This window comes from Salmonella sp. NW38 (genome assembly GCF_051807745.1).
In the GTDB taxonomy this organism is placed as follows: Bacteria; Pseudomonadota; Gammaproteobacteria; order Enterobacterales; family Enterobacteriaceae; genus Salmonella; species Salmonella enterica.
Genome location: NZ_JAMMTO010000008.1, coordinates 171,657 through 226,786, shown reverse-complemented (window position 1 = coordinate 226,786; position 55,130 = coordinate 171,657). Strand labels below are relative to the sequence as shown.

At 51.6% G+C, this 55,130-nt stretch carries 51 protein-coding genes, 1 tRNA gene and 1 pseudogene (1 of these 53 only partly in view); 22 read left to right on the top strand and 31 right to left on the bottom strand.

Going from position 1 to position 55,130, the window contains the following annotated elements; all coding sequences use genetic code 11:
• Positions 1 to 79: 79 nt before the first annotated feature.
• Complete coding sequence (narP, locus tag NA624_RS15670) at positions 80 to 727, bottom strand: nitrate/nitrite response regulator protein NarP (RefSeq protein ID WP_001115500.1); 648 nt, start codon at positions 725 to 727, stop codon at positions 80 to 82.
• Positions 728 to 1,545: 818 nt separating this feature from the next.
• On the opposite strand from narP, the gene pagL reads away from it, so the two are divergent.
• Positions 1,546 to 2,109 carry a lipid A 3-O-deacylase PagL gene (gene pagL, locus NA624_RS15665; RefSeq protein WP_000281869.1) on the top strand — a complete coding sequence of 188 codons (564 nt, stop codon included), beginning with the start codon at positions 1,546 to 1,548 and terminating at the stop codon, positions 2,107 to 2,109.
• Positions 2,110 to 2,301: 192 nt separating this feature from the next.
• Here pagL and NA624_RS15660 read toward each other — a convergent pair whose 3' ends face one another.
• The 5 genes and pseudogenes from NA624_RS15660 to NA624_RS15640 form a co-directional block, all read right to left on the bottom strand.
• Positions 2,302 to 2,490, bottom strand: coding sequence for a DinI-like family protein (locus NA624_RS15660; protein ID WP_001550021.1), 189 nt, complete (start codon positions 2,488 to 2,490; stop codon positions 2,302 to 2,304).
• Positions 2,484 to 2,576: pseudogene (locus NA624_RS15655) on the bottom strand (hypothetical protein); the annotation flags it as partial. The gene NA624_RS15660 and the pseudogene NA624_RS15655, both read right to left, overlap by 7 nt.
• Positions 2,532 to 2,608 (bottom strand) — tRNA-Pro (locus tag NA624_RS15650). The pseudogene NA624_RS15655 and the gene NA624_RS15650, both read right to left, overlap by 45 nt.
• A 73-nt stretch (positions 2,609 to 2,681) precedes the next feature.
• Complete coding sequence (gene yejM / locus NA624_RS15645; RefSeq protein ID WP_000256159.1) at positions 2,682 to 4,442, bottom strand: LPS biosynthesis-modulating metalloenzyme YejM; 1,761 nt, start codon at positions 4,440 to 4,442, stop codon at positions 2,682 to 2,684.
• 31 nt (positions 4,443 to 4,473) lie between these two features.
• A complete protein-coding gene (locus NA624_RS15640) occupies positions 4,474 to 4,701 on the bottom strand; it encodes a YejL family protein (protein WP_001135904.1) in 228 nt (75 codons plus the stop codon).
• A 179-nt stretch (positions 4,702 to 4,880) separates the two neighbouring features.
• Here NA624_RS15640 and yejK point away from each other — a divergent pair, with 179 nt between their 5' ends.
• The gene (yejK, locus tag NA624_RS15635) at positions 4,881 to 5,888 is read left to right on the top strand and encodes a nucleoid-associated protein YejK (protein WP_000050813.1); all 1,008 of its coding nucleotides are present in this window, start codon (positions 4,881 to 4,883) and stop codon (positions 5,886 to 5,888) included.
• A 120-nt stretch (positions 5,889 to 6,008) separates the two neighbouring features.
• Here the strand turns inward: yejK and rplY are convergent, their stop codons facing one another.
• Entirely contained in the window at positions 6,009 to 6,293 is a 285-nt protein-coding gene (rplY, locus tag NA624_RS15630) for a 50S ribosomal protein L25 (RefSeq protein ID WP_000494192.1), read from the bottom strand.
• 124 nt (positions 6,294 to 6,417) lie between these two features.
• Complete coding sequence (locus NA624_RS15625) at positions 6,418 to 8,178, bottom strand: DEAD/DEAH box helicase (RefSeq protein WP_000578117.1); 1,761 nt, start codon at positions 8,176 to 8,178, stop codon at positions 6,418 to 6,420.
• A gap of 151 nt (positions 8,179 to 8,329) precedes the next feature.
• Between NA624_RS15625 and rsuA the strand changes: the two genes are divergently transcribed.
• The 3 genes from rsuA (at position 8,330) to NA624_RS15610 (ending at position 10,978) form a co-directional block, all read left to right on the top strand.
• A complete protein-coding gene (gene rsuA / locus NA624_RS15620) occupies positions 8,330 to 9,025 on the top strand; it encodes a 16S rRNA pseudouridine(516) synthase RsuA (protein WP_001234836.1) in 696 nt (231 codons plus the stop codon).
• 27 nt (positions 9,026 to 9,052) lie between these two features.
• On the top strand, positions 9,053 to 10,243 hold the full coding sequence (locus NA624_RS15615; RefSeq protein ID WP_000213349.1) for a Bcr/CflA family multidrug efflux MFS transporter: 1,191 nt from the start codon (positions 9,053 to 9,055) through the stop codon (positions 10,241 to 10,243).
• Positions 10,244 to 10,633: 390 nt separating this feature from the next.
• Positions 10,634 to 10,978: a YejG family protein gene (locus NA624_RS15610; protein ID WP_001094639.1), complete on the top strand. Its 345-nt coding sequence runs from the start codon at positions 10,634 to 10,636 to the stop codon at positions 10,976 to 10,978.
• A gap of 3 nt (positions 10,979 to 10,981) precedes the next feature.
• Here the strand turns inward: NA624_RS15610 and yejF are convergent, their stop codons facing one another.
• The 9 genes from yejF to yeiP all read right to left on the bottom strand — a co-directional run bounded on the left by yejF (position 10,982) and on the right by yeiP (position 22,001).
• Complete coding sequence (yejF, locus tag NA624_RS15605) at positions 10,982 to 12,571, bottom strand: microcin C ABC transporter ATP-binding protein YejF (RefSeq protein WP_000203607.1); 1,590 nt, start codon at positions 12,569 to 12,571, stop codon at positions 10,982 to 10,984.
• A gap of 1 nt (position 12,572) precedes the next feature.
• Positions 12,573 to 13,598 carry an ABC transporter permease gene (locus NA624_RS15600; RefSeq protein WP_001137748.1) on the bottom strand — a complete coding sequence of 342 codons (1,026 nt, stop codon included), beginning with the start codon at positions 13,596 to 13,598 and terminating at the stop codon, positions 12,573 to 12,575.
• Positions 13,598 to 14,692: a microcin C ABC transporter permease YejB gene (locus NA624_RS15595; protein WP_000501623.1), complete on the bottom strand. Its 1,095-nt coding sequence runs from the start codon at positions 14,690 to 14,692 to the stop codon at positions 13,598 to 13,600. Before NA624_RS15595 ends, NA624_RS15600 begins: the two co-directional genes overlap by 1 nt.
• 9 nt (positions 14,693 to 14,701) lie before the next feature.
• Complete coding sequence (locus NA624_RS15590) at positions 14,702 to 16,507, bottom strand: extracellular solute-binding protein (protein ID WP_000561742.1); 1,806 nt, start codon at positions 16,505 to 16,507, stop codon at positions 14,702 to 14,704.
• 106 nt (positions 16,508 to 16,613) lie between these two features.
• On the bottom strand, positions 16,614 to 18,170 hold the full coding sequence (locus NA624_RS15585) for a cyclic di-GMP phosphodiesterase (RefSeq protein ID WP_000957761.1): 1,557 nt from the start codon (positions 18,168 to 18,170) through the stop codon (positions 16,614 to 16,616).
• A 325-nt stretch (positions 18,171 to 18,495) separates the two neighbouring features.
• Positions 18,496 to 19,068, bottom strand: coding sequence for a bifunctional murein DD-endopeptidase/murein LD-carboxypeptidase (gene mepS, locus NA624_RS15580; protein ID WP_000241015.1), 573 nt, complete (start codon positions 19,066 to 19,068; stop codon positions 18,496 to 18,498).
• 413 nt (positions 19,069 to 19,481) lie between these two features.
• Positions 19,482 to 20,201, bottom strand: coding sequence for a phosphatase PAP2 family protein (locus NA624_RS15575; RefSeq protein ID WP_000178091.1), 720 nt, complete (start codon positions 20,199 to 20,201; stop codon positions 19,482 to 19,484).
• A gap of 29 nt (positions 20,202 to 20,230) precedes the next feature.
• On the bottom strand, positions 20,231 to 21,217 hold the full coding sequence (locus tag NA624_RS15570) for a CobW family GTP-binding protein (protein WP_000169350.1): 987 nt from the start codon (positions 21,215 to 21,217) through the stop codon (positions 20,231 to 20,233).
• A 211-nt stretch (positions 21,218 to 21,428) separates the two neighbouring features.
• Complete coding sequence (gene yeiP, locus NA624_RS15565; protein ID WP_001136821.1) at positions 21,429 to 22,001, bottom strand: elongation factor P-like protein YeiP; 573 nt, start codon at positions 21,999 to 22,001, stop codon at positions 21,429 to 21,431.
• Between the two features lie 324 nt (positions 22,002 to 22,325).
• Here yeiP and NA624_RS15560 point away from each other — a divergent pair, with 324 nt between their 5' ends.
• The 3 genes from NA624_RS15560 to NA624_RS15550 all read left to right on the top strand — a co-directional run bounded on the left by NA624_RS15560 (position 22,326) and on the right by NA624_RS15550 (position 23,757).
• Positions 22,326 to 22,580, top strand: coding sequence for a YkgJ family cysteine cluster protein (locus NA624_RS15560; RefSeq protein ID WP_001528509.1), 255 nt, complete (start codon positions 22,326 to 22,328; stop codon positions 22,578 to 22,580).
• Between the two features lie 387 nt (positions 22,581 to 22,967).
• Complete coding sequence (locus NA624_RS15555) at positions 22,968 to 23,090, top strand: membrane protein (RefSeq protein WP_001519564.1); 123 nt, start codon at positions 22,968 to 22,970, stop codon at positions 23,088 to 23,090.
• Between the two features lies 1 nt (position 23,091).
• A complete protein-coding gene (locus NA624_RS15550; RefSeq protein WP_001213892.1) occupies positions 23,092 to 23,757 on the top strand; it encodes a GNVR domain-containing protein in 666 nt (221 codons plus the stop codon).
• A gap of 64 nt (positions 23,758 to 23,821) precedes the next feature.
• Here the strand turns inward: NA624_RS15550 and setB are convergent, their stop codons facing one another.
• Positions 23,822 to 25,003, bottom strand: coding sequence for a sugar efflux transporter SetB (setB, locus tag NA624_RS15545; RefSeq protein WP_000551943.1), 1,182 nt, complete (start codon positions 25,001 to 25,003; stop codon positions 23,822 to 23,824).
• A 369-nt stretch (positions 25,004 to 25,372) separates the two neighbouring features.
• Here setB and fruB point away from each other — a divergent pair, with 369 nt between their 5' ends.
• Genes fruB through fruA form a run of 3 tightly spaced genes read left to right on the top strand, consistent with a single transcriptional unit; the run spans position 25,373 to position 29,146 of the window.
• On the top strand, positions 25,373 to 26,503 hold the full coding sequence (fruB, locus tag NA624_RS15540; protein WP_000487287.1) for a fused PTS fructose transporter subunit IIA/HPr protein: 1,131 nt from the start codon (positions 25,373 to 25,375) through the stop codon (positions 26,501 to 26,503).
• Complete coding sequence (fruK, locus tag NA624_RS15535) at positions 26,503 to 27,441, top strand: 1-phosphofructokinase (RefSeq protein ID WP_000091249.1); 939 nt, start codon at positions 26,503 to 26,505, stop codon at positions 27,439 to 27,441. The genes fruB and fruK overlap by 1 nt, the downstream gene beginning before the upstream one ends.
• A gap of 16 nt (positions 27,442 to 27,457) precedes the next feature.
• Positions 27,458 to 29,146 carry a PTS fructose transporter subunit IIBC gene (gene fruA, locus NA624_RS15530; RefSeq protein WP_000854488.1) on the top strand — a complete coding sequence of 563 codons (1,689 nt, stop codon included), beginning with the start codon at positions 27,458 to 27,460 and terminating at the stop codon, positions 29,144 to 29,146.
• A 64-nt stretch (positions 29,147 to 29,210) separates the two neighbouring features.
• Here fruA and nfo read toward each other — a convergent pair whose 3' ends face one another.
• Both nfo and NA624_RS15520 read right to left on the bottom strand, forming a co-directional pair.
• Positions 29,211 to 30,068: a deoxyribonuclease IV gene (gene nfo / locus NA624_RS15525; RefSeq protein WP_000873912.1), complete on the bottom strand. Its 858-nt coding sequence runs from the start codon at positions 30,066 to 30,068 to the stop codon at positions 29,211 to 29,213.
• Positions 30,069 to 30,146: 78 nt separating this feature from the next.
• Complete coding sequence (locus NA624_RS15520; protein ID WP_000137967.1) at positions 30,147 to 31,196, bottom strand: YeiH family protein; 1,050 nt, start codon at positions 31,194 to 31,196, stop codon at positions 30,147 to 30,149.
• 120 nt (positions 31,197 to 31,316) lie between these two features.
• Here NA624_RS15520 and yieE point away from each other — a divergent pair, with 120 nt between their 5' ends.
• From yieE to cirA, 3 genes are all read left to right on the top strand, one after another.
• A complete protein-coding gene (yieE, locus tag NA624_RS15515; RefSeq protein WP_000548316.1) occupies positions 31,317 to 32,180 on the top strand; it encodes a DNA-binding transcriptional regulator YeiE in 864 nt (287 codons plus the stop codon).
• A 189-nt stretch (positions 32,181 to 32,369) separates the two neighbouring features.
• On the top strand, positions 32,370 to 33,839 hold the full coding sequence (gene lysP, locus NA624_RS15510) for a lysine-specific permease (RefSeq protein WP_000534999.1): 1,470 nt from the start codon (positions 32,370 to 32,372) through the stop codon (positions 33,837 to 33,839).
• 344 nt (positions 33,840 to 34,183) lie between these two features.
• Complete coding sequence (gene cirA / locus NA624_RS15505; protein ID WP_000488242.1) at positions 34,184 to 36,175, top strand: catecholate siderophore receptor CirA; 1,992 nt, start codon at positions 34,184 to 34,186, stop codon at positions 36,173 to 36,175.
• A gap of 43 nt (positions 36,176 to 36,218) precedes the next feature.
• Here the strand turns inward: cirA and NA624_RS15500 are convergent, their stop codons facing one another.
• Positions 36,219 to 37,541 (bottom strand): MFS transporter, encoded by a 1,323-nt coding sequence (locus NA624_RS15500; protein ID WP_000023806.1) that lies wholly within the window; start codon positions 37,539 to 37,541, stop codon positions 36,219 to 36,221.
• Between the two features lie 32 nt (positions 37,542 to 37,573).
• Positions 37,574 to 38,461: a phosphoserine phosphatase SerB gene (gene serB, locus NA624_RS15495; RefSeq protein ID WP_000022903.1), complete on the bottom strand. Its 888-nt coding sequence runs from the start codon at positions 38,459 to 38,461 to the stop codon at positions 37,574 to 37,576.
• A gap of 216 nt (positions 38,462 to 38,677) precedes the next feature.
• Here serB and NA624_RS15490 point away from each other — a divergent pair, with 216 nt between their 5' ends.
• Positions 38,678 to 40,045, top strand: coding sequence for an L-serine ammonia-lyase (locus tag NA624_RS15490; RefSeq protein WP_001550010.1), 1,368 nt, complete (start codon positions 38,678 to 38,680; stop codon positions 40,043 to 40,045).
• A 4-nt stretch (positions 40,046 to 40,049) separates the two neighbouring features.
• Positions 40,050 to 40,439, top strand: a complete 390-nt coding sequence (locus NA624_RS15485) for a helix-turn-helix domain-containing protein (protein WP_000876817.1) — start codon at positions 40,050 to 40,052, stop codon at positions 40,437 to 40,439.
• Here NA624_RS15485 and fghA read toward each other — a convergent pair.
• Positions 40,428 to 41,285: an S-formylglutathione hydrolase gene (fghA, locus tag NA624_RS15480; RefSeq protein WP_000425479.1), complete on the bottom strand. Its 858-nt coding sequence runs from the start codon at positions 41,283 to 41,285 to the stop codon at positions 40,428 to 40,430. The two genes, NA624_RS15485 and fghA, sit on opposite strands and share 12 nt — an antisense overlap.
• Positions 41,286 to 41,614: 329 nt before the next feature.
• Here fghA and folE point away from each other — a divergent pair, with 329 nt between their 5' ends.
• The 6 genes from folE to mglC all read left to right on the top strand — a co-directional run bounded on the left by folE (position 41,615) and on the right by mglC (position 48,789).
• A complete protein-coding gene (folE, locus tag NA624_RS15475; protein WP_001139611.1) occupies positions 41,615 to 42,283 on the top strand; it encodes a GTP cyclohydrolase I FolE in 669 nt (222 codons plus the stop codon).
• A 14-nt stretch (positions 42,284 to 42,297) separates the two neighbouring features.
• On the top strand, positions 42,298 to 43,440 hold the full coding sequence (gene yeiB / locus NA624_RS15470; RefSeq protein WP_001528497.1) for a DUF418 domain-containing protein YeiB: 1,143 nt from the start codon (positions 42,298 to 42,300) through the stop codon (positions 43,438 to 43,440).
• A 149-nt stretch (positions 43,441 to 43,589) separates the two neighbouring features.
• Positions 43,590 to 44,612 (top strand): HTH-type transcriptional regulator GalS, encoded by a 1,023-nt coding sequence (gene galS / locus NA624_RS15465; RefSeq protein WP_000628634.1) that lies wholly within the window; start codon positions 43,590 to 43,592, stop codon positions 44,610 to 44,612.
• Positions 44,613 to 45,110: 498 nt separating this feature from the next.
• The gene (gene mglB / locus NA624_RS15460; protein WP_001036937.1) at positions 45,111 to 46,109 is read left to right on the top strand and encodes a galactose/glucose ABC transporter substrate-binding protein MglB; all 999 of its coding nucleotides are present in this window, start codon (positions 45,111 to 45,113) and stop codon (positions 46,107 to 46,109) included.
• A 133-nt stretch (positions 46,110 to 46,242) separates the two neighbouring features.
• Entirely contained in the window at positions 46,243 to 47,763 is a 1,521-nt protein-coding gene (gene mglA, locus NA624_RS15455; RefSeq protein ID WP_000535913.1) for a galactose/methyl galactoside ABC transporter ATP-binding protein MglA, read from the top strand.
• 15 nt (positions 47,764 to 47,778) lie between these two features.
• Positions 47,779 to 48,789 carry a galactose/methyl galactoside ABC transporter permease MglC gene (gene mglC, locus NA624_RS15450; RefSeq protein WP_001275101.1) on the top strand — a complete coding sequence of 337 codons (1,011 nt, stop codon included), beginning with the start codon at positions 47,779 to 47,781 and terminating at the stop codon, positions 48,787 to 48,789.
• A gap of 74 nt (positions 48,790 to 48,863) precedes the next feature.
• Here mglC and preA read toward each other — a convergent pair whose 3' ends face one another.
• The 8 genes from preA to NA624_RS15410 form a co-directional block, all read right to left on the bottom strand.
• Entirely contained in the window at positions 48,864 to 50,099 is a 1,236-nt protein-coding gene (gene preA, locus NA624_RS15445) for an NAD-dependent dihydropyrimidine dehydrogenase subunit PreA (RefSeq protein ID WP_000956103.1), read from the bottom strand.
• Entirely contained in the window at positions 50,093 to 51,334 is a 1,242-nt protein-coding gene (locus NA624_RS15440; RefSeq protein ID WP_001136403.1) for an NAD(P)-dependent oxidoreductase, read from the bottom strand. The genes preA and NA624_RS15440 overlap by 7 nt, the downstream gene beginning before the upstream one ends.
• A 204-nt stretch (positions 51,335 to 51,538) precedes the next feature.
• Entirely contained in the window at positions 51,539 to 51,784 is a 246-nt protein-coding gene (locus tag NA624_RS15435) for a DUF2542 family protein (protein WP_000605187.1), read from the bottom strand.
• Positions 51,781 to 52,500 carry an outer membrane permeability protein SanA gene (sanA, locus tag NA624_RS15430; protein WP_000920081.1) on the bottom strand — a complete coding sequence of 240 codons (720 nt, stop codon included), beginning with the start codon at positions 52,498 to 52,500 and terminating at the stop codon, positions 51,781 to 51,783. The genes NA624_RS15435 and sanA overlap by 4 nt, the downstream gene beginning before the upstream one ends.
• A gap of 176 nt (positions 52,501 to 52,676) precedes the next feature.
• The gene (gene cdd, locus NA624_RS15425; RefSeq protein ID WP_000553526.1) at positions 52,677 to 53,561 is read right to left on the bottom strand and encodes a cytidine deaminase; all 885 of its coding nucleotides are present in this window, start codon (positions 53,559 to 53,561) and stop codon (positions 52,677 to 52,679) included.
• 153 nt (positions 53,562 to 53,714) lie between these two features.
• Positions 53,715 to 54,410: a CidB/LrgB family autolysis modulator gene (locus NA624_RS15420; protein ID WP_000989296.1), complete on the bottom strand. Its 696-nt coding sequence runs from the start codon at positions 54,408 to 54,410 to the stop codon at positions 53,715 to 53,717.
• Positions 54,407 to 54,805: a CidA/LrgA family protein gene (locus NA624_RS15415; RefSeq protein ID WP_000045719.1), complete on the bottom strand. Its 399-nt coding sequence runs from the start codon at positions 54,803 to 54,805 to the stop codon at positions 54,407 to 54,409. Before NA624_RS15415 ends, NA624_RS15420 begins: the two co-directional genes overlap by 4 nt.
• Before the next feature lie 131 nt (positions 54,806 to 54,936).
• Positions 54,937 to 55,130 carry the 3' portion of a LysR substrate-binding domain-containing protein gene (locus NA624_RS15410; protein WP_000024665.1) on the bottom strand. It continues 715 nt past the right edge of the window, so only the last 194 of its 909 coding nucleotides appear in the window; its start codon lies beyond the right edge, outside the window — the gene reads right to left on this strand; it ends in the stop codon at positions 54,937 to 54,939.

Here is a 55,130-nt window from a genome sequence, read left to right as displayed (position 1 = left end):
ATAGAGCGCAGTATCCGGCTGGCGCAGGAGAAATAATGCCCTGACGGCCCGGTGGCGTGGCGCCATCGGGCCTGGCTTGTTACTGCATTCCGCGTGTTTGTAAAAATAGAATGGTCGCCGCGACGCGCGAGCGCACGTTTAGCTTGCGAAGCAGATTACGAATGTGCACCTTAACCGTCTGCTCAGAAATATTCAGTACTGACGCAATCTGTTTGTTAGAAAGCCCCTGCGCCAGCTCATGCAAGACATCTAACTCTCGTTCGGTCAGGATACTAAAGGGATCTTCCTGCGCGCCAAACCGTTCGCGCTCACGCAGATATTCATTGACCCGATCGCTAAAGACTTTACCGCCGTTAGCGCCTTTGCGAATGGCCTCCAGCAGCACTTCTGGATCGCTATCTTTGAGCAGATAACCGTCGGCGCCGGCGTCGATCAGCGCGTAGATGTCGCTGGCGGAATCCGAGACGGTAAGAATAATAATTTGCGCCGTCACACCATCCCGGCGTAGCGCGTTCAGGGTATCTAACCCGCTCAGACCTTTCATATTCAGATCCAGCAGGATCAGATCGGGCTCAATGCGATTCGCCAGATCGATCGCACTCGCCCCGTCACCCGCTTCGGCAACGACATAAAAAGCCGGGTCCAGTTCCAGTAATTGACGAATACCTCGCCGCATAAGTGGATGGTCGTCCACAATAAGCACCTGAAAAGGTGTTACTTCAGGCATGCTATATCTCCTGAGTTTTATTAGAATGATTATTGTTTTCAGCGCGGAAATCGTCCAGATTTGCCACATTGTCAAGCGTGTAAATTTTACCTTAATTAGTGCATGGGTAAGTAGTAAAACCTGTGACAGGCGAGTAATTAGCTGAACGATAGAAAGGATAAAACAACCCGTTGTGAGAGAAAACAGAATACTCCCTGAGGTTGAATACTGGTCTGGACGCTTTTTTCGGACAATGTGACATAACAGAAGTGTGGCATATGTAGCTGCGCCCTTGCACCCGTAAGTCCAGACTATCTTTACTGGCAGGAAATTCCTTATTAAAAGTCATAGTGTCTAAAGTTTGTCATTATTAACAAATTATTTTAATTGAATTTATTTATTATTTTATTAATGTCAATGAAATACATCTGAGCAGAACGAATAAACCGCGACATTTGTTAAATTAAATATCAAGTCAATAGTAGAGATATTTTTATGCGATAAAGAGATTCTGACGATATTCTTATCATAAATGAAAATGTGGTCAGGAATGAGAGTCGTTCACTTATAACTTATCCTGGATGTGCCTGAACAACACTCGCGGCGTTTTGAGCACCCATTGGGGCGACTCAAGGGGAAAGCGTAGTGAGTATGTTTCGATGTCTGCACACAGTCCATGTCCAGCCTGTTTGCATCAATAATGCTGGTTGGAGTAATTATGAAAATAATATTAATACTGGATGCTATATCAGCCGTTTCTGTGAGCGTAAGCGTGGCGTAGAAAATTTTAAATATATTAGTCGGTTAAAAATAGCTATTGACATTGAAATGGTGATGGAGTGTATATGAAGAGAATATTTATATATATATTATTACTTTGTGCATTCGCATGTTCTGCTAATGATAATGTTTTTTTTGGTAAGGGAAACAAACATCAGATCTCTTTTGCTGGGGGAGAAAGTATAAGGAGAGGAGGGGTTGAGCACTTATATACGGCTTTTCTGACATACAGTGAACCCAGCGATTTTTTCTTTTTACAGGCAAGAAATAATCTGGAGTTAGGAGGATTTAAGGCTAAGGGGAACGATGATTGCAGTAAACATTCTGGCAGCGTTCCCTGCAATAAATATAACCAGGGCGTATTGGGTATCTCGAAGGATGTGGCGCTGGTTCATTTCGCTGGTATCTATACCGGTATTGGTCTGGGGGCTTATATAAAATCTAAGTCGCGAGATGATATGCGCGTCAATTCTGCATTTACCTTTGGAGAAAAAGCGTTTCTTGGTTGGAACTTTGGGGCTTTTTCTACAGAAGCTTATATCCGGCATTTCTCGAATGGATCACTCACGGATAAAAATTCAGGGCATAATTTTGTAGGTGCCTCAATTAGTTATAATTTCTGAAGTTGAATAACAATTAGCGAGTTGCTGGCTGAAGGAGTAGTTAATCGCCGTACGTTGTCTACAAAAACGTGTTGTGACTAGCCGATCGTTATCGGCCCTATGGCGACAGGGAGGCTAATTGTTAGTGACAAAGAAGTGGTAAGCCATTTACCTTACCAGAACGTTTTATTATTGCTGCGACAGATTGCTTACTCATTTACCTGCCACTGCGAACATTTCTTCCAGCATAGGGTGTAGATGCGCTTTTTCTGTTTTAGTACAAACATGGTTTACGTTATTTGCCTGCATTGACTTTACGTTGACCACTACACAGGGAAGATGTCCGATCAGTTCATGCAAAATAACGTCTCTGGCATCAGCTAACTTTTTAATTGTAGGCATAAAAAAACCAGCCCTGAGAGGCTGGTTTTTAAGGGGAATTTTGGTCGGCACGAGAGGATTTGAACCTCCGACCCCCGACACCCCATGACGGTGCGCTACCAGGCTGCGCTACGTGCCGACTTGTGGGTGCTAATACTACCTCTTTCCAACGCGAATGCAAGGGGAAACGGTGCTAACTGATTTATAATTAATCAGTTAGCGATAAAACGTTTCTCTTCTGTTAGCACTTGCAGCAGCAGACTGAGCTGCGGCTTCTGATCTTTGATCTTCTCGCCGTGTAAATTATAGGTCTGATAATGACCGTTATTATTGAGCACCAGGATCATTTGCGGCGTCGTGATTGCCAACGTACTGCCGTCTGCCGCCGTTACCCAGTTATGGCGACGTGGAACGGTAAAGATGTCCTGGCCCTGTGAATATTCGTTCGCTGGCGTGCTGACATGTAACAGGCGTTGCATCAACGTGGTCATTACATCGGTATGATCGGTAAGCGCATTAATACGCTGCGCAGGCGTCCCCGGCCAGTGGATCACCAGCGGTACTTGCAGATGACCTTGCGACCAGTCGAAGCGATTTTCTTCCGGCGTCAACGGTATGCCGCGTCCTGCGGTAATGATCACGACGGTATTGTCGAATTTACCGGCCTCTCGCAGCGCGTTCAGAACCCGATTGATTTGCGCATCCACGTCGCTGGCGGCGCTGGCGTAACGCTTAACAAAATTCTTCTGATTACTGTCATCAATGTTAGTACCGTTAAACGATACCCATGAGAACCAGCGGTTATCTTCCTGTGCGTAGCGCCCAAGCCAGTCTATCCACTGGCTGGCCGTTTGCGCATCAGACTGCGTCTGCGCTGTCGGCATCGAGAAATCGGACAGTAATGCCTGACGGTAAAGCGGGCTGGCGAAACCATCCGAAGAAAACAGTCCCAGTTGGTAGCCTTGCTGATTCAACGCGGTAATGAGCGCCGCAGGCGTTCTGGTGGATAACACGCCATCCATATAGCCTGGCGATATGCCATAGAACAGGCCGAAAATACCGTTATCAGTGGTATTCCCTGAACTCATATGACGGGTGAAGTCGATGTTTTGTTCGGCAAATTTAGCCAGCTCCGGCATCTGCTTCTCAAAGCGAGAATAGTTCAGGCCGTCTACGGTAATGAGCAGCACATTCTGACCGGTGCCCATATCGCGATAGTGCAAATTGCTGAGCGGGTACTGTACGGAGACCGCTTCCGGATTGCCTTGCTCTACCAGACGGCGCTGATATTCCTGCGCATCCAGCAGACCGTGTTTTTCAAGAAAACGTCGCGCCGTCATCGGATAAGAGAGCGGCAGGTTTGCCCGCTGCATGGTAATCGGCCGGTAAAAATTAGCGTCTGCCCAGATGTAGATAAGATGCGATGCGATAAAGGAGACGAAAAAGAATGCCGCAAGCGGCCTTGCGAAATGGCGGCGGCGCGTGAGACTGCGCAGCTTTTGCCAACTCCATGTCGCAAATAGCATCTCAATCAATAAGATAACCGGCACGCTAATAAACATAAGCTGCCAGTCGCGCGCCGTTTCGTTCTGGTCAGGGTTGATGACCAGCTCCCAGACAATGGGGTTAAGATGCAGGTGAAAACGGGTAAAGACTTCGCTGTCGATAAGCAACAACGTCATACCCGCGGTCGCCAGAATGGCTGATAAAAACCGCATCAGCCGCTGGGACATCACGATAAACGTGAGCGGAAAAAGAATAAGCAAATAGGTGGCGAACACCAGAAAGCTAAAGTGCCCGACAATGCTCAGGTAGGAGTATATGCGACCCGCAAGCGTTGTCGGCCAGTCGGCGACAAACAGGTAACGGCTGCCGAGCAACGTAGCCAACAGTATATTGAACAGAGCGAACCAGTGCCCCCAGCTAACCATCTGGGAGACTTTTTCACGGTAGCGCTGACGATGAGTTACCATACCTGTCGCTTGTTTCTCCGGAGTCGGCTTTTTAGTGCGCGTTGTCTTCGCTAATCGAAGACTGCAAGGCGCGGGCAAAAGAGTTCGCAATCGCCTGGCGTTGAGCCGGCGCAACGCTGGTGTTGATAAGGTTGGTGACCATATTTCCCAGCACCATCAGGGAAAGATCGGTCGGCGCCTTATGTTTTTCCAGTACACTGAGCAGTTCGCTCAGCAGTTGTTCAACATGTTCATCACTATAGCGGGAGAGTTGTGGCATAAATCAAAATCTGTTTGTTCATGAAAGGGCAACATATTACCGTAGCAACAGTTTTTTTTCTGCATTTTTATCCCCTAAATCATTCGCGTTACGGATAACGCCTGAAATGGCAGGGCGATTGCTTGCGTCTTCCGGCAGGCGGTGGTTGAATACCGCCCGGTCTTAAAGGAGAGTTTATCATGAGTCTGGATATCAACCAGATTGCCCTGCACCAGCTTATCAAGCGCGAAGAGCAAAATCTTGAGCTGGTCTTGCGCGATTCATTGCTGGAGCCGACAACCACCGTTGTCGAGATGGTGGCTGAACTGCATCGGGTCTATAGCGCCAAGAATAAGGCGTATGGCCTGTTTAATGAAGAGAGTGAACTGGCGCAAGCGCTGCGGTTGCAACGTCAGGGGGAAGAAGATTTTCTTGCCTTTAGCCGGGCGGCGACCGGACGCCTGCGTGACGAACTGGCGAAATATCCCTTTGCGGACGGCGGCATTGTATTGTTCTGCCATTATCGTTACCTGGCGGTGGAGTATCTGCTGGTTACGGTACTGAACAACCTGAGCAGTATGCGGGTCAATGAAAATCTGGACATTAACCCGACGCATTATCTTGATATTAACCATGCGGATATCGTGGCGCGTATCGATCTTACCGAGTGGGAAACTAATCCGCAATCGACCCGCTATCTGACGTTTCTCAAAGGTCGGGTAGGGCGCAAGGTCGCTGACTTCTTTATGGATTTCCTCGGCGCCAGCGAAGGGTTGAACGCCAAAGCGCAGAATCGCGGCCTGTTGCAGGCAGTGGATGATTTCACCGCAGAAGCGCAGTTGGATAAAGCAGAACGTCAGAACGTGCGCCAGCAGGTGTACAGCTACTGCAACGAGCAGTTACAAGCCGGGGAAGAGATTGAGCTGGAATCGCTGTCTAAAGAGCTTTCCGGCGTCAGTGAAGTCAGCTTCAGCGAATTTACCGCCGAAAAAGGCTATGAGCTGGAAGAGAGCTTCCCGGCAGATCGCAGTACGCTACGCCAGTTAACCAAATATGCCGGCAGCGGCGGCGGGTTAACGATTAACTTTGATGCGATGCTGCTGGGCGAGCGGATTTTCTGGGACCCGGCGACCGATACCCTGACTATCAAAGGGACGCCGCCGAATTTGCGCGATCAGTTGCAGCGACGCACGTCGGGCGGGAAATAAAGTCGCTTGCCGGATGGGGGAGGAAACGCCTTATCCGGCAAGTGTGATTCATCTTTACCGCGAACTAAATTCCATAAAAAAACCCCGCCGGGGCGGGGTTTTTCTTCAACTTCCAGGCGATTACGCGCGAACGAAGTCGATGTGAGTCAGCTTCGGTTTGTAAGCGTGACGCTGTACAGCCTGAGCTTTAACTTTTACTTCTTTACCGTCAACAACGAGGGTCAGAACTTCGCTGTAGAATTCAGCTTTAGCTTGCATGTTCATCACCTGGTCGTGGTCCAGTTCGATAGCAATCGGGGCTTCAGAACCGCCGTAGATGATTGCCGGGAACTTGTTAGCGGCGCGCAGGCGGCGGCTCGCACCCTTACCCTGCTCTTTACGTACTTCTGCGTTGATAGTAAACATTTAAATCTCTCTTTAATAATTCCTGCTACAGGCGACCCAGCAACAGGTAAGTGATCTGCTTTGCGTATGCAAAGGCGGGCGGGATTCTATACTCAAATCGCCGTTACATCAATGAAAAGTACAATTAACCACGTAATTCGTGCGCCCGGCGGAAGCGGCCTTCATAGTCGAACACTTTTTCACGCACCTGCCAGTACTGGCCTTTCATCCGCGCGACCACAAAATCGGGATGCCGCAACAGCGCCTGCTGCGCGACAATATCCGCCGCCGTGATCCAGCGTAAAGGAACGCCGGGCGTGCGCGTATGCGGGCGAATAAATAGCTGTTCGAAAGCGGTACGCTGGGCGGGCGTGTGCAAGCGGAAGCGCTCACTGACATCCGCGCCGTCCTCGTCATAGTAAGTGATTTTCAGCCATTCACCTTTCTCATCCTGCCCATGCTGCATCGTCATTCCGCTACAGCGCAGGACTAACGCATCCTTGAGCCTGAGCGCCGCTTTTAACATATCGTCCGGGTCGACCAGAATGGCGCCACATTCCCGGCAGCGTCGGGCGGCAATATCGTTTTCGGCATTACACTGCGGGCAGTTTTTGAAGCGAAAGCGAAAATCGCATTGCTCGCGATGGCCGTCGTCATCGTCAAACCAGCCCTGGCAGCGACGGCCAAAGTGTTCAATCAGCGTGCCGTCGGCAGTGGTTTTCCCCCAGAAGGTGTTGGCAAAGCCGCAGGCCGGGCAAAATACCTGGACAGGGACGTTATCGCTTTTTCCCTTCGGGCTACCGACCTCCGGGGCATACAGGTCGTGCGGGTTGCCTGCGTAATCAAGAATCAGGCAATCGGTCTTTCCCGGCGCAAGGCGCAGACCACGCCCGACAATTTGTTGGTAAAGACTAACTGACTCGGTGGGACGTAGAATCGCGATGAGATCAACGTGTGGGGCGTCAAAGCCGGTGGTCAGCACCGAGACGTTAACCAGATAGCGAAAACGCTGCGCCTTGAAATTATCAATCAGCGCGTCGCGCTCGGGCCCTGGCGTATCGCCGGTAATCAGCGCCGCGTCGTCCGCCGGAAGCAGACCGACAATCTCTTTCGCATGTTCGACCGTGGCGGCGAAAATCATCACGCCTTTGCGCGTTTGCGCAAATTCCATAATCTGGCTGATGATGTGCGGCGTAATCCGCTGCTGCTTTTTCAGCTCGCGGTTCAGGTCGGCTTCGCTGAACAGCCCATTGCTTTGGGCCTGCAGGCGGCTGAAATCGTATTGGACCACTGGCATATCAAGCCGCTCAGGCGGCGTCAGATAGCCGTGTTTAATCATATAGCGCAGCGGCAGTTCATAAATACAGTCGCGAAACAGAGCGTTGTCGTTGCCGCGCACCATACCGTGGTAATGAAATTGATAAATCCAGCCTTTTCCGAGGCGGAAAGGCGTGGCGGTGAGCCCAAGCAGACGTAAGTGAGGATTAACTTTACTCAGGTGAGTGAGGATTTGCTGATACTGACTGTCTTCATCGTCACCGATGCGGTGGCATTCATCGACAATCAACAGCGAAAACTCCTCCTGGAAGGCGTCAAGATTACGCGCCACCGACTGTACGCTGCCGAACACGACTTTGCCCTGACTCTCTTTACGTTTGAGTCCGGCGGCGAAAATATCCGCTTCCAGCCCCAGCGCGCAATATTTGGCGTGGTTCTGCGCGACCAGCTCTTTCACATGCGCCAGCACCAGTACCCGTCCGCGGGCGACGCGCGCCAGTTCGGCGATCACCAGGCTTTTACCTGCGCCGGTCGGCAGAACAATCACGGCGGGCGTACGGTGGCGGCGAAAGTGGCTGAGCGTGGCGTCTACGGCTTCTTGCTGGTAGGGGCGGAGTGTAAAAATCATGGTCTCACTACGTTAAACGGTTCCGGGAATAGTATGCCATGAATCATTTCCCTTGAGGGATATAGTTAGCCCGCTATACTGAGCGGATAGCAATTCCCTTTTTTCGGGTAGAATGCCCGATTTCCGTATTATTACAGGCTAAATCACACACATGCGACTTGATAAATTTATCGCTCAGCAGCTTGGCGTCAGCCGCGCTATTGCCGGGCGTGAAATTCGTGGTAACCGCGTTACCGTCGATGGCGACATCATTAAAAATGCGGCCTTCAAACTGCTCCCGGAACATGCGGTTGCGTATGACGGCAATCCCTTAGCGCAGCAACACGGGCCACGCTATTTTATGCTTAACAAGCCGCAGGGATACGTTTGTTCAACCGATGATCCCGATCATCCAACGGTGCTGTATTTCCTGGATGAGCCGGTGGCGTATAAGCTGCATGCCGCAGGACGTCTGGATATCGATACTACCGGTCTGGTGTTAATGACAGATGACGGTCAGTGGTCGCACCGTATTACGTCGCCGCGCCATCACTGTGAAAAAACCTATCTGGTGACCCTGGAGTCGCCGGTGGCCGACGATACGGCAGCGCAATTTGCGAAAGGCGTGCAGTTGCATAATGAAAAAGATCTCACTAAACCCGCTACGCTGGAGGTGATAACGCCTGTGCAGGTCCGTCTGACCATCAGCGAAGGCCGTTATCATCAGGTGAAGCGGATGTTTGCCGCAGTAGGCAATCGCGTTGTGGAACTGCACCGCGAACGGATTGGCGCCATTACGCTGGATGAGAATCTGGCTCCCGGCGAGTACCGCCCGTTGACTGAAGAAGAAATCGCCAGCGTCGGCTAACTATCTCGTTAAATTCAGGAGTTCGATGTGACCACCCGGCAGCACTCTTCCTTTGCCATTGTCTTTATTCTTGGCCTGTTGGCCATGTTAATGCCGCTGTCGATTGATATGTATCTTCCAGCGCTGCCGGTGATTTCTGCGCAATTCGGCGTGCCTGCCGGTAGCGCGCAGATGACGCTCAGTACCTATATTCTGGGGTTTGCGCTGGGTCAGCTTATCTATGGACCGATGGCGGATAGCCTCGGGCGTAAGCCGGTCATCCTGGGCGGGACGCTGGTATTTGCCGCGGCGGCGGTCGCCTGTGCGTTGGCGCAGACTATCGATCAACTGATCGTGATGCGTTTTTTCCACGGTTTGGCGGCCGCGGCGGCAAGCGTCGTCATCAATGCGCTGATGCGGGATATTTATCCAAAGGAAGAGTTTTCGCGCATGATGTCATTTGTCATGCTGGTCACTACGATAGCGCCGTTAATGGCGCCCATTGTCGGCGGCTGGGTGTTGGTATGGTTAAGCTGGCACTATATCTTCTGGATACTGGCCATTGCGGCGATTCTGGCGTCAGTCATGATCTTTGCTTTGATTAAAGAGACGCTGCCCGTTGAACGGCGTCAGCCTTTTCATATTCGTACCACAATAGGTAACTTTGCCGCGTTGTTTCGCCACAAACGCGTACTGAGCTATATGCTGGCGAGCGGGTTTAGTTTTGCCGGTATGTTCTCTTTTTTGAGCGCGGGGCCGTTTGTCTATATCGAAATTAATCATGTTCCGCCGCAGGATTTCGGCTACTACTTCGCGTTGAACATCGTATTTCTGTTTGTGATGACGATTATCAACAGCCGTTTTGTCAGACGGGTAGGGGCGCTAAACATGTTTCGGGCCGGGCTATGGATTCAGTTTGCGATGGCGGTGTGGATGGTTTTCAGCGCGCTGATGGGCATTGGATTCTGGGCGCTGGTGGTCGGCGTTGCGGCGTTTGTCGGCTGTGTGTCGATGGTTTCGTCCAATGCGATGGCGGTCATTTTGGATGAGTTTCCGCATATGGCCGGAACGGCGTCTTCGTTGGCGGGCACTTTCCGCTTTGGTATTGGCGCTATCGTCGGCGCGTTGCTGTCGCTGGCTACCTTTACCAGTGCGTGGCCGATGATCTGGTCGATTGCGCTTTGCGCCGCCTGTTCCATTCTGTTTTATCTCTACGCCAGCCGTCCCAAAAAACGGTGACGGGCGCGCTGTCCCTCAATGGCGCCGAAGAATGCGCAGGCGGCGTTGGGGGACGCTATCCGCTAGACGATGGCAAAGCCAAACGGCTTTCATAGTTGATGCATATCAATTACCAATTCATCATTTTCCTCCTTTATGTTTATTTTATGTAAAATCCATTTATGTAAAAAGTCACATCATTGTAGTTAAAAAGGTTGAGTTAGATCGCAGAAACGGGTACATATAGCCCGCCGCTATCTCCGCGTCGGTAAAACTATTTTAACTCCCGCTTGCTGTAGAGCCACTGACGGAGAGAAGGGCGTTAGCAATCTGTTTAAGGACGGGTTGTCAATGATGTGTTAATATAAATGTAAGTAAATTGTGAAGTAATTGTGCTTCCGGGGAAAGAAAGTGAATACATTACAGCTCTCAATTGTTCACCGTCTGCCGCAAAACTATCGCTGGTCGGCGGGTTTTGCGGGGTCAAAGGTTGAACCGATTCCGCAAAACGGGCAGAGCACCGAGAATAGTCTGGTGGCGCTTAAACTGTTGAGTCCGGCAGGCGATAGCGCGTGGTCAGTGATGCATAAGCTCAGCCAGGCGCTAAGCGATATTGAAGTTCCTTGCTCCGTGCTGGAGTGCGAAGGGGAACCGTGCCTGTTCGTTAATCGTCAGGATGAGTTTGCCGCCACCTGTCGGCTGAAAAATTTCGGCGTGGCGATAGCGGAACCTTTTTCTAACAATAATCCTTTTTAGGCGTCAGCTTAACGCGAGTAGCTGACGCGTATAGGCCTGTTGCGGTGCGGTAAACACGCGCTCGCATTGCCCCTGTTCAACCACCTCCCCCTGCCGCAGCACAATAACCTGATGGCACAGCGCGCGTACTACATGCAGATCGTGGCTAATGAAGATATAGGCCAGACGGTGCTTTTGCTGGAGCGATTTCAGGAGGGCAAGAATCTGCGCCTGAACGGTTTTATCCAGCGATGAGGTCGGTTCATCCAGAATAATAAGCGACGGTTTTAAAATCAGCGCCCTGGCGACGGCGATACGTTGACGCTGCCCGCCGGAAAACTCAGCGGGGTAACGATGCCGCGTTTCCGGGTCCAGGCCGACTTCCATCATGACCGCTTTCACCTGCTGTTCGCGCTGCGCGCCTGAAAGCGTAGGCTGGTGGACGCGCAGGCCTTCTTCGATAATTTGCAAGACGTTTAAACGCGGGTTTAGCGATGAGTTCGGGTCCTGGAATACGACCTGGATACGGTGGCGAACAGGTAAAAGCTGGCGGCGGTTTAACGTATCCAGCGATTGACCGTCAAACACGATGCGGCCTTCGGAGCGGATAAGCCGTAACAGCGCCAGACCGGTGGTACTTTTTCCCGATCCTGACTCGCCGACCAGACCCAGCGTTTCGCCTGGATGCAGGGTGAAACTGATATTGTTAACCACCACATTATGATCCACGACGCGCTTCAGAATGCCTTTGCGGATCGGGAAGGCGACGCGCAGCCTGTCCACTTCCAGCAACGGCGTCTGCCCGGCGGGGAGCGGAACCGGATCGCCTGTGGGTTCGCTGTTGAGTAGTTTTTGCGTGTACGGATGGGTCGGCGCGGAGAGCAGCGTGTCGGCGTGTTGGTTCTCTACGCACTTGCCGTGTTGCATTACCGCCACTGAATCCGCCAGTTTTTTTACAATGCTGAGGTTATGGGTGATAAACAGCAATCCCATATTGAGCTCGCGCTGGAGTTCCCGCAGTAGAGATAAAATCTGCGCCTGTACGGAGACGTCGAGGGCGGTGGTCGGCTCATCGGCGATCAGTAATTCCGGCCGTGTTAACAGCGCCATGGCTATCATGACGCGCTGGCGTTCGCCGCCGGAAAGCTGATGCGGATAATCGCGCAGACGCTGGCTCGCCTGGCGGATACCGACCCGATCCAGACAACCGATCATCTCCGCCCTTGCCGCCTCCCGACGCATTCCCCGATGGAGCGACAGCACTTCATAGAGCTGTTTTTCCAGCGTATGCAGCGGGTTAAGTGAAACCATCGGTTCCTGAAAAATCATGGCGATTTTATTGCCGCGCACGCCGCGTAGCGTCTGCTCGCTGGCATGAAGCAATGATTCGCCGTGAAAGCGAATATCGCCGGAGAGGTAGACGGCGGGAGGGGTAGGCAAAAGACGCAGAATGGAAAGCGCCGTCACGCTTTTTCCTGACCCGGACTCGCCGACCAGCGCCAGCGTTTCCCCGGCGTTCACCTGTAACGAAATGGCGTTAACGACAGGACGTACGTGCTGTTGCTGACGGAAACCTACCGATAAATTTTCAATCGCAAGCAATGGAGATGTCATCTTATACCGCCTTAGCAGGATCAAAGGCGTCGCGTACCGCTTCGCCGATAAAAATCAGCAGCGATAGCAGAATGGCGACAGACAGAAAGGCGGCGATCCCCAGCCAGGGAGCCTGTAAGTTGTTTTTCCCCTGTAAAAGAAGTTCGCCGAGAGAAGGGGAGCCAAGCGGCAGACCAAATCCCAGAAAATCCAGCGACGTCAGGGTGGTGATGGAGCTACATAAAATGAACGGTAAAAATGTCAGGGTAGCGACCATCGCATTAGGCAACATATGGCGCAGGATAATGTCACGATCGCTGACGCCAAGCGCCTGCGCGGCGCGGATATAGTCAAAATTGCGGGTCCGTAAAAACTCGGCGCGCACCACGCCCACCAGACTCATCCAGCCAAACAGTACGGTTATGGCCAGCAGCCACCAGAAGTTAGGCTGCACTACGCTGGAAAGTAAAATAATCAGAAACAGGGTCGGCATCCCCGACCAGACTTCGATGAGGCGTTGCCCCCATAAATCGACTTTGCCGCCATAATAGCCCTGTAGCGCGCCCGCCAGTACGCCCATGACGCTGGAGCAAATCGTTAACATCAGACCGAATAAAATAGAAATGCGGGTGCCGTACAGGATGCGGGCGAAAACGTCGCCGCCATTCGCATCGGTGCCCAGCCAGTTTTTCGCCGAAGGCGGGGAGGGGAAAGGCTGCGTGGTGGCAAAATTAATGGTATTGGCGCCAAAGCGTACGGGGGCCCACAACACCCAGCCCCGATTCTCAAGCTGCCGTTGTAGCCAGGGGTCCTGATAATCTGCCGTTGTCGCCAGCGGGCCGCCGAAATCGCGCTCGCTGTAATTTTTTACCAGCGGAAAATACCACTGGCCTTCATAGCGCACCAGCAATGGCTTATCGTTAGCAATCAGTTCCGCGCATAAGCTCAGGCTGAACACGATCAGGAAAATCCATAGTGACCAGTAGCCCCGGCGATTATGGCGGAAACGCGCCCAGCGGGCCTGATTGACCGGGCTTAATCGCGGCATTATCGTCCCTCAAAATCAATGCGTGGATCGACCAGCGTATAGCTGATATCGCTCAGGATATTCAGTAATAAGCCAATCAGGGTAAAGATATAAAGCGTGCCGAACATCACCGGATAGTCGCGCGAAACAGTTGCTTCATAACCCAGCAGCCCCAGGCCGTTGAGTGAGAACATGACTTCAATTAGCAGCGAGCCGGTGAAAAACATACTGATAAAAGTGGCGGGAAACCCGGCGATCACCAGCAGCATGGCGTTACGAAAAACATGTTTCCAGAGAATGTTTTTTTCACTCACGCCTTTAGCGCGAGCGGTAACGACATACTGTTTACGCACCTCGTCGAGAAACGAATTTTTCGTCAGCATCGTCAGGGCGGCAAAACCGCCGATGACGGTCGCCAACACCGGTAGCGTAATATGCCACAAATAATCGGTGATTTTCTGGTACCACGGTAATGTGTCAAAGTTGGCGGAGACCAGGCCACGTAGCGGAAAGATATCGTAGTAGCTGCCGCCGGCAAAAAAGACGATTAATAAAATAGCGAACAGAAAGGCGGGGATCGCATAACCAATAATGATAAACGCGCTGCTCCACACATCAAAGCGACTGCCGTTATGGACGGCTTTGCGAATCCCCAGCGGGATAGACACCAGATAAATAATCAGCGTGCTCCATAATCCCAGGGTAATGGAGACGGGAAGGCTATCTTTGATCAGCGTTAGTACGGATGCGCTGCGAAACAGACTGTCGCCGAAGTCAAAAGAGAGATAGTCCCGTAGCATCTTGAAATAACGCTCATGCAGCGGTTTGTCGAAGCCGTAGCGATGGGTGATCTCTGCGATCACCTCCGGATCGAGTCCCCGGCCGCCGCGATAATGGCTGTCGCTGATATTGCCGACGCCGGTTTGCGCATGACTGGCGCGAACGCCTTCGCCGCTGGCGCCGGGCAACGCGCCGCCCTGGCCAAATTCAATCGCGGCAATCGCCTGATCGACAGGGCCGCCGGGAGCGATCTGCACGATAAAAAAGTTAATGGTAATAATGGCCCATAGCGTGGGGATCACCAGTAACAGACGGCGGATAAGATAGGCGCCCATTGATTCTTACTACCTCCTGGCTGCCGGTAGTTTGGCGGCTTTGTTGACATCATACCACCAGGTATCTAACCCGATGGTATATACCGGGCGAATCGCCGGATGGGAGAATTTATCCCACCAGGCGAGCCTGTCTTGCGCCATATACCACATCGGCAGCATGTAATAGTTCCAGGTCAGCACGCGATCCAGCGCCCGTCCCAGCGGCACCAGTTTCGCTTTATCACCCTGCGCTGCGATAATTTGCGCGATCAGTTTATCCACCACCGGGCTTTGTACGCCGGGAGCGTTATAACTGGAGTCAATGTATTCCGACGCCCATGAGATTTGTAGATCGGAGCTGGGCCAGGGCATCGCCCGCCATAGCCTCGGCATCATGTCATAGTCGCGGCTGCGCATCCGGTTGGTGAGCTGAGAATTATCAACCTGACGGATAGTCATCGTAATGCCCAGACGCTGAAGATTATGCTGGAAGGGCAGAACCCACTGGCTATTACTGCTGGCAGGAAGGAGAAGTTCAAACGTCAGAGGCTTACCGGTGACGCTATTGACCCGTTGCTGTCCGTTGATCACCCATCCGGCCTGCGTCAACAAGGCGTCAGCTTTAAGAAGATTTTCGCGATCGTAGCCGTCGCCGTTAGAGACCGGCGGCTGATAGATCTGAGTGAAGACTTCAGGAGGAAGATCTTTTTTCATCGGCGCGAGTAATACCAGCTCATCGGCGTCAGGATAATTTCTGGCGGCGTACTCGGTATTCTGGAAGTAACTGTTGGTTCGGCTCCAGGCATTATAGAACAGCGCTTTATTCATCCACTCAAAATCGAAGGCCAGGGTGACAGCTTCACGTACCCGCCGGTCTTTAAATACCGGGCGCTGAATGTTAAAGGCCAGCCAGCGTGTGTCCTGCGCCGATTCGTTTTTCTGCTCTTCTTTAATGATGTAATGATTATCGAAATTTTTACCGATGTAGCGCGTTGCCCAGTTTTTAGCGTCGTTTTCCAGCCGTAGATCAAATGCGCCCGCTTTAAACGCCTCGAAAGCGACATTGTCATCAAGGTAGTAATCGTAGCGGATAGTGTCGAGGTTAAAACGTCCACGATTGACCGGCAGATTAGCCGCCCAGTAGTTTTTGACACGTGAATAGACAATGTACTGGCCCATTTTCCACTGAGTAATCCGGTATGGCCCGCTGGCTAAGGGCGGCGTTGAAAGCGGATCGCTGAGTTTGTGATTTTTCCAGAATTTTTCGGGCATGATCGGTAATGAAAACAGACTAAGCATGTCTTCTTTACCAGGCTTCGCCAGCTCAATTCGCACGGTTAAAGGCGCAATCGCCTTCACGGTAGTACCTTTATAGACCAGACGGAACTGCGGTACGCCTTCGGTCATAAACTTATGAAAGGTAAAGGCCACATCGCGGGCGGTAATGGGCGTGCCATCGTGAAAACGAGCGCGGGGATTAATCGAGATTTCCACCCAGGAATAGTCGGCGGCATAGCGGGCATGGTCGGCAATCAGCGGATAATAGCTTCCGGGTTCATCATCCGAGGTGGTAAAAAGCGTATCGTAAAGGGCTTCGGTACGTACGCCGGGATTGCCGCGCAGCGAATAGCGATTGAAATTATCGAACGTACCAATGGCGGAAAGCGTCATCTGACCGCCTTTCGGCGCAGCAGGATTCACATAATCAAAGTGATCAAAGTTAAAAGCATACTTAGGTTCGCCGAGTACGGCGAAAGCGTAGCTTTCTTTGATTTCCTGGGCCTGGGCGCCAGCGCTAACCAGTGCGACAAGCAGAAGCATTACGCGCGCAATCATCTGAAGGCGGTTTCCTTATCGTATTGCCCGCTGCAAACCGGCAGGCGTTTCGCTGAATAATAAGTGACGTTGCGTCTGATGTGAATCCGTTAAAACCGTAAGGGGACTACCATTCAGGCACGGAAGGCGCCGACATCCACAGCACGAAATCTTTTAGGGGTAAAGGACGGCTAATCCAGTACCCCTGCAAGTAATTAACACCGTGATCGCGTAGCCAACGGGCCTGCTCCGGCGTTTCAACGCCCTCGGCCACCGTCAGCATATTCAGGCGTCTGGAGAGCGTCAGCACGGTATCCAGAACCGGCGACGTGACGGTTTCCGTGCCGATCGCCTGGATAAAGCCGCGATCGATTTTCAGATAATCTAAAGTAAATCGCTCCAGATAAATCAGGGCGCTATGGCCTGTACCGAAATCATCTATAGCGATTTCAAACCCGGCGGAATGCAGCCATTCGAACAGTTTGGCCGCTTCATACTGCTGAAGCATATCGCGTTCAGTGATTTCCAGCACGATATGAAAATGGTGCGCGGGCAGGGCGTCCCTGAGCCGGTGCATATCCTCTTTAAAACTGTCGCTGTGCAGATGTTCCGGCGCGATGTTAATGCCAAATTTGGCACCGACGGGCATCACCTTCTGTAGCGTGGGCGCGTCGCGGGCGATCAGCTCGAACAGATGCTGCGTTAACGGTACGATAAGTTGCTGCGCTTCGGCATAGTGGATAAAGGCATCCGGCGGAATCTCGCCTGCCGTAGGGTGACGCCAGCGCAGTAAGACTTCAAGCCCGGTGACGTTCAGCGTACGAGTATCGACGACGGGCTGATAAACCACATAAAACTGCTCGTGTTTGATCGCCGTTAAAATCTCTTTGCCCGGTCGCGTCCTGAGGGCATAGATAAAGTAACAGATAAACCCCGCTACGATGCCGCTAATGCAGCCCAGCATCAACGCATACCATAAGTCATTGTAGGTCCAGCTATCGGCATAAAGCTGTATTTTAAGCGGCAGGCCGTTGATAGTTGCCTGTCGTGATGGCGCGCCCGGCAGCTCCGCGACGGTCAGCAGACGTGAAGAAAAGGTCGACAGCGCGGTATTGCCGACAATCAGCGCGATGCCGTTAAAATCGTCCTGGCGCGTGGTATAGAGTAAGTAAGGCGTCAGGTTAATATTCAGCGATGTGAATACGCCGCTGTCATTTAATAATGGGTTTCGATACCAAATCACCATTGTCGGTTTGTTGGGCATCATTGGCGTGCCGGGCAGAATCGCCATAGCAACGTCTTTGCGGATATCTATATCCGGTACCAGTTGCTGAAGCGGCATATTCATGGCGCCAGTGGCGGAAGAGCAGAACACTTTTTTATCTTTAATCAATAAGAAGGCGCGGACATTAAGGCTAAAAGCGGCTCTTGAGGTGAGTTCTGCGCCAACCTGCTGACAGGTGTTGATCGTCAACGGCTGAAGAATATCGGTGGTGGCTTTCAGGTCGGCGAAATAGCTGGCCAGGTAATGTTGTACATCAGAAAGGAGCGTATTGTATTTAACATCCCGTTTATGCCACGACAGGAAAAATTGCAGGCTACCAATAAGTAATGCTGCTGCCATCCCCGTAATGATACAGGTAAGCAGGATTTTCCGACCGGAAGAGGAGTCGCGTGTAAGCATAATTCCTGGTATGACCTGAAAAGGCGGATGCCGGTTAAACTGGTTGATTTATAAGACTATAGCCTGGATTACCCCGGATAGTCATGCTTTTCTGTGATGCGCAGGAAAGCGTATTGTCGCAGTAGGCGTTGGGGGAAACGACCTGAATGCCTGATGGCGCTATGTTTATCAGGCCTACGTTCGTGTGTTGTAGGCTGGATAAGAGGCCACACATCGCCATTAGGCAAAACGGATTCAGAAGGGATAATAAGCAAAAGCACTGCTGAAGCAGTGCTTTTTATGTCGTCTCATCAGGTAAGCCAAGGGAGGTGCTGCCTGATGAAGATTAACTGCGGCTCAGAACTCGACGTGCTTCATTGTAGCGTTTTTTCCAGTACGGTTCGTTCATACTGGAGATAATGACGCCGCTACTGGTAGACGCATGGACAAACTGGTTATTGCCGATATAAATACCGACATGACGACCAGTGGAACCGGCGCGGAACAGAACCAGATCGCCCGTACGCAGGTTATTGCGTGAAACTGCTTTGCCCATTTCCTGCTGTTCATAGGTTGAACGCGGAAGCTCTAAACCAAACTGTTCACGGAAGGTACGCTGTACAAAGCTGGAACAGTCGACGCCTTTCTTAGTGCTGCCGCCCAGGCGGTAACGCACGCCTTTCCAGTCAGCATACTGATCCATAATCCGCGACTTAACGTCGAGGTTACGCACCATATTTTCAAATTCATCCTGAGAGGCTTGCAGTGAAGAGCTATCGCTATTGCCCACAGCATGCGTCTCAGAATGCATATTCTTTGCGGTATTGGTGGTTGTGCTACAAGCAGAAAGCAGAACCGCAACTGCAATCGCAGGAATCCCGCGCAAAATATATCTCAAAATCGGTTGAGATTTGACCATGTTGTTTGTTTTCCCTTGAAGTCCTTAACGATAAATATCGTTATAAAAATGCCAAACGTGATGAGACTAATTACCTGCACAGCTTGAGACAATTCTTTGTGCACAAATCTGTGGCGGAACGCACAAATTTATTCGCAATGAGAATAATTATCTGGCGAGGCAAAACGAGTTTGAGATTACCCGATTGTTGCTGTCATTGCGAGCGATTTCGCGTGATTTTTTATAAGAATTTATGATACGAAAAGTGAACTATCAGCACGGGTCAAATTAAGCGCAGATCGTTTAAAAATCGTGCAACCTGTTCATTTTGCAGAGGAATAATATGACCGAAAAATGATGGGCTGGGGGAATATCATCATAAATTACCTTCAACGATGTAAAACTATCGCTGAAGGTAATGTTAATTACATGGGTTATTTGTTTAAAATTTGTTTATTTCCGCCCGGGAGATAATTCTCAAAAAGCGCTATCGCCCGGTCGCTGAGCGGGGTCATCAGCCACCAGGGGAGGCCAATCAAAATAACCGTGAGCGACCCGACCACAATATCGGTGAACCAGTGAGCGCCAATCATAACGCGCGGAAACGCGAAAACCACAAATATAATAAGGGCGATAATCCCCGCCGTTTTGCCGAAATAACGCAGCATAAAGGCGGAAAATATCAGCAGCATCATACCGTGATCGCCTGGGAAACTGTCTTTTGACGCGTCTTTTGTCGGGATGTGCAGCAACTCGCTGACGCGATAAATATGCTCAAAAGAGAGCGTTGGGCTGGCGCGCTTGACGGGGATCAGCGCCTGACCGAGTTGGTTAAGCACCACCGCTGTTAGCAGCATGACCAATCCGATTATCACAATGCGCCGCCGACCCGACGCGTCTTCTTTTAGCCAGAAACTGAGCATCAGTCCGCCCATCGCCAGCAGCGAACACCCATCAAACGCCCGATTATTGGTAATAGCGACCCACCAGAGGAACGCGTGGCTTTCCACCAGTTTCTGGTTAAAGAAGTGGAATATGCCGGAATCAATGGTGAACCAGAAACCGTGATTGACGGGGAGATACCATGACAAAAACAGCGCCAGACCGGCGGCATTAAGCAGAATTATCAAGGAATAGCGGGTTTTCATCGTCATTTCGCCATAGTTTTTAAACGGTGGCAACCTTACGCGTGCGTCGCTAAACGAAGCTTCAACAAGGCCGTCTGTAACGTATTCCAGTCGGTTTCTGTGTTTGAGATAAGTTCAACCCGGCTATCCGGCGGCGCGACACTCTGTGTTTCGATGTGCAGGTCATCGCCCTGGCGATTGATGCGTACCAGCCCCTCTTGTATGCGCATAACGCCTTTCACCCGGCCCACCGGCGCCAGACGCGCCCATTCGAGTAGGCCAATGGTGTCAAACACGGTATCGGCATCGAAAATCCAGCCGCAGGCCTGATGACCTTGTCCGCTATTGAGGCTGCGTCGCCAGCGCTGCTGTGCGGGCAGATTTAGCGCGGCGAGTCCTTTTTTACTGGCATGAGTGTGAGAATGCGCGGCGCTGGCTGGCAGTTCCGCCAGATTTTGTCGCGGTAAATCCAGAAGCTTACCGTCTATCTGTCCATGTTCGGCATGAATCAGTTGACGATCGCCGCCGTACTGTCGCCACCACTGTTGCAGGGCGGCATCGCTCTGCGCCGTGGCGCGATCGGTCTTATTGGCGATGATAATATCGGCTGAGGCGAGCTGATCGCGGAAATTTTCATTGGCGACGCTCTGTTGGTCCAGTAGCAGGCGAGGGTCAAGGATGCAGAGCGTAGCGCGTAAATCAATCCACGGCTCATAAACCGGCGCAGTTAATAAATCCAGAATCTGTTTTGGGTGCCCCAGTCCGGTTGGTTCAATCAGCAACCGGTCAGGTTTGCCCTGGCGTAGCAGCGTGTTGAGCCCCACCTGCATAGGCAATCCGTTGACGCAGCACATGCAGCCGCCGGGGATCTCTTTTAGCAGTGCGCCGCTGTCGGCAAGCAGCGCGCCGTCAATACCCACTTCGCCAAATTCATTGACCAGGACGGCCCACTTTTCAGCCGGATCTTTATGGGCTAATAAATGAAGGATAGAGGTGGTTTTTCCGCTACCGAGAAATCCAGTAATAAGATTGGTTTTGGTCACGTCAGCTCCAGAATATTGATACAACATAACAACTTTAATAATCCTGGCGAATAAACGTGAAAAAGAGAAGCGCTGAGTTGACGAAGTCGTGCTTCTGCCATCTTAAGAGCAGAAAATGTTAAATTTTTAACGTTTCTCTTTCCTGGCGCAGAACAGTCAATAAAGAAAAGGGTCAGGCTGCGCCCCAGGGCGCAGCCGAAAAATGCGAAACTTAATCCGCGCGCCCCATATAACGGCGCTCTTCGATATGAATGCGGATTTTCTCACCTGCGCTCAGGTATTCGGGAACCTGAATCACCAGACCGGTGCTTAATGTCGCGGGTTTGTTACGTGCGCTGGCGGACGCTCCTTTAATACCCGGCGCGGTTTCGACGATTTCCAGATCCACGGTCTGCGGAAGCTCTAGCGCCAGCAGTTGGCCGTCCCAGGTCAGAACCTGCATATCCGGCATTCCGCCTTCAGGCATAAACAGCAACTCTTCTTCAATCTGATCTTTGATGAAGGTATACGGCGTATAGTCTTCTTTATCCATGAACACATATTCGTTGCCATCGACATAAGAAAAGTCAACGCCGCGACGGCTCAGGGTGACGGTATCAACGATATCGTCGCCTTTAAAACGTTCTTCCACTTTCAGACCGGTGCGGACATCAGAAAAACGCATTTTATACAGTGTGGCGGCGCCACGGGCGGTAGGCGACTGAATGTCGATATCTTTCACAATCAGCAATTTGCCGTTGTAGTTCAGTACCATACCTTTTTTGATTTCGTTCGCTCTTGGCATCGAGGAGATCCTGTTGTAGAGATTATCTAAAATATCGCGTAAAACTACTCGCGCCGGGCCGTCCAGGCAAGTGGAATTGTCACTTTTGCTGGTGCAAAAAAGGTGATACTGTTCGCCCGCTTTCCGCTCCGCGTTCAACGAGAATACGCGATGGCATGTCGCCCGGAGGGGGGAAGTGTGCTGTGTTGTCCCTTCTGTTTCCAGCCTTGTCTTCGGAATGTCTGAGGGCAGGCCTGATCATGATGACGTCCACATTTTAAATCTGGATTTTTCTTTGGACAAATTCTGTTATCTTTCATTTGGTTATAAATAGAGGGGTTGAGCATGGACTGTCGTAGCGGTTGTGGCGCTTGCTGTATTGCGCCTTCAATTTCGTCGCCGATACCCGGAATGCCGAATGGCAAGCCGATGAATACCAGATGCGCGCAGCTTTCGGAAGATAACTTGTGCCTTATCTTTGGCTCGCCTTTACGCCCAAAAGTGTGCTCTGGTTTGCAACCGACAGGGGACATGTGTTTAACGACCCGGGAAGAGGCCATTATTTATTTGCTGGAACTCGAACAGAAAACTTTACCATGAGCTAAGCCGCTTTTGATAAATGCGTAGGGGCTTATGTTATATCCCGAAATAGTCTGAAAAAGCTGCGCATCAAATTACCTCCTTTTACCATTAAATAGCGTAATACATACTTCCCTTATTTCGTGGCTTCTGAAGCGGTAGATGTCGCCGCTCAACCCCGTTGGTGACTGAGCGTGTACCGAATAAACCGTCACACAAAACAAAAACGATCAATTTTATTTATATGATAGTTTCTATCTATTAAAAAGAGGGGTTTTGATCGATTTTAATTATTTATAACGATCGATATCGTGAATTTGATAGTTTATATCTATCATTGATGTATTTACCGATCGATATAACCAGTGTGAATGTGTTGTTATTTTCCTTTAAAATACTCGAATTCTTATGTGTGGGTTTTATCTTATGAAGAAATATACGTTCGCAGCCAGGGCGTTTATTTTTACGCTGGTGTTGCTTTTTGTTATTTCAGTATTCGGGTTGACTATTAGCGTTTTAAAAGGGATGTGAAATGCGGGGAGAAAATAGTGAAATTGATTTAGTCGACGTTTCCTTATTCCTTATAAGAAAATGGCTAAGTATCGTGATCGCTACCTTTATTTTTGTTGCCATTGGCTATGTTTTTGTGAGCGTGCAGCATGATACAAAGGTTGTGAGTATGACAATCAAACCTAATCTGGATACGCCTGCTACCTATGCGTTATGTGGCTATGCTAATGATATTCAATGTAAAACAACGGTTATACTTAACCAGTTTAGCCGTTTCTTGCCTGCGGACTATAAAAATAAAATAAGTTTTGACGTGAAAAATCAGCTTGTCTTTTTTAAGGCGCAGGGGAGGGAAGAAAGCGTCAATAATATTATTTCCACCCTGAAAAATAGTGTCGATAAAATGGCAGCATGGTATATCGATGATGGTGACATTAAACGTTATGGCGTGCATAAAAATATGTTAAAAACGGAAACATATGCAAAGCTATCATTGTTGTCGGAGGCGGTTAAAAATAATGCTAACATTGAAGTGATAGATGTTGCTGTTACACCAAAATATAAGATGCGGCTGGTGTTAGTCCTTTGCGGACTGATGGGCGTAATTTTCTCAATAACCGGTCTTTTATGTAGGAGGGCGCTAACAGAATATCGTATTGAGAAAAAGACAATGAATGACCGCGCATGAACATTGCGCAGAGATAAACTCTGCGCTGAAATGTGTCGAAGAGTAAAAGTATCAGGCTTGCAAGTTAAACATCTTTAATACGCGTCAGGCAGAACATGGTGGCGACAATCATAACTAACGCAAACCAGAAGACCGCATGATAATTCCAGATTTCTGCAGCGATTCCCGCCAGCGAACCGGCAATGATCCAGCCGACGCGAATGGTATTGGTATACAGCGTGGTGGCTGAACCCGCCTGGCCTGGCATGAGATCCTGAAAATAGAGCATGCCAATCCCGCCAAGAATGCCGATGTAAATCGCGTTCAGCAACTGCAAGCCGAGCAACGTCGCCGGTGCGTGCGCCAGCAACATACCCGCATAAAAGCACAGTCCGGCGACAACGGCGATGCACATTAACAGGCGTTTTCCCAACCGTTTGGCGAAGTAACCTGCAATCAGCATTGTGGGAATCTCCAGCCCGGCGGCGGTGCCCATCATCACGCCTGCAAGTTTTTCCGGAAGATGCAGCTCATTGATGATAAACAGCGGCATATTAATGATATACAGGCTGTTAGTTCCCCACATTAACGTACAGATGACAAACAACAACAGCGTATCGCGGCGATTACGACGCGGTGCTTCCAGCGTACCGGTTGCCAGCGGCGCATCTTTGCGCATTGACGGTAAAAAGAACCACACCATGACGCTGCAGACGATAAAAGCTACCGCCGCGCTCAAATACATCACCGTAAAGCTAAAACCCATCGCCAGCGCATAGGCCAGCGGCGGCCCAATGACCCAGGCCAATGAGACCTGGGCGCGGAGGATTGAGCTGAACATCACCGCTTCACGACCTGTACGATCGGCATGTTCACGGGCCAGCGCAAACATCTGCGGGTTGGCGGTAGAGCCGAAGCTACTGAGAAAGACGCCGATGAACAGCAAAATAAAGTAGTTGCGGTTCCAGGCAAACAACACGCAGGCCAACATGCCCAGCACGCAACAGAAAACGATCAGTTTTTTGCGATCGCCTTTTTTATCTGAGCGACCCGCCAGAAACTGGCTCACGATAATGCCGATAACCGCGCTGCCGGTAAAAAAGAATCCCACCATGCCGGGACGGGCGTGAACCTCATCCGTCAGAAAAATACTGAGCGTCGGCGTCTGTAACGCACCGGCAATACCGGTGAGAAAAGCGACGATCAAAAAGGCGGTAGACGTCAGGTCAAATGATTTAGGCGCAGCGGCGGCGGGACTGTTGTGCATGTTTCTATATCAGTGGTGTGAAGAGAGGCGGAGTTTACGCTGCCCGTCAGAAAATAAACAGGCGTCTGAATCAAAATCGACACGAAAAATCAAAATAGCATTCCAATTTGTTACCAGGGCGTGCTGACGCAAGCTGAAAGAAAAAAGCTGAAGCCTTTTATGCGTCAGCTATTGAGGGGCTGTTGGAGAAAAAATGTGCTTCACCTCAAAAAATTGCTACAAAACCGGTAACTTTTCTTGCGTGCTGAAGCAGAAAGATCCAGACTTCTTGAAACGTTTCAGCGCGATTTGGTTTTTTTTGATAACTCAGATTGGCGCTTTTTTTCTCATAGTGGCTGAATCGTTTCAATTCAGCAGGAGAGGAGACACATGTTCCAGTTATCGGTTCAGGACATTCATCCGGGCGAGCAGGCCGGAAATAAAGAAGAGGCCATTCGGCAAATCGCCGCCGCGTTAGCGCAGGCGGGGAATGTGGCGGGCGGCTATGTTGACGGTATGCTGGCGCGCGAACAGCAAACCTCGACCTTTCTTGGCAATGGTATTGCGATTCCCCATGGCACAACAGACACGCGCGATCAGGTGCTGAAAACCGGCGTCCAGGTCTTTCAATTCCCGCAGGGCGTTACCTGGGGAGAAGGCCAGGTCGCCTATGTGGCGATTGGTATTGCCGCCAGTTCGGACGAACACCTCGGCCTGCTGCGTCAGTTGACGCATGTGCTGAGCGATGACTCCGTGGCTGAACAGCTGAAATCCGCGACAACGGCGGAAGAGCTGCGCGCATTGCTGATGGGCGAGAAGCAAAGTGAACAATTAAAACTTGATAACGAGACGATGACGCTGGATGTCATCGCCAGCTCGCTGGTCACATTGCAGGCGCTAAATGCGGCGCGTCTGAAAGAGGCGGGAGCGGTTGATGCGGCATTCGTCGCAAAAACGATTAACGACAGTCCGATGAATCTGGGACAAGGTATCTGGCTGAACGACAGCGCGGAAGGCAATTTGCGCAGCGCTGTTGCGGTAAGCCGTGCGACTCAGGCGTTTGACGTAGAGGGTGAAAAAGCAGCCTTATTAGTCACTGTCGCGATGAACGACGAGCAGCCGATTGCCGTGCTAAAACGCCTCGGCGACCTGTTGCTGAACAATAAAGCCGATCGTCTGCTGAGCGCCGACGCCGCGACGCTGCTGGCGTTGCTGACCAGTGATGATGCGCTGACGGATGACGTACTGAGCGCGGAATTTGTAGTGCGTAATGAGCATGGTCTCCATGCCCGTCCGGGCACCATGCTGGTGAATACGATTAAACAATTTAACAGTGAAATTACCGTGACAAACCTTGATGGAACCGGCAAACCGGCAAACGGACGTAGTCTGATGAAAGTGGTGGCATTAGGCGTGAAGAAAGGCCATCGTCTGCGCTTTACCGCGCAGGGTGAAGATGCTGAACAGGCGCTGAAAGCGATTGGCGATGCGATCGCCGCCGGTCTCGGGGAGGGCGCATAATGAGCAGGCGTGTTGCCACCATTACCCTTAATCCGGCTTACGATCTGGTTGGGTTTTGCCCTGAAATCGAACGCGGCGAAGTGAACCTGGTGAAAACCACGGGTCTGCACGCGGCGGGCAAAGGCATTAACGTTGCCAAGGTGCTGAAAGACTTAGGCATCGACGTCACCGTCGGCGGTTTTCTCGGTAAAGATAACCAGGACGGTTTTCAGCAATTGTTCAGCGAACTGGGCATCGCTAACCGCTTTCAGGTGGTTCAGGGCCGGACCCGCATCAACGTGAAGCTGACGGAAAAAGATGGCGAAGTGACCGACTTCAACTTTTCCGGCTTTGACGTGACCCCCGCAGACTGGGAACGCTTTGTTAACGACTCCCTGAGCTGGCTGGGTCAGTTCGATATGGTCTGCGTCAGCGGTAGCTTACCGGCTGGCGTGAGTCCGGAAGCGTTCACCGACTGGATGACGCGTCTGCGCAGCCAGTGTCCATGCATTATCTTTGATAGTAGCCGTGAAGCGTTAGTCGCCGGTCTTAAAGCTGCGCCGTGGCTGGTGAAACCGAATCGCCGCGAACTGGAAATTTGGGCGGGTCGTAAGCTCCCGGAAATGAAAGATGTGATTGATGCGGCGCACGCGTTACGCGAACAGGGTATCGCCCATGTGGTGATTTCGCTGGGGGCGGAAGGCGCGCTGTGGGTTAACGCCTCAGGAGAATGGATCGCTAAACCACCGGCAGTTGACGTGGTAAGTACCGTCGGCGCAGGCGATTCCATGGTTGGCGGATTGATTTACGGCCTGCTGATGCGCGAGTCCAGCGAACATACGCTGCGTCTGGCGACGGCGGTTGCCGCGCTGGCGGTCAGCCAGAGCAATGTGGGTATTACCGATCGTCCTCAGTTGGCCGCAATGATGGCGCGTGTCGACTTACAACCGTTTAACTGACAGCAGGAGAGGCATAATGAAAACGCTGCTGATAATTGACGCTAATCTCGGCCAGGCTCGCGCTTACATGGCGAAAACCCTGCTTGGATCGGCGGCGCATAAAGCAAATCTGGAAATTATCGACAATCCGAATGATGCTGAGCTGGCGATCGTGCTGGGCGAATCTCTGCCGAACGACAATGCTCTGAACGGCAAAAAGGTTTGGCTGGGGGATATTGGTCGCGCCGTCGCGCATCCGGAACTGTTTCTGAGTGAAGCCAAAAGCCATGCGACCCCTTACAGCGCTCCTGCTGCGGTTGCTCCTGCGGCGAGCGGCGGTCCGAAACGCGTGGTCGCGGTAACGGCCTGCCCGACCGGCGTCGCCCATACTTTTATGGCGGCTGAAGCCATTGAAACCGAAGCGAAAAAACGCGGCTGGTGGGTAAAAGTCGAAACGCGCGGCTCCGTGGGGGCCGGCAATGCCATCACCCCGGAAGAGGTGGCGGAAGCGGATTTAGTGATTGTGGCGGCGGATATCGAAGTGGATCTGGCGAAGTTTGCCGGTCTCCCGATGTACCGCACGTCGACCGGCCTGGCGCTGAAAAAGACGGCGCAGGAGCTGGATAAAGCCGTAGCGGAAGCAACGCCGTATCAACCGGCGGGTAAGGCATCGCAAGCGGCGACCGAAGGGAAGAAAGAGAGCGCTGGCGCATACCGGCATCTGTTGACGGGCGTTTCTTACATGCTGCCTATGGTGGTTGCCGGGGGACTGTGTATCGCGCTTTCCTTCGCCTTTGGTATTGAAGCCTTTAAGGTGCCGGACACGCTGGCGGCGGCGCTGATGCAGATTGGCGGCGGTTCGGCGTTTGCGCTGATGGTGCCGGTACTGGCGGGTTATATCGCTTTCTCCATCGCGGATCGCCCAGGCCTTACGCCAGGTCTGATTGGCGGTATGCTGGCGGTTAGCACCGGTTCCGGTTTTATCGGCGGGATCATTGCCGGCTTCCTTGCCGGGTATATGGCGAAGCTTATCAGTACCAAACTGAAACTTCCGCAAAGTATGGAAGCGCTGAAGCCAATCCTGATCATCCCGTTAATTTCCAGTCTGGTGGTGGGGCTGGCGATGATTTACCTGATCGGTAAACCGGTTGCCGGGATTCTGGAAGGGCTCACCCACTGGCTGCAAACGATGGGGACGGCAAATGCGGTGCTGCTGGGCGCGATTCTCGGCGGGATGATGTGTACCGACATGGGCGGCCCGGTGAACAAAGCGGCGTATGCGTTTGGCGTTGGTCTGCTGAGTACGCAAACTTACGCGCCGATGGCGGCGATCATGGCCGCAGGTATGGTACCGCCGTTAGCGCTGGGTCTGGCGACGATGGTGGCGCGTCGTAAGTTCGACAAAGCGCAGCAGGAAGGCGGTAAAGCGGCGTTGGTGCTGGGGCTGTGCTTTATCACTGAAGGCGCTATTCCGTTTGCGGCGCGCGACCCGATGCGTGTACTGCCGTGCTGTATCGTTGGCGGCGCGTTGACCGGGGCTATTTCTATGGCGGTAGGCGCAAAATTGATGGCGCCGCATGGCGGTCTGTTTGTTCTGCTTATCCCAGGCGCAATTACGCCGGTATTGGGATACCTGCTGGCAATTGTGGCCGGTACGCTGGTGGCAGGGCTGGCTTATGCCGTCCTGAAACGTCCGGAGACGGAAGTCGCGGCAAAAGCGGCGTAAGAGAAACACGCTAAAAAAGGCAGAGCGCGCTCTGCCTTTTTTATTGCCTGAAGAACATTGCGCGTCAGGCCACCGCTTCGGCAATTTGCTGGGCTTTTAACCACGCAATCTCTTCCGCCCAGATATCAGGATTGATGGTCTCCAGTATCAGCGGAATACCGTCAAAACGCGCATCCTGCATAATCCAACGAAACGCATCGTGGCCGATATTGCCTTCACCCAGACTGTGATGGCGGTCAACGCGGCTACCGAAGGCGCTTTTGGCGTCGTTCAGGTGCATTCCGCGCAAATACTGAAATCCGACAATTTTCCCGAATCCGGCGAACGTTTTTTCGCACGCCTCTGGCGTACGCAGATCATATCCGGCGGCAAAGGCATGGCAGGTATCGATACAGACGCCAACGCGCGACTTATCTTCCACGCCGTCGATGATGGCGGCTAACTGTTCAAACTCAAACCCCAGATTACTGCCCTGACCGGCTGTATTTTCGATAACCGCCGTAACGCCCTCGGTCTGCGCGAGGGCAATATTGATGGATTCCGCGATCCGCGCCAGGCAATCCTCCTGTGCAATCTGCATCAAATGGCTACCGGGATGAAAATTAAGCAAGGTTAAGCCGAGTTGTTCACAGCGTTGCATTTCATCGAGAAAGGCATCACGTGATTTTTCCAGTGCTTCACTGACCGGATGGCCCAGATTAATCAGGTAACTATCGTGGGGAAGAATTTGCGCCGCCGAGAAATGATACTTTTCACAGGCGATTTTAAAGTCATCAATGACCTGGGGAGTAAGGGGGGCGGCACGCCACTGACGCTGGTTTTTTGTGAAAAGCGCAAAGGCCGTTGCGCCAATTTCAGCCGCGCGGGCAGGGGCGTTAGCCAGACCGCCAGCAGCGCTGACGTGCGCTCCGATGTATTTCATAAAAGACTCCTGTTAAACCCGCTAACGGTTCATTACGAACGCTATGATAACGGGTTAACAGGCGTGAAACGTAATAATTTATGCGATAAGGCTATGGATTAGGACGTTAATGGCGCCACCGCCAATAATCAGCCAGGCGAATAATGCCAGCGCCATCAGCAGCGGTTTCGCCCCCGCTTTTTTCAATGCGCTAACGTGAGTGGTCAGACCCAACGCCGCCATCGCCATCGCCAGCAGTACCGTGTCCAGCGTCACCAGCATATCCACCACGGCTTTCGGCAGCAGGTGGAAAGAGTTGAAGATCGCCACTACGATGAAGAAAATAGCAAACCACGGAATGGTAATTTTGCTTTTTTCCGCGCCGGTCGCCGGGGAAAGCTGTTTAACGCGTGCTGCCAGAATGATCAGGAACGGCGCCAGCATCATGACACGCAGCATCTTAGCGATAACTGCCGCATTTTCCGCATCCGGGCTAACGGCGTGACCCGCTGCGACCACTTGCGCGACTTCATGCATGGTTGAGCCGATATAGATGCCGTAAGTTTCCGGGCTGAACCAGTGCGCCAGCAGCGGATACATTACCGGGTAAAGGAAAATAGCGATGGTGCCGAAAATAACGACAGTCGCGACGGCTACAGTAACCTTACTGGCTTCCGCTTTTACCACCGGTTCTGTCGCCAGTACCGCCGCCGCGCCGCAGATACTGCTACCGGCGCCAATCAGCCAACTGGTGTGCCTGTCCAGACCAAAGACTTTTTGGCCTAAGAAGCAGGCCAGCATGAACGTGCTGGAAAGCGTTAATACGTCAATCACAATACCGCTAATGCCCACATCGGCGATTTGTGAAAAGGTAAGGCGGAAGCCGTAAAGGATAATCCCTAAACGCAGCAGATGTTGTTTTGCAAACAGCACGCCGCCGTCGCATTGTTTCCATATTTGTGGATAGACGGTATTCCCGATAACCATACCCAGCAGGATAGCCAGGGTCAGGGCGCTGAACCCCGCGCCTGCAACGGCAGGGATAGCGCCGCCCCACAGGGCGACTCCTGTAATGACGGCGCTCAGAGCGAGCCCCGGTATAAAATGCCACATTGTACGACGATGATTCTGCAAGGTGAGTTCTGTCATAACCTTCTCCTGTATATGGACAATAAGGTTACGGTGATCTGGTTTAAAAATAAAATTGATTATATATTTATAATTAATCTTTATAAGTGGTAAGTGAAACGCTATCGGTGGGATACGACTATGCATATTACGCTACGACAACTTGAAGTGTTTGCTGAAGTACTGAAAAGCGGTTCAACAACCCAGGCGTCGGTCATGCTGTCATTATCGCAGTCCGCCGTTAGCGCCGCGCTCACCGATCTGGAAGGTCAGCTCGGCGTACAGTTGTTTGATCGGGTGGGGAAACGGCTGGTGGTCAACGAACATGGGCGCTTGTTATACCCGCGCGCGCTGGCATTGCTGGAGCAAGCGGTAGAAATTGAGCAGCTATTTCGTGAAGATAACGGCGCGATACGGGTTTATGCCAGTAGCACCATCGGCAATTACATTTTACCCGCCATGATTGCCCGCTATCGCCAGCATTATCCGGCCTTGCCGCTGGAACTCAGCGTGGGAAACAGCCAGGACGTGATTAACGCGGTGCTGGATTTTCGGGTTGATATCGGCCTGATTGAAGGACCATGTCACAGTACAGAGATTATCTCTGAGCCGTGGCTGGAAGATGAGCTGGTGGTCTTTGCCGCGCCGTCCTCGCCGCTGACGCAGGGGCCGGTGACGCTGGAACAGCTTGCGGCATCCCCATGGATTTTACGCGAGCGCGGTTCCGGTACGCGGGAAATTGTCGATTATTTGCTGTTGTCGCACTTGCCGCGCTTTCATATGGCGATGGAGTTGGGGAATTCAGAAGCGATCAAACATGCGGTGCGTCACGGACTGGGGATAAGCTGTTTATCGCGCCGGGTGATTGCTGAACAACTCCAGGCGGGAACCCTGGGCGAAGTCGCGGTGCCGTTACCGCGCCTGGTGCGCACGTTGTGGCGTGTTCATCATCGGCAGAAACATCTTTCTAACGCGTTGCAGCGTTTTTTGAGTTACTGTGAATAAAGGTGAAGAGGAGGGCTGCCCGGGCGGCATCGCCATTTTTAGTATCCGCTTACGTATACGTTATTCTCTGCTTTACTTATAATCCGTGGCCGGTCATGAAGGTCTCTTATAACCGCGCATTTGTGTCGGAAGGATAGTATTTCGTCTGTTACAATCGCGCCTCATTTTTTGGATGGATAGCATTTTCACATGGGTTCCAAAACTAAAACCACAGAAGCGCCCGCGCTACGTCGCGAATTAAAGGCGCGTCACCTGACGATGATTGCCATTGGCGGCTCCATCGGGACAGGTCTTTTCGTTGCATCTGGTGCGACAATTTCTCAGGCGGGGCCAGGCGGCGCGCTGTTTTCTTATATTCTGATTGGTTTGATGGTCTACTTCCTGATGACCAGTCTTGGCGAGCTGGCGGCCTATATGCCGGTATCTGGCTCGTTTGCGACATATGGTCAGAACTATGTGGAAGAAGGCTTTGGTTTCGCGCTGGGCTGGAACTACTGGTACAACTGGGCGGTGACTATCGCTGTTGACCTGGTTGCCGCACAATTGGTGATGGGCTGGTGGTTCCCGGATACGCCGGGCTGGATCTGGAGCGCGCTATTCCTCTGCGTCATTTTCTTGCTGAACTACATTTCCGTACGCGGTTTTGGCGAGGCGGAGTACTGGTTCTCGTTAATTAAAGTCGCGACCGTTATTATCTTCATCATCGTTGGCGTAGCGATGATTATCGGCATCTTTAAAGGTGTCGAGCCGGTCGGCTGGAGCAACTGGACGACGGGCGATGCGCCTTTCGCTGGCGGTTTTGCGGCAATGATTGGCGTCGCGATGATCGTGGGCTTCTCTTTCCAGGGAACTGAGCTGATTGGTATTGCCGCCGGGGAATCTGAAAACCCGGAGAAGAATATTCCGCGCGCGGTGCGTCAGGTATTCTGGCGTATTCTGCTGTTTTATGTTTTCGCGATTTTGATTATCAGCCTGATCATTCCTTATACCGATCCAAACCTGCTGCGTAACGACGTCAAAGACATTAGCGTCAGTCCGTTTACCTTAGTGTTCCAGCATGCGGGCTTGTTGTCTGCGGCGGCGATAATGAATGCGGTTATCCTGACGGCGGTACTGTCTGCGGGCAACTCCGGAATGTATGCCTCGACCCGTATGCTCTACACCCTGGCCTGTGACGGTAAGGCCCCGCGTATTTTTGCGAAATTGTCCCGCGGCGGCGTACCGCGCAATGCGCTTTATGCCACCACCGTGATTGCCGGTCTTTGCTTTTTGACCTCAATGTTCGGCAACCAGACGGTCTATCTGTGGCTGTTGAACACCTCCGGTATGACGGGCTTCATCGCCTGGCTGGGGATTGCCATTAGCCATTATCGCTTCCGTCGCGGTTACGTGATACAAGGGTATGATGTGAATGATTTGCCGTACCGTTCCGGGTTCTTCCCGCTGGGGCCGATTTTCGCCTTTGTACTGTGCCTGATTATTACGTTGGGGCAGAACTATGAAGCGTTCCTGAAAGATACCATCGACTGGGGCGGCGTCGCGGCGACCTATATCGGTATTCCGCTGTTCCTGCTTATCTGGTTCGGCTACAAGCTGATAAAAGGTACGCATTTCGTGCGCTATAGCGAAATGCACTTCCCGGAACGCGTTAAAAAGTAACGCGGTATTCTCGTCATAGCCCGGATAGGCTTTATACCGCTATCCGGCACTGACTGCCTGAACCTGACTCTTCTAACCCTCTCATTCGAGAGGGTTTTTTGTTTTTTCGTCATGATTGGTTCAAATGACATAATTATTAACAATTAAATTGATAATTATTATCGTTTGCTTTATCGTTACGCTCGAAATCAGAAAGGATGAAGATTCGGGCGCGACCGTCACTCATGAGCCCGACTCGCCTGCATAAAAAGAGTTCGCCGTGATAACCGTTATCGCAGGCGAAACGTAATGCGTTGTGAGCGATAACCGATTTTTTTGTCGTATTTACCTCATGGAGAAATGGAATGTTTAGGTTTAACCCTTTCGTTCGGGTAGGGCTTTGTATGTCCGCAGTTACGTTGGCCTGGCCGGTTGCCGCGGCAACGGATGATGGTGAAACCATGGTCGTTACCGCGTCCGCCATCGAACAAAATCTGAAAGATGCGCCAGCAAGTATCAGCGTCATTACCCAGCAAGATTTACAGCGCAGGCCCGTGCAAAACCTGAAAGATGTCCTGAAAGAGGTGCCGGGCGTACAGCTCACTAACGAAGGGGATAACCGTAAAGGCGTGAGTATTCGTGGTCTGGACAGCAGTTATACGCTGATCCTGATCGACGGTAAGCGCGTTAACTCCCGTAACGCGGTCTTCCGCCATAATGATTTTGATCTGAACTGGATACCGGTTGACGCTATCGAACGCATTGAAGTGGTGCGTGGCCCCATGTCCTCGCTGTATGGCTCCGATGCGCTGGGCGGCGTGGTCAACATTATTACCAAAAAAATTGGTCAGAAATGGCACGGTAGCGTCACGGTTGACTCCACTATTCAGGAACATCGCGACCGTGGCGATACCTATAACGGTCAGTTCTTTGCCAGTGGTCCGCTGATCGACGGCGTGCTGGGAATGAAAGCCTACGGTAGCCTGGCGAAACGCGGAAAAGACGAGCAGCAGAGTTCCGCCACCACCACTACGGGTGAAACGCCGCGCATTGAAGGATTTACCAGCCGGGATGGAAACGTCGAGTTTGCCTGGACACCAAACGAAAATCATGACGTTACCGCAGGCTACGGTTTTGATCGCCAGGACCGGGACTCCGACTCGCTGGATAAAAACCGTCTGGAACGGCAAAACTACGCGTTGAGCCATAACGGACGTTGGGATCTCGGTAATAGCGAGCTCAAGTTCTACGGCGAAAAAGTGGAAAACAAAAACCCCGGCAACAGTAGCCCTATCACGTCAGAAAGCAATTCGATTGACGGGAAATACGTTCTGCCGTTAGCGTCTGTCAACCAGTTCCTCACCTTCGGCGGCGAATGGCGTCACGATAAACTGAGCGATGCGGTCAACCTGACCGGCGGTTCCAGTACTAAAACCTCCGCCAGCCAGTATGCTCTGTTCCTTGAAGATGAGTGGCGCATCTTCGAACCGCTGGCGCTGACCACCGGTATTCGTATGGATGACCATGAAACCTATGGCGATCACTGGAGCCCGCGTGCTTATCTGGTTTATAACGCAACGGATACCCTGACGGTGAAAGGTGGGTGGGCCACGGCCTTTAAAGCGCCGTCGCTATTGCAATTAAGTCCGGACTGGGCGACCAACTCCTGCCGTGGAGGATGCCGCATTATCGGTAGCCCGGATCTGAAACCTGAAACCAGTGAAAGCTGGGAGCTCGGCCTTTATTACCGTGGCGAAGAAGGCATACTGGAGGGCGTGGAAGCGAGCGTTACCACGTTCCGTAACGATGTGGACAATCGCATCAGCATTAGCCGTACCGCTGACGTTAACGCCGCGCCCGGCTATTCCAACTTTGTCGGTTTCGAAACCAATAGTCGGGGACAGCGCGTTCCGGTCTTCCGTTATTACAACGTGAATAAAGCGCGTATTCAGGGTGTGGAAACCGAGTTGAAAGTTCCGTTTAACGAGGCGTGGAAACTGTCGTTGAATTACACCTATAACGACGGACGCGACGTCAGTAATGGCGGGAACAAGCCGCTTTCCGATCTGCCGTTCCACACCGCGAACGGTACGCTGGACTGGAAACCGGCGCAGCTCGAAGACTGGTCATTCTACATATCAGGGAATTATACCGGGCGTAAGCGGGCCGACAGCGCAACGGCGAAAACGCCGGGTGGGTACGTGGTCTGGGATACCGGCGCGGCATGGCAGGCGACGAAAAATGTTAAACTGCGTGCGGGCGTTCTGAACGTGGGCGATAAAGATCTCAAACGCGACGACTACGGTTACACCGAAGACGGACGTCGTTACTTTATGGCGGTGGATTACCGTTTCTGACAGAGACTGGCGACAGCCGCGTTTTGCCGCTGTCGCCAGAATGTTATAACCGATGCAGCCTGGAGAGCAGCGCCAGCGACAAAGTCGTTAGCAGAATGGCGATTAACGCATAGATATAAACGCCCGACCACGCCCAGCTATTTTTCACCATAATTACCGGCACACCGGCCATTGCCGCGCCGACATAGCTGAACAATCCCCGAAAGCCGGTAATCGATCCCGCCGCATCCTTATGGGTCACATCCAGACAGCCGACGGCAAAAAGCATATGCGGTCCGTATAAGGCGAAGCCCATGATGGTGAACAGAATCGCGGTGAGGGTGTAAGAGGTATCCTGAACCAGCGGCACCAGCACGATGCATATGCACAGCGCTAACGCGAAGATTAATCCGGTCATCCAGCGGTTACTTTTGAACATAAAGTCAGACAAGTAGCCTGCCAGCAACCCACCTGCCAGTCCGCCCGCCTCAAACCAGGAAATAATCGAGTTCGCTTTTATCAGGCTCCAGCCGTGAACTTGCGAATAGTAAATCTGCGGCCAGTCGTTAAGGATGGTGCGCGCAATATAAACCGACATATCACCGATAATAATGATCCATACCAGTGGATTGGTCAGGATATATTTCACAAAAATCTGCCAGAAGCTCAGGTTGACCGGGCTGGCCTTGACCTGGGCCAGTTCCGTCGGGTCGTTACGCCACTGCCCCACGTTGGGCAAACCTAACGTACCGGGACGATCTTTAATAGTAAATAGCGCCACTATCCCCATCAGCAGCGAAATGGCGCCGGGAACATAAAATCCCATTTTCCAGCTACCGCTAAAGGCGATAGCAAAACTGGTCAGCAGCGGCGCGAGGCTGCCGCCGATATTGTGCGCCGCTTCAACGATAGCCCACCAGCGTCCCCGTTCGTTTTTCGAAAACCACGAGGCCATAATTTTCGCCATCGGCGGAAAGCTGGTGCCCTGTAAGATCGCGTTGAGACTGTACAGCACGTAGAATGCCGCCACGCTGTCGGAAAAGCCGAACAGAATATTTACAATCCCCACGCCAATCAGCACCGGGCCGGTCATAGCTTTCGGGTTAATTTTATCGACCAGCATCCCGCCGACAAACTTCATCGCGCCATAAAGAATGTAAAAAATAGAAGACATAATGGCGAAGTCTTCTGCGGTCAGCGACGTTTCCGTCAGCATGGCCGGCATCGCGGCGGAGAAGTTTTTACGGGTAAGATAAAAGACGGCATAAGAGATAAAGACCGAGGCGATAATCTCAAAACGAAATTTTTTATAGGTCTGGTCTATCTCTTTTTTCTCTTTTACAATCGGCTTATCGGGCTGGCTGAAAATAAATGTTTTTATACTCATTTTAAAATTCCCTTCCGGCGAGGTGAGTCGCGTTATAATTCATCTTCAATAAGAAAAAGAAGCAATTCGAAACCGTGATAATTAATCTGATGGTGGATTTTTTCCCGTACAACCGGCTTCGCTTTCCAGGCAATACCGGTGCCAGCATGTTCTAACATCGGCAGATCGTTGGCGCCATCACCGCAGGCAATAATATTCTCCGTGGCAATATTTAACCGGGCAGCCAGGTCAACCAGCGTCTGTTTTTTGTTTGCGGCATTCATAATCGGCAAGGTAATGTTATCCGTCAGAACGTTATCGCGTATTTCAACCGTATTCGAAAAGGCATAATCCAGTTGATACCGTTCTTTTAGACGCTGGGTGAATATATCCAGTCCCCCGGAGATAATCGCGGTTTTAAATCCTTTGGCCTTGATGACTGGCAGAATAGTTAACAGGCCTGGCGAAAGGGTCATGCGATCGCATACGGCGTTCAGCACTGCTTTCGGTGTGCCTTTCAACATTCCGATACGTCGGGTAAAACTGGCGTTAAAATCAAGCTTGCCCTCCATCGCCTGTTGGGTAATGGCGGTGATTTGCGTCGATATGCCAAGCGCGCGGGCAATTTCATCCACGCCTTCTTCCGCAATAAATGTCGAGTCCATATCAAACGCGATAATACCGTTAGCAGGCAGTGGCTGCGGCTTAATAAAAAAATCAAACTGCCATTGTAATGAGAGTTCGCGTAAATAGCGATAAAATTCAGGCGTCAGACATTCCGTTGGCAGCGTAAGCTTTAAATAAGCGGTATTGATAAGCGCGGCATAACGTTTATCAAATAATAGCGGAAATGGCATGGTGACGGCATCAAATAACGTTTCCTGTAATTTTTTCTGAAACGTATCGATATCCTGTGTAGTAATAAAATAAATAATGCTCATATGATAACTCCCTTAATTTACGGGTATTATAATGACTCTTTTGCGGCGTGGAATCTTGTGCTATCACAGATATCACAGCCAGAAAAGGGCTAAAAAAGCGTTGTTTTTGATACCAGGTAAAGTTCAGACACAAAAGGTATCACTTTTGATATGTCAACTGTGCGAGGATGTTATTTATTACTGAACGCGAATGACACTGAAAGGATTGATATAACGATGGAGAGTTGCCTTGATATATTCAAAATAGTAATAGGTCCATCCAGCTCACGTACCGTAGGGCCGATGCGCGCCGCCTGTCACTTTATTTCATTGCTCAGAGAACAAGAGACGTTGCCGCTAATTCGGGAAATAGAAATCGAGCTGTATGGCGCGTTATCGTTAAGCCGCAAGTGCCACAATGTGGATACCGCCCTTTATCTTGGGCTGCTGGGCTACCAGCCGGAGAATGTCGATCTCCGCTCGCATATGGCGGTGATTAAGCGTGCGGAAAATGAAAACAAAATCGAACTCCCGCTCTCCGACGCGGGCGGAATCACGATAAAAGTCAAGATTATCGCCAATCACCAGGCGCATCCAGGTCATCCTTATGCCATGACGTTTCGCGCCAGAGATGATTATTTCACTGTGTATGAAGAGACCTGGTTTTCGACCGGCGCCGGACAGGTTCGCAAACATGGCGAGCCGCTGACGTCATCGCTTCCTTTGCGTACAATGTCGCCCTTTGAATTTAGTCATGCCGCGCAGTTGCTGGCGCTGTGTCGGCGTAACGGCCTGTCTGTGGCGGCGCTGATGATGAAAAATGAGCTGTGCCGCCACTCGCCACAGACGTTGCAGAATTATCTGGCGCAAATATGGGACGTGATGCAGCAGGCGGTTTATCGCGGCCTGCATACTGAGGGGGTATTACCCGGTCCCTATCAGGTACCGCGGCGCGCCTGTGCGTTACATAAGACGTTACAGGCTAACCGTTCCGCCAGCGATTTTTTAACCGCGCTGAACTGGGTCAATGCCTTCGCGATTGCGGTAAGCGAAGAAAATGCCAGCGGCGGACAGATTGTTACCGCGCCAACCAATGGCGCGTGCGGCATCATTCCGGCAGCGCTCTGCTGGTATGATAAATTTGTCACGCCGCTGGAACCCGGTGCTCTGACCCGTTTCTTCCTGACCGCCGCCGCTATCGCGATATTGTTTAAACAAAACGCCTCTATTCTGGGATCTGAAGTTGGCTGTCAGGGGGAAATCGGCGTGGCGTGCTCAATGGCGGCGGCGGGCCTGGCTGAACTGATGGGCGCATCCGTGGAGCAAACGCTGAGCGCCGCAGAAATTGCCATGGAACATCATCTGGGATTGACCTGCGATCCGCTGGGCGGGCAGGTACAAATTCCCTGCATAGAGAGAAATGCCATCTCTGCCGTGAAAGCGATAAACGCGGCGACGATGGCGATGAGTCGCGTAAGCGAACCCTGTATTTCGCTCGATGAGATCATTGCTGCGATGTACGAGACCGGTAAAGACATGAGCGCTAAATACCGTGAAACATATCATGGTTCGCTGGGGAAAATTCAGCCGCGCAAGAGAGGGTAACAGCGTGAAATACAATACGATGAATAACGACGAGATTATCCTGTCGTTGTGCGCCCGCTTAAAGGAGACGCGTCTGTCTCTTTCGATGACCCAGCAGCAGCTTGCCGATCGCGCGCACGTTGGCATCGCCACCATCAAGCGTATCGAGAAGGGGGGAGGGCTCAATCTTGATACGCTAATTTCTCTCCTGCGGGCGCTGGATAAGTTGCATAATCTTGATGCGGTGCTGTTTGAATCCGAGCTGCGTAATTTTCACGAAAGTTATGAAGGCGGAGAGGGCAGCGGCCGCCTTCAGGTACGCCAGCAGGCCGCGGATTTAAATAATAAATCTTCCGCGCCGCAGTCGGAGGAGGTGAATTACAGCGCGGCGCTGGAAAATTCATTATGTTGGTGACGTCTCACGCTCGCCCCGTAAATACCGGGCATGAAAGCGCAGATGGTCCTCGATGAAGGACGCAATAAAATAATAGCTATGATCGTAACCGGGCTGGATTCGTAGCGTCATCGGCCAGGCGGTTTGCCGCGCGGCTTCCGCCAGTACGGCTGGCTGAAGTTGATCGGCGAGGAATTGATCGCTGTCGCCCTGATCGATGAGCACAGGAATGGCGTCCTGCGGCTGGCTGGCCAGCATTAATTCGCAGCTATCCCACTCAGTCCAGGCTGATTCATCTTCGCCGAGATAAGCGGTAAGCGCTTTGATTCCCCACGGCACGCGGCTGGGGTTGACGATGGGCGCAAAAGCAGAGACGCTGGTATATTTGCCCGGATTTTTCAGCGCCATGATTAACGCGCCGTGGCCGCCCATCGAGTGCCCGCTGATGGCGCAACGGTCGCTGACGTTAAACTGTGTCTGGATGAGCGCCGGAAGCTCATCGCGCAGGTAATCGTACATGCGATAATGGCTGGCCCAGGGCGGCTGTGTGGCATTGAGATAAAACCCGGCGCCGTGGCCTAAATCGTATCCGCTATCGTTGGCGACCTGTTCACCGCGTGGACTGGTATCCGGCATCACCAATACAATGCCCAGGTCTGCTGCGATACGCTGCGCGCCTGCTTTGGTGGTAAAGTTCTCATCATTGCAGGTCAACCCGGACAACCAGTACAGTACCGGAGGCGGTTCATTATCCTGAGTCGGCGGAAGAAAAATGCTGAATGTCATGGCGCAGTTTAGCGTGGCGGCATGATGACGCCAGCGCTGCTGCCAGCCGCCAAAACATCGGTGCTCTTCGAGCATTTCCATGCGGGGGCTCCTTTTATAGTGAACCTGATAAGGTATGCAGATTCTTCATAATACAGATTATTCACCGCGTTGTGAGTAACTTTCACTTCCGTAATACATAAACATGCTTCATCATTTAAATAACGTTGCGTTAACAAATATGCCCTTTGTCCTGCCATCATTCCCGCACCGGAAAAGATGTCATGAAAGGCAGCGACAATTTCAACAATTATGGGCGTGAATACTGGATTATGTGCGCTACCTCACGCACAATAATCACACTGTCACAATATTGACAAACTTTGCCCCATGCAGGGCAGAGGCGCCACACCTGCAGGAGAACACGATTAATGCCATCACTCAGTAAAGAAGCGGCCCTGGTTCATGACGCGCTGGTTGCCCGGGGGCTGGAAACGCCGCTGCGCCCGCCTATGGATGAACTGGATAATGAAACGCGAAAAAGCCTTATCGCAGGGCATATGACTGAGATTATGCAGTTGCTGAATCTCGATTTGAGCGATGACAGTCTGATGGAAACGCCGCATCGTATCGCTAAGATGTACGTTGACGAGATTTTCGCCGGCCTCGACTATGCCAATTTCCCGAAAATTACCCTCATTGAAAATAAAATGAAGGTGGATGAAATGGTCACCGTCCGCGATATCACGCTGACCAGCACCTGTGAACATCACTTCGTGACCATTGATGGCAAAGCGACTGTCGCGTATATCCCCAAAGATTCCGTGATCGGCCTGTCGAAAATTAACCGTATCGTGCAATTCTTCGCCCAGCGTCCGCAGGTTCAGGAACGTTTGACCCAACAAATTCTGACGGCGCTGCAAACCTTGCTCGGCACCAATAATGTAGCGGTATCGATTGATGCGGTGCATTACTGCGTGAAAGCTCGCGGTATTCGTGACGCAACCAGCGCCACGACGACGACATCGCTGGGCGGATTGTTTAAGTCCAGCCAGAATACGCGCCAGGAGTTTCTGCGTGCCGTTCGCCATCATCCATGATTAAGGCGGAGACGATGGAGCGTAATGTCACGCTGGATTTTGTACGTGGCGTCGCCATCCTCGGTATCCTGCTTCTTAACATTAGCGCCTTTGGATTGCCGAAGGCGGCTTATCTCAATCCCGCCTGGTACGGCGCGATCGTTCCCGAAGACGCCTGGTCCTGGGCGATTCTCGATATTGTGGCGCAGGCTAAGTTTCTTACGCTGTTCGCGTTGTTGTTTGGCGCGGGGCTACAAATGCTGCTTCCGCGTGGTAAACAGTGGATTCAGTCGCGCTTAACGCTATTGGTACTGTTAGGTTTTATCCATGCGTTATTCTTTTGGGACGGCGACATTCTGCTGGCCTACGGTCTGGTCGGGTTAATTTGCTGGCGACTGGTACGCGACGCGCCTTCGGTAAAAAGCCTGTTCAATACCGGCATACTCCTTTATCTGGTCGGGATTGGCGTGCTACTGCTGCTGGGCGTAGCATCGAGTAGCGAAACCAGCCGCGCCTGGACGCCGGATGCGTCGGCAATATTGTATGAAAAATACTGGAAGCTGAACGGCGGCATGGAGGCTATCAGCAACCGGGCAGAGATGCTGTCGAATAGTTTACTGGCGCTCGGCGCGCAGTATGGCTGGCAACTGGCGGGTATGATGCTGCTGGGCGCCGCGCTAATGCGTAGCGGCTGGCTGAAAGGTCAGTACAGTCTGCGGCACTATCGCCGTACCGGGATTCTGCTGGTGGCGTTAGGGCTAATGATCAACCTGCCTGCGGTCATCTTACAATGGCGGCTGGACTGGGCGTACCGCTGGTGCGCCTTCTTATTGCAGGCGCCGCGCGAACTGAGCGCGCCGTTGCAAACGCTGGGCTATGCCGCGCTGATGTTTGGCTTCTGGCCGCAGCTTAGCCGATGCAGACTGACGCTTGCCATTGCCTGCGTAGGGCGAATGGCGCTGACCAATTATCTGCTGCAGACGATCATCTGTACCACGCTGTTTTATCAGTTTGGCTTATTTATGGAATTCAATCGACTGGAACTCTTGTTCTTTGTCGTTCCGGTATGGGCAATAAACCTTCTCTTTTCCGTCATCTGGCTACGTTTCTGGCGACAGGGACCGGTCGAGTGGTTATGGCGTCAACTCACGTTGCGCGCGTCAGGATCGTTCAGATAACGATCTGGATCACATTCATTAACAAAATGGCTGTAACCGTTTCCATCCCTGTGATGTTTCTCACGCAGCCCTGGGCAGGGTGCTGACAAAATAGCCGCCTGCTAACGGGGCATTTGTGAGCATTTTTGAACTCAAACAGGGCAGTGAATATGATCACCATTCGTGATGTAGCGCGCCAGGCTGGCGTGTCTGTAGCGACCGTTTCCCGCGTACTGAATAACAGCGCGTTGGTCAGTCCCGACACCCGTGACGCCGTTATGCAGGCCGTCACTCTGCTGGGATATCGGCCAAATGCGAATGCGCAAGCGCTGGCCACCCAGGTGAGCGATACTATCGGCGTCGTGGTCATGGATGTTTCCGATGCCTTTTTCGGCGCTCTGGTGAAAGCCGTAGATCTGGTCGCGCAGCAGCACCAGAAATATGTTCTCATTGGCAACAGTTATCATGAGGCGGAAAAAGAACGTCATGCGATTGAAGTCTTGATCCGTCAGCGTTGTAACGCATTGATTGTTCACTCAAAAGCCTTAACCGATCGCGAGCTGAGCGACTTTATGGATCAGATCCCTGGTATGGTGCTGATTAACCGTATCGTGCCGGGTTATGCGCACCGTTGTGTCTGTCTCGACAATGTGAGCGGCGCCAGAATGGCGACCCGAATGTTGCTGAATAATGGACATCAACGCATCGGCTACCTGGCCTCCAGCCACCGTATTGAAGATGACGCGATGCGCAGAGAAGGGTGGTTACACGCGCTGCAAGAGCAGGGGGTTGCTGCGTCGGAGAGCTGGATTGGCACCGGCACGCCGGATATGCAGGGCGGCGAGTCGGCAATGGTTGAGTTGCTGGGACGCAATCTGCAACTGACGGCGGTATTTGCCTATAACGATAATATGGCGGCGGGCGCGCTGACGGCGTTAAAAGATAACGGCATCGCCATTCCCTTGCATCTGTCTGTCATCGGTTTCGATGATATCCCTATTGCTCGTTATACCGATCCTCAGTTGACTACCGTGCGCTATCCTATTGCTTCTATGGCGAAAATCGCGACCGAGCTGGCGTTACAGGGGGCCGCAGGCACCCTGGATATCACGGCGACGCACTGCTTCATGCCGACCCTGGTACGGCGCCATTCGGTGGCGTGGCGACAGAATGCGGTACTGATCACTAACTGATTACGCACCGCATGTAACCGTTTTCAATCTGTGAGTAAATTCACAGTTTATTAACATTGTGATAGCTATGATGACAACGTTTGTCGCACTGTAACTAATGTGTAACAGTTAGTTGTCAGTTTTGCTGGGGTATTTCGCTTATAAAAACCGTTATCACAATATCCCGCGACTACCGGACAAAAATAAAGAGTTGAATAAGAGCCTATCCCATTAGGGCTATTTTACTTGCCATTTTGGACCTGGGCAGTGCTCGCCAAAACGCGTTAGCGTTTTGAACGCCGCTAGCGGCGGCCCGAAGGGCGAGCGTAGCGAGTCAAACCTCACGTACTACGTGTACGCTCCGGTTTTTGCGCGCTGTCCGTGTCCAAACTGGCTGCGCCAATAACGCCTGGTGGGATAGGCTCTAAATACGCTTCGGCGTTCAGTAACACGCGTTAACGTGCTGAACAGCCGGGCATTTTTTTACGCTATACCCTACATAATAAAACCGGAGCTACCATGAATAAGAAGGTACTGACCCTTTCTGCCGTGATGGCAAGTCTGTTATTCGGCGCGCACGCGCACGCGGCTGATACTCGTATTGGCGTGACGATTTATAAATATGACGATAACTTTATGTCCGTGGTGCGTAAGGCTATTGAAAAAGATGGCAAATCCGCGCCGGATGTTCAGCTACTGATGAATGACTCGCAAAACGATCAGTCCAAACAGAATGATCAAATTGACGTTTTATTGGCGAAAGGGGTTAAAGCTCTGGCGATTAACCTGGTCGACCCGGCAGCCGCCGGTACGGTGATTGAGAAAGCGCGCGGGCAAAATGTGCCGGTGGTGTTCTTTAACAAAGAGCCTTCCCGCAAAGCGCTGGACAGCTATGACAAGGCGTATTATGTCGGGACTGACTCTAAAGAATCCGGTGTGATTCAGGGCGACTTGATTGCCAAACACTGGCAGGCGAATCAGGGTTGGGATCTGAATAAAGACGGTAAAATTCAGTATGTTCTGCTGAAAGGCGAGCCGGGGCACCCGGATGCGGAAGCCCGTACGACGTATGTGGTGAAAGAGTTAAATGCTAAAGGTATTCAGACCGAGCAACTGGCGTTAGACACCGCCATGTGGGATACCGCGCAGGCAAAAGATAAGATGGATGCCTGGCTGTCTGGCCCGAACGCTAACAAGATTGAAGTGGTTATCGCGAATAACGATGCGATGGCGATGGGCGCGGTAGAGGCGCTGAAAGCGCATAATAAATCGTCGATTCCGGTCTTTGGCGTCGATGCGTTACCGGAAGCTTTGGCGCTGGTGAAATCGGGCGCGATGGCCGGTACGGTACTGAATGACGCCAACAATCAGGCGAAAGCGACATTCGATCTGGCGAAAAACCTCGCCGAAGGCAAGGGCGCGGCTGACGGCACCAACTGGAAGATTGAGAATAAAATCGTGCGCGTGCCTTATGTCGGCGTGGACAAAGACAATCTGAGCGAATTTACCCAAAAATAACTTTTCCGTCTGTGGGCGCAATTTTGTTGCGCCCTGAAACCGTGGAAGGGTGACGCGCCGCGGACCGGATAACGTATTTCTTTTGCCATCCGGCGCGGATAGTCATAATTAAAAAGGCCGACAGGGTATCATTATGGGCAGCACGATCTCTCCGTCGTCGGGTGAATATTTGTTGGAAATGCGTGGCATTAACAAATCATTTCCCGGCGTGAAAGCGCTTGATAATGTCAACTTAAACGTTCGTCCGCACTCTATTCATGCATTAATGGGCGAAAACGGCGCAGGCAAATCAACATTATTAAAATGTCTTTTCGGTATTTATCAAAAAGATTCCGGCAGCATTGTATTTCAGGGGAAAGAAGTGGACTTCCATTCGGCGAAAGAAGCGCTGGAGAATGGGATTTCGATGGTACACCAGGAGTTAAACCTGGTATTACAACGTTCGGTCATGGATAACATGTGGCTGGGACGTTATCCCACCAAAGGTATGTTTGTCGACCAGGATAAAATGTACCAGGATACCAAAGCGATATTTGATGAACTGGATATCGATATTGACCCACGTGCGCGCGTAGGAACGTTATCCGTTTCGCAAATGCAGATGATCGAAATTGCGAAGGCGTTTTCCTATAACGCTAAGATCGTTATTATGGATGAACCGACCTCATCGTTAACTGAGAAAGAGGTTAATCATCTGTTCACCATTATTCGCAAGCTGAAAGAACGCGGCTGCGGCATTGTTTATATCTCGCATAAAATGGAAGAAATTTTTCAATTGTGCGATGAAATTACTATCTTGCGCGACGGTCAGTGGATTGCCACCCAGCCGCTGGAAGGGCTGGATATGGATAAGATCATTGCGATGATGGTCGGGCGTTCCCTGAACCAGCGCTTTCCGGATAAAGAAAATAAGCCGGGCGACGTGATTCTGGAGGTCCGTCACCTGACCTCGCTGCGCCAGCCTTCCATTCGCGATGTCTCCTTTGATTTGCACAAGGGCGAAATTCTGGGCATTGCCGGTCTGGTTGGGGCAAAGCGTACCGATATCGTCGAAACGCTGTTTGGCATTCGTGAGAAGTCGTCCGGGACAATCACTTTACATGGCAAGAAAATTAATAATCACACTGCGAACGAAGCGATTAACCACGGTTTTGCGCTGGTGACGGAGGAGCGTCGTTCCACCGGAATTTACGCCTATCTGGATATCGGATTTAACTCATTAATTTCGAATATCCGTAATTATAAAAATAAAGTGGGGTTACTGGATAATTCCCGGATGAAAAGCGACACCCAATGGGTCATTGATTCCATGCGGGTAAAAACGCCGGGGCATCGCACGCAAATTGGTTCGCTTTCCGGCGGCAATCAGCAAAAGGTGATCATTGGTCGTTGGCTATTAACGCAGCCGGAAATATTAATGCTGGACGAACCGACCCGCGGCATTGATGTCGGCGCAAAGTTTGAAATTTATCAGCTTATTGCGGAACTGGCGAAAAAAGGCAAGGGGATCATCATTATCTCTTCTGAAATGCCGGAGCTGTTAGGGATTACCGATCGTATCCTGGTGATGAGTAACGGTCTCGTTTCCGGCATTGTCGATACTAAAACAACAACGCAAAACGAAATTTTGCGTCTTGCTTCTTTGCACCTTTAAGATCAGGGGCTCCTTATGAGTGCGTTAAACAAGAAAAGCTTTTTGACCTGGCTGAAAGAAGGCGGAATTTACGTCGTTCTTTTAGTGTTGCTGGCGATTATTATTTTCCAGGACCCGACTTTTTTAAGTTTGCTGAATTTAAGTAATATTCTGACGCAATCTTCGGTACGTATTATTATCGCGCTGGGCGTGGCGGGACTCATCGTCACCCAGGGGACAGACCTGTCGGCGGGGCGTCAGGTAGGGCTGGCGGCGGTCGTGGCGGCCACATTACTGCAATCAATGGAAAACGCCAATAAAGTGTTTCCGGAAATGGCGACCATGCCGATTGCGCTGGTTATCCTGATTGTCTGCGCGATTGGCGCGGTGATTGGCCTGGTGAACGGCATCATTATTGCTTACCTGAACGTGACACCGTTTATTACCACGCTTGGCACGATGATTATCGTTTATGGGATCAACTCCCTTTACTATGACTTTGTTGGCGCTTCGCCCATTTCCGGCTTTGACAGCGGCTTTTCCACCTTTGCGCAGGGCTTTGTGGCGATGGGCAGTTTCCGGCTCTCCTACATCACTTTTTACGCCCTGATTGCGGTAGCGTTTGTCTGGGTGCTGTGGAATAAGACCCGTTTTGGTAAAAACATTTTTGCTATTGGCGGCAACCCGGAAGCGGCAAAAGTTTCTGGAGTAAACGTGGCGCTGAACCTGCTGATGATTTATGCGCTCTCCGGCGTGTTTTATGCCTTCGGCGGCTTACTGGAAGCTGGGCGTATTGGTTCTGCCACCAACAACCTCGGCTTTATGTATGAACTGGATGCGATTGCCGCGTGCGTTGTCGGGGGCGTATCGTTTAGCGGAGGAGTGGGTACGGTCTTCGGCGTGGTGACCGGCGTCATTATCTTTACCGTCATCAACTACGGCCTGACCTATATCGGGGTAAACCCGTACTGGCAGTACATTATCAAAGGCGGAATTATCATTTTCGCCGTGGCGCTGGACTCGCTGAAATACGCGCGTAAGAAGTAGTTATCCAGACCTATTGCTTTGCTTATCAGATAACCCGGCGCAGCGAAACTGCGCGCCGGGCTTCATACCGTGAGCTACAGCGTTAACGCGTGTTCTTTTTCGCCTTTTTTAAATTTGACCTCGCCTAAATCAATACAGGCGACCGGGCAGACATGACCGCACAGCAGACAACCGACGCATTTTTCCGTATTGCAATGCGGCGTGCGGCTGTGTTCATCCCACTCCATCGCCTGATGACCGCCGTCATAGCAGGAGATATAGCAACGTCCGCAGCCGACGCATTTCTCCTGATTAATCCGCGGATAGACGATATAGCTGCGATCCAGGTCTTCCGCCGGGATAATATTGCCATTCGCCAGTCCGATCATCTCCTGTAATGAGGCAAATCCCTGATCAGCCAGATAGTGGCTGAGGCCGCTCGCCATATCTTCTACAATGCGGTAACCGTATTGCATAATGCCTGTCGTCACCTGTAGGGTCGCCGCGCCCAGCAGCAGAAATTCGGCAGCGTCTTCCCAGGTTTCAATGCCGCCGATACCGCTAATCGGGAAATCGCGCAGTTCAGGGTGCATTCGCAACTGCTGGATAAAACGCAGCGCAATGGGTTTCACCGCTTTTCCTGAATAACCGGAGATACTGGATTTACCGTTAACCACCGGCATCCCGATTTTGCGGTTCAGGTCGATGTTAGTAATGGATTTCACGGTGTTGATGGTGGCGATACCGTCGGCTCCGCCGCGTTTGGCGGCCAGCGCGACTTCGCACATATCGCCAATATTCGGCGTCATTTTCGCCAGCATTGGCAAAGATGAACCGCGTTTTACGGCGCGGCAGTATTTTTCAACCAGCTCCGGGCTTTGCCCTACATCGCTTCCCATGGCGTGCGAGGTCATCTGCGGGCAAGAGAAGTTACACTCAATCATATCCGCGCCGGCTTCTTCAACCAGACGCGCCAGTTCCTGCCACTGCTGCTCATTTTCCCCCATGATGGAAGCAATCAGCACCTTATCCGGATAATCCTGTTTTAGCCGTCGAATGGCGTCCAGATTCTCTTCCAGCGGATGCTCAGCAATTTGCTCCATGTTTTTGAAACCAATAAAACCGGTATCTTCTTTCGTCAGGTGATCAAAACGTGGAGAGACTTCGTTGGCAATAAAAAAACCAATGGTTTTAAAAACGATCCCGCCCCAGCCGGTATCATAGGCTTTGGCGCACATCTCATAACAATTGCCTACCGGAGAAGAAGAAAGGCAAAACGGATTGGGAAACTTAACGCCGCAAAAGGTAACAGACAAATCTTTTGTTAACATGAGCAGGCCTCCTCTAAATAATGATGAATAGCCTGAGCGGCTTCTTTTCCGGTTTTTACCGCATAAACGACGGTCTTATCGCCTTTAACAATATCGCCAGCGGCAAAGATCGCCGGGTCGTCGGTTTGATAATTGTGCGTGTCGATAATATTATGCTGCGCTTTTATCTCCGCAAAGGCATCCAGTCGCGCGTGCTGCCCCACGGCCAAAATAATATTTTCTGCTTCCAGCGTCAGTTCTCCTGAATGGCGTACATGGTGGAAGGTCACTTTATTTCCGCTGACGGCGACAGGCGTAAAGCCATCAATAATCGATACGCCTAATGCCTGCGTGCTGGTAAATTCTTTTTCGCTGGCGGGGAATTCGGCTAATTCTTCCCGCGCCACGCAGGTGACGGAAGGGCAGCCGAGAATTTTTAACGTACTGGCGACATCCATCGCTACGTCGCCGCCGCCAATAATTAATGCGCTACGCGGAACGCTAATATCGCCGTCGGCCTGACGGGCGCGCTGTAAAAAATCAACGGCAATCTCTACGTGGCTGGCTTGCTCAAATAACGGTAAATCAGAGCCACAGGACATCCCGACGGTCATCAGCACGGCGCGATATTCGGCTTTGAGTTGCGCAAGCGATAGCGACCCGCCCACCTCACAATTACATTTAATATTGACGCCCATTTCTACAATGCGGGCAATTTCCTGATCGAGTACGCTTTGCGGCAGACGAAATGCCGGGATGCCGTGACGCAGCCATCCGCCGGGCTGCGGCTGTTTTTCGTAAATGGTGACGTCATAGCCTAAATGCGTGAGCGTCACGCTTGCCTGCAAACCTGCCGGACCCGCGCCAATAATCGCGACTTTCCCGCGTGTTTTACTCCCGGGCTGATAAATCTGCATGGCAGTCTGCTGTTCAAAATCGGTAATAAAACGTTGCAGGCGTGCAATATCAATAGGTTTATCTATTCCGGAACGTGTACATCCGCGCTGGCATAATTTTTCCGTCGGACAGACTCTGGCGCAGACGGCGCCAAGCGCATTATTTTCCCGGATAGTTTCCGCTGCGCCTTTAAAATTGCGAAAGTAAATAGAACGAATAAATTTCCCCGGATCGGTTTGCGCCGGGCAAGCCTGACTACAGGGCGCATCGTGACATAATAAACAACGGGAAGCCTCTTTTATTGCCAGTAATGGCGTAAAACCAGGCGTGAGTTCATCCAGATAATTTTGTTGCGGCATATAATCTTCCTTAATGCTTGAATAAATTAAGGCGAAACGTAAATAACGCGTTTTAATGATCCAAAATCTACCGCCAGCCTAAGCATTGAAAGAAGGGTATTCTGTGAAAGAATTCACAAAAAAATGAAACCAGAATGCAAAACAGCATTTGTTCCTTATATCATAATAATAACTATTCTCAATTTTAAAGGAGTAATAAATAGATTAACGATAAAAAAGAAGATAAATAATCATTCCAGTAAATAAAAAACCGCAACCGGTATAAAGAAAAAGATAAGACCAATATTGTACGGGATCGGCATGGCGATAAACATAAACCGGTTTTCGCGCATTTTTGACAACTTTATCTACCGCGCCGGTTCGCCAGCCTTTCCAGGCCTCACGGAAGCAAAAAAGCGGGAGTAGCAGAAAGGCTAATATGACAAATATCGTCTGTACATCCATGATCATTTCCCTTTTTTCTTTTCCAGTTCAAGCAATTGTTCCGGCGTAACGGCCGGATACCCCTGGGCGTCATTCGGCACCTGATGCTGCGTGGGAATAGGTACCAGCGGGCCTAAAAAACGCGGTTCGCGTTTAAAAATATAGAGATCCGCCAGCGCACTAAAGCGGGCGCCAAATTCGCGCAGGCGCACTGTCAGCATATTTTTGGGTGAAGGTACCGCGTAACACTGCGCCTGAATGCCCATATGCAACGCAATAAACAAGGCGCGTTCGCAGTGGAAGCGCTGAGTGATGATAATAAAGTCGTTGGTATCAAACACTTTGCGGGTACGCACAATGGAGTCAAGCGTACGGAAGCCAGCGTAATCAAGCACAATGTCCGCAGGATCGACGCCCGCCGCGATAAGGTCTTTGCGCATGGTCATCGGTTCGTTATAGCTTTGCAGGGCATTGTCGCCGCTGAGCAGCAGGTAATTGACTTTACCGCTATTGTAAGCGTTTAACGCGCCCTGAATACGGTAACGATAGTACTGATTAATGACACCCTTGCGATAGTATTTGGCCGTCCCTAACACGACGCCAACCTGGCGGTAGGGGAGATCCTGTAGCTCGTCATAGATATAGGGCGCTGTTTTCCAGCTCATCCACCGATCGAGGCCAAGCACCGTCAACAGCAGCAAGCCTACCAGGACCAACAGGCTGTAAAACACGCGCTTTAACATGCAGGAAACTCGATACCAGGATGAAAGTACGATCAGGCTACTGTACCCGAAGACGTAGCGCAAGAAACCGCCGTCTGATTGCGGAGATTTTCAGCATGATTTCCCTTGTATCGGGTCGCGGGAGAGGAGAGTCAGGCCGGATAAGACGCCAGTGCGTCGCTATCCGGCACATTTGCTTAGCCGAGAAGCACGCGGTCAATATTATGGCAACCTAACGCTTTCAGCGTTGCGGCGGTGGCATCCCATTGAATTAATGCCGCATCGCCTTTTTCCGCCAGAATCGCGCGCTGAATATCCGCATAGTCATAGCCATTGAGACTCAGCAGGTTTAGCGCGCCTTGCAGTGGGGGAAGCGTAGGGTTAAAGGCGGCGTTTTCCGCATAGCTGCCGGTGAAAATACGGCCATCTTTACATTCCAGCGCCACGCCGCTCGGTGAGTGGCTATAAGGCATATGGCTCTTATTGGCTGCCGTAATCGCCGCTTGCGTTAGCGTATCGCCCGTTAACGTAAAGCCATGATCCTGCTCGTCCATCAGCAGCGTTTTGATCTCCAGATCTTTTGGCCCGAAAGCGTCAGGCAGATAATCGCGTAACGTATGCGGCGCGCGGCCCGGCAGATGAATGCGCAGATCCAGACCGCTGTTCAGCTCGTTCATAAACTGGCGACAGTGGCCGCAAGGCGTGTAGTTAACGGTGACGGCGGCGAGCCCTTTTTCGCCGCGTAGCCAGGCGTGGCTAATCGCGCTTTGTTCAGCATGCACAGTTTGTTGCATGGTGGCGCCCAGGAACTCCATATTCGCGCCGAAATACCAGTTGCCGCTAACGCCGCGCGCAATCGCGCCGACGTTAAAATGGGACAAATCGGTACGGGCGCAGGCCGCCGCCAGAGGTAACAGTGCGAAAGCCAGCGCGTCTTCGTCCAGTCCCGCCGTATTTTTAAGCGTCGAGACCTGCTCTGCGGTCAGCATGGCGGGAAAATGGTGGTCCGCCAGGATAGGGGCCAGCGCTGATTGCAAATTATCCGCAAGCTGGGCAAAAGCAGTTTGAAAACGTGGATGCATGGCGTTGCCTCATAACAATGTAATGGAACCGTAGTTTACGGGCCTGCTATGTCTTAATATGTGATCTAAATCTCATTGCTTATGCAACTTGTGAAACTTAAATGAAAAATGCGCGACGTATCGCAAATTTTAACCCGGTCTTTTGTCCCGTCGTTAGCGCATTACCGCCAGAATGAGCGGAAACAAAAAGGGCGCTACCAGCGAGGTAATAATGCCGCAGATCACCAGCGCCAGGGAGCTAAACGCGCCTTCCTGGTAATCCAGCTCGGCGCAGCGCGCAGTACCGAGCGCATGTGAGGCGGTCCCCATTGCCAGCCCGCGTGCGGCCTTAGTACGGATGTGCATCGCGTTTAACAGCGTGTGGCCAAACACCGCGCCCAGAATACCGACAAAAATTACGCATACCGCGCTGATCGCAGGGATGCCGCCGATGCTGCCGCCCACCGCCATCGCGATAGGCGTAGTCACGGATTTAGGCAGTACCGATGCCGCGATTTCAGGCGTTGCGCCCATCAGCAAGGCAACGGATGTCCCGGTAATCATCGCTACCAGACTGCCGACAAAACAGATGCTAATAATGGATTTCCAACGCGCGCGAATCTGGTGCAACTGTTCATAAAGGGGATAGGCCAGCGCCACCACCGCCGGTTGCAGCAGATCGTTAAGTACTTCGCTGCCTTTGAAGTAGTGCTCGTAGGGAATACCGGTCAGCAACAGAAAAGGAATAATGACTACCATTGCCACCAGCAGCGGATTCAGCAACGGCATTTTAAAATGCGCCGCCAGTCTGCGGGCGGCGAAAAATACCGCCAGCGTCAGCGGTAACGACCACCAGATATATGTCATCATTTTTTCGTTCCCTTCTGCCCAACCACTTTACGCTCACCGTGTATCAGATGTGAACTCCAGCTTACGACCACAAAAACGACCAGCGTACTGATAGCGCAAGAGACCACCACCGGGCCGAATTGCGCGCGCAGTAAGTCAAAATATTGCATGACCCCAACGCCAATCGGCACAAACAGCAACGCCATATAACGAATCAGCACATAACAGCCGGGGTTAACCCACTTTGCCGGCAGAATTTGCAGCGCCAGCAACACAAACAGAATTAACATCCCGATAATGCTGCCGGGAATAGTGATAGGAAGCAGTGATGCAAGAAAAATGCCTGCGTACAAACAGGCATAAATCAATACAAAAGCGCGTATATATTGCCAGATAATATTCAGTGACTTACTCATGTTTAAAGCCCTTGATGAGATGGATTCATCATACAATTAAACGTTAAAACGTGCTACCGATCACATCATGAATTCTTAGCATAGTGGGTATAGACAGCAGGAACATCGGGCAATGCCCTTGGTCGGCGGCGTTAAACCTGGGCTAAAAAATACAAAAAGCGACTCAGGGCCAAAGACGGCGTCTCATTCTTACGCCAGAACATCCCTACGCTGCCTTTTTGCTCAATTTTTGGCAAGTTTAAAATCGCCAGTTGCCCCTGGCTGGCATAGCGTTGCGCCAGCCGTAAAGAAAGAATAGAGATCATATCGCTGCTTTGCAGCAAAT

Coding starts and splice junctions, on each gene's coding strand:
- yejM (WP_000256159.1), bottom strand. CDS start 4,442: ATGGTAACTCATCGTCAGCGCTACCGTGAAAAAGTCTCCCAGATGGTT.
- nfo (WP_000873912.1), bottom strand. CDS start 30,068: ATGAAATACATCGGAGCGCACGTCAGCGCTGCTGGCGGTCTGGCTAAC.
- cirA (WP_000488242.1), top strand. CDS start 34,184: ATGTTTAGGTTTAACCCTTTCGTTCGGGTAGGGCTTTGTATGTCCGCA.
- yieE (WP_000548316.1), top strand. CDS start 31,317: ATGCATATTACGCTACGACAACTTGAAGTGTTTGCTGAAGTACTGAAA.
- setB (WP_000551943.1), bottom strand. CDS start 25,003: ATGCACAACAGTCCCGCCGCCGCTGCGCCTAAATCATTTGACCTGACG.
- rsuA (WP_001234836.1), top strand. CDS start 8,330: ATGCGACTTGATAAATTTATCGCTCAGCAGCTTGGCGTCAGCCGCGCT.
- NA624_RS15500 (WP_000023806.1), bottom strand. CDS start 37,541: ATGAGTATAAAAACATTTATTTTCAGCCAGCCCGATAAGCCGATTGTA.
- fghA (WP_000425479.1), bottom strand. CDS start 41,285: ATGGAAATGCTCGAAGAGCACCGATGTTTTGGCGGCTGGCAGCAGCGC.
- NA624_RS15520 (WP_000137967.1), bottom strand. CDS start 31,196: ATGACAGAACTCACCTTGCAGAATCATCGTCGTACAATGTGGCATTTT.
- NA624_RS15575 (WP_000178091.1), bottom strand. CDS start 20,201: ATGACGATGAAAACCCGCTATTCCTTGATAATTCTGCTTAATGCCGCC.
- yejF (WP_000203607.1), bottom strand. CDS start 12,571: ATGACATCTCCATTGCTTGCGATTGAAAATTTATCGGTAGGTTTCCGT.
- serB (WP_000022903.1), bottom strand. CDS start 38,461: ATGAGCATTATTTATTTTATTACTACACAGGATATCGATACGTTTCAG.
- NA624_RS15600 (WP_001137748.1), bottom strand. CDS start 13,598: ATGCCGCGATTAAGCCCGGTCAATCAGGCCCGCTGGGCGCGTTTCCGC.
- folE (WP_001139611.1), top strand. CDS start 41,615: ATGCCATCACTCAGTAAAGAAGCGGCCCTGGTTCATGACGCGCTGGTT.
- yeiB (WP_001528497.1), top strand. CDS start 42,298: ATGGAGCGTAATGTCACGCTGGATTTTGTACGTGGCGTCGCCATCCTC.
- rplY (WP_000494192.1), bottom strand. CDS start 6,293: ATGTTTACTATCAACGCAGAAGTACGTAAAGAGCAGGGTAAGGGTGCG.
- NA624_RS15585 (WP_000957761.1), bottom strand. CDS start 18,170: ATGCTTACACGCGACTCCTCTTCCGGTCGGAAAATCCTGCTTACCTGT.
- fruB (WP_000487287.1), top strand. CDS start 25,373: ATGTTCCAGTTATCGGTTCAGGACATTCATCCGGGCGAGCAGGCCGGA.
- yeiP (WP_001136821.1), bottom strand. CDS start 22,001: ATGCCAAGAGCGAACGAAATCAAAAAAGGTATGGTACTGAACTACAAC.
- mglB (WP_001036937.1), top strand. CDS start 45,111: ATGAATAAGAAGGTACTGACCCTTTCTGCCGTGATGGCAAGTCTGTTA.
- sanA (WP_000920081.1), bottom strand. CDS start 52,500: ATGTTAAAGCGCGTGTTTTACAGCCTGTTGGTCCTGGTAGGCTTGCTG.
- NA624_RS15595 (WP_000501623.1), bottom strand. CDS start 14,692: ATGGGCGCCTATCTTATCCGCCGTCTGTTACTGGTGATCCCCACGCTA.
- NA624_RS15640 (WP_001135904.1), bottom strand. CDS start 4,701: ATGCCACAACTCTCCCGCTATAGTGATGAACATGTTGAACAACTGCTG.
- NA624_RS15435 (WP_000605187.1), bottom strand. CDS start 51,784: ATGATCATGGATGTACAGACGATATTTGTCATATTAGCCTTTCTGCTA.
- NA624_RS15440 (WP_001136403.1), bottom strand. CDS start 51,334: ATGCCGCAACAAAATTATCTGGATGAACTCACGCCTGGTTTTACGCCA.
- NA624_RS15490 (WP_001550010.1), top strand. CDS start 38,678: ATGGAGAGTTGCCTTGATATATTCAAAATAGTAATAGGTCCATCCAGC.
- mglA (WP_000535913.1), top strand. CDS start 46,243: ATGGGCAGCACGATCTCTCCGTCGTCGGGTGAATATTTGTTGGAAATG.
- NA624_RS15625 (WP_000578117.1), bottom strand. CDS start 8,178: ATGATTTTTACACTCCGCCCCTACCAGCAAGAAGCCGTAGACGCCACG.
- preA (WP_000956103.1), bottom strand. CDS start 50,099: ATGTTAACAAAAGATTTGTCTGTTACCTTTTGCGGCGTTAAGTTTCCC.
- NA624_RS15660 (WP_001550021.1), bottom strand. CDS start 2,490: ATGCCTACAATTAAAAAGTTAGCTGATGCCAGAGACGTTATTTTGCAT.
- NA624_RS15415 (WP_000045719.1), bottom strand. CDS start 54,805: ATGAGTAAGTCACTGAATATTATCTGGCAATATATACGCGCTTTTGTA.
- NA624_RS15555 (WP_001519564.1), top strand. CDS start 22,968: ATGTGTGGGTTTTATCTTATGAAGAAATATACGTTCGCAGCCAGGGCG.
- cdd (WP_000553526.1), bottom strand. CDS start 53,561: ATGCATCCACGTTTTCAAACTGCTTTTGCCCAGCTTGCGGATAATTTG.
- NA624_RS15420 (WP_000989296.1), bottom strand. CDS start 54,410: ATGATGACATATATCTGGTGGTCGTTACCGCTGACGCTGGCGGTATTT.
- galS (WP_000628634.1), top strand. CDS start 43,590: ATGATCACCATTCGTGATGTAGCGCGCCAGGCTGGCGTGTCTGTAGCG.
- NA624_RS15560 (WP_001528509.1), top strand. CDS start 22,326: ATGGACTGTCGTAGCGGTTGTGGCGCTTGCTGTATTGCGCCTTCAATT.
- NA624_RS15590 (WP_000561742.1), bottom strand. CDS start 16,507: ATGATTGCGCGCGTAATGCTTCTGCTTGTCGCACTGGTTAGCGCTGGC.
- mglC (WP_001275101.1), top strand. CDS start 47,779: ATGAGTGCGTTAAACAAGAAAAGCTTTTTGACCTGGCTGAAAGAAGGC.
- fruA (WP_000854488.1), top strand. CDS start 27,458: ATGAAAACGCTGCTGATAATTGACGCTAATCTCGGCCAGGCTCGCGCT.
- mepS (WP_000241015.1), bottom strand. CDS start 19,068: ATGGTCAAATCTCAACCGATTTTGAGATATATTTTGCGCGGGATTCCT.
- lysP (WP_000534999.1), top strand. CDS start 32,370: ATGGGTTCCAAAACTAAAACCACAGAAGCGCCCGCGCTACGTCGCGAA.
- fruK (WP_000091249.1), top strand. CDS start 26,503: ATGAGCAGGCGTGTTGCCACCATTACCCTTAATCCGGCTTACGATCTG.
- NA624_RS15550 (WP_001213892.1), top strand. CDS start 23,092: ATGCGGGGAGAAAATAGTGAAATTGATTTAGTCGACGTTTCCTTATTC.
- yejK (WP_000050813.1), top strand. CDS start 4,881: ATGAGTCTGGATATCAACCAGATTGCCCTGCACCAGCTTATCAAGCGC.
- narP (WP_001115500.1), bottom strand. CDS start 727: ATGCCTGAAGTAACACCTTTTCAGGTGCTTATTGTGGACGACCATCCA.